Source organism: Streptomyces sp. NPDC055140, assembly GCF_053607285.1.
Window position 1 is genome coordinate 159815 of sequence record NZ_JBSGTG010000012.1, and the last position, 57671, is coordinate 217485.

Annotated in this window: 44 protein-coding genes and 1 other RNA gene (1 of these 45 cut by a window edge); 11 read left to right on the top strand and 34 right to left on the bottom strand. The window is 72.0% G+C overall.

Going from position 1 to position 57671, the window contains the following annotated elements; genetic code table 11:
- Positions 1 to 105: 105 nt before the first annotated feature.
- The 14 genes from ACWFR4_RS23525 to ACWFR4_RS23590 all read right to left on the bottom strand — a co-directional run bounded on the left by ACWFR4_RS23525 (position 106) and on the right by ACWFR4_RS23590 (position 16629).
- Positions 106 to 387 (bottom strand): HU family DNA-binding protein, encoded by a 282-nt coding sequence (locus ACWFR4_RS23525; protein ID WP_453465593.1) that lies wholly within the window; start codon positions 385 to 387, stop codon positions 106 to 108.
- A 296-nt stretch (positions 388 to 683) separates the two neighbouring features.
- Complete coding sequence (locus ACWFR4_RS23530; protein WP_453654323.1) at positions 684 to 2117, bottom strand: malic enzyme-like NAD(P)-binding protein; 1434 nt, start codon at positions 2115 to 2117, stop codon at positions 684 to 686.
- Between the two features lie 363 nt (positions 2118 to 2480).
- Complete coding sequence (locus tag ACWFR4_RS23535) at positions 2481 to 4865, bottom strand: HelD family protein (protein WP_453465597.1); 2385 nt, start codon at positions 4863 to 4865, stop codon at positions 2481 to 2483.
- A gap of 81 nt (positions 4866 to 4946) precedes the next feature.
- Positions 4947 to 5744: an anti-sigma factor family protein gene (locus ACWFR4_RS23540; protein ID WP_453654325.1), complete on the bottom strand. Its 798-nt coding sequence runs from the start codon at positions 5742 to 5744 to the stop codon at positions 4947 to 4949.
- Entirely contained in the window at positions 5741 to 6316 is a 576-nt protein-coding gene (locus tag ACWFR4_RS23545; protein ID WP_116512709.1) for a sigma-70 family RNA polymerase sigma factor, read from the bottom strand. Before ACWFR4_RS23545 ends, ACWFR4_RS23540 begins: the two co-directional genes overlap by 4 nt.
- 145 nt (positions 6317 to 6461) lie before the next feature.
- Positions 6462 to 7049 carry a CGNR zinc finger domain-containing protein gene (locus tag ACWFR4_RS23550; RefSeq protein WP_453654327.1) on the bottom strand — a complete coding sequence of 196 codons (588 nt, stop codon included), beginning with the start codon at positions 7047 to 7049 and terminating at the stop codon, positions 6462 to 6464.
- A 64-nt stretch (positions 7050 to 7113) separates the two neighbouring features.
- Complete coding sequence (locus tag ACWFR4_RS23555) at positions 7114 to 7332, bottom strand: hypothetical protein (protein ID WP_453465603.1); 219 nt, start codon at positions 7330 to 7332, stop codon at positions 7114 to 7116.
- Positions 7333 to 7348: 16 nt separating this feature from the next.
- The gene (locus ACWFR4_RS23560) at positions 7349 to 8509 is read right to left on the bottom strand and encodes a uroporphyrinogen-III synthase (RefSeq protein WP_453654328.1); all 1161 of its coding nucleotides are present in this window, start codon (positions 8507 to 8509) and stop codon (positions 7349 to 7351) included.
- A gap of 97 nt (positions 8510 to 8606) precedes the next feature.
- Complete coding sequence (locus ACWFR4_RS23565) at positions 8607 to 9959, bottom strand: nitrate/nitrite transporter (RefSeq protein WP_453654330.1); 1353 nt, start codon at positions 9957 to 9959, stop codon at positions 8607 to 8609.
- A 164-nt stretch (positions 9960 to 10123) separates the two neighbouring features.
- A complete protein-coding gene (locus tag ACWFR4_RS23570; protein WP_453654332.1) occupies positions 10124 to 11152 on the bottom strand; it encodes a hypothetical protein in 1029 nt (342 codons plus the stop codon).
- An 83-nt stretch (positions 11153 to 11235) separates the two neighbouring features.
- Positions 11236 to 12525 carry an acyltransferase family protein gene (locus ACWFR4_RS23575; RefSeq protein WP_453654334.1) on the bottom strand — a complete coding sequence of 430 codons (1290 nt, stop codon included), beginning with the start codon at positions 12523 to 12525 and terminating at the stop codon, positions 11236 to 11238.
- The gene (locus ACWFR4_RS23580; protein ID WP_453654336.1) at positions 12522 to 14696 is read right to left on the bottom strand and encodes a glycosyltransferase; all 2175 of its coding nucleotides are present in this window, start codon (positions 14694 to 14696) and stop codon (positions 12522 to 12524) included. The genes ACWFR4_RS23575 and ACWFR4_RS23580 overlap by 4 nt, the downstream gene beginning before the upstream one ends.
- On the bottom strand, positions 14697 to 15368 hold the full coding sequence (locus ACWFR4_RS23585; RefSeq protein WP_453654338.1) for a hypothetical protein: 672 nt from the start codon (positions 15366 to 15368) through the stop codon (positions 14697 to 14699).
- 247 nt (positions 15369 to 15615) lie between these two features.
- Positions 15616 to 16629, bottom strand: coding sequence for a LysR family transcriptional regulator (locus ACWFR4_RS23590; protein WP_453465617.1), 1014 nt, complete (start codon positions 16627 to 16629; stop codon positions 15616 to 15618).
- Between the two features lie 83 nt (positions 16630 to 16712).
- Between ACWFR4_RS23590 and ACWFR4_RS23595 the strand changes: the two genes are divergently transcribed.
- Positions 16713 to 17969, top strand: a complete 1257-nt coding sequence (locus ACWFR4_RS23595) for an MFS transporter (protein WP_453654340.1) — start codon at positions 16713 to 16715, stop codon at positions 17967 to 17969.
- A gap of 13 nt (positions 17970 to 17982) precedes the next feature.
- Here the strand turns inward: ACWFR4_RS23595 and dacB are convergent, their stop codons facing one another.
- From dacB to ftsE, 7 genes are all read right to left on the bottom strand, one after another.
- The gene (gene dacB / locus ACWFR4_RS23600) at positions 17983 to 19602 is read right to left on the bottom strand and encodes a D-alanyl-D-alanine carboxypeptidase/D-alanyl-D-alanine endopeptidase (RefSeq protein WP_453465621.1); all 1620 of its coding nucleotides are present in this window, start codon (positions 19600 to 19602) and stop codon (positions 17983 to 17985) included.
- 185 nt (positions 19603 to 19787) lie between these two features.
- A complete protein-coding gene (locus tag ACWFR4_RS23605; protein WP_453654342.1) occupies positions 19788 to 19910 on the bottom strand; it encodes a hypothetical protein in 123 nt (40 codons plus the stop codon).
- A gap of 274 nt (positions 19911 to 20184) precedes the next feature.
- Positions 20185 to 20573: a transfer-messenger RNA gene (gene ssrA / locus ACWFR4_RS23610) on the bottom strand.
- Between the two features lie 133 nt (positions 20574 to 20706).
- On the bottom strand, positions 20707 to 21249 hold the full coding sequence (gene smpB / locus ACWFR4_RS23615; RefSeq protein WP_383095159.1) for an SsrA-binding protein SmpB: 543 nt from the start codon (positions 21247 to 21249) through the stop codon (positions 20707 to 20709).
- A 30-nt stretch (positions 21250 to 21279) separates the two neighbouring features.
- The gene (locus ACWFR4_RS23620; RefSeq protein ID WP_453654344.1) at positions 21280 to 22434 is read right to left on the bottom strand and encodes a S41 family peptidase; all 1155 of its coding nucleotides are present in this window, start codon (positions 22432 to 22434) and stop codon (positions 21280 to 21282) included.
- 78 nt (positions 22435 to 22512) lie between these two features.
- Entirely contained in the window at positions 22513 to 23430 is a 918-nt protein-coding gene (gene ftsX / locus ACWFR4_RS23625) for a permease-like cell division protein FtsX (RefSeq protein WP_453469063.1), read from the bottom strand.
- A gap of 44 nt (positions 23431 to 23474) precedes the next feature.
- A complete protein-coding gene (ftsE, locus tag ACWFR4_RS23630) occupies positions 23475 to 24164 on the bottom strand; it encodes a cell division ATP-binding protein FtsE (RefSeq protein ID WP_116512695.1) in 690 nt (229 codons plus the stop codon).
- Between the two features lie 291 nt (positions 24165 to 24455).
- Between ftsE and ACWFR4_RS23635 the strand changes: the two genes are divergently transcribed.
- On the top strand, positions 24456 to 24647 hold the full coding sequence (locus ACWFR4_RS23635) for a hypothetical protein (RefSeq protein ID WP_266563623.1): 192 nt from the start codon (positions 24456 to 24458) through the stop codon (positions 24645 to 24647).
- A gap of 74 nt (positions 24648 to 24721) precedes the next feature.
- Here the strand turns inward: ACWFR4_RS23635 and ACWFR4_RS23640 are convergent, their stop codons facing one another.
- The 4 genes from ACWFR4_RS23640 to ACWFR4_RS23655 all read right to left on the bottom strand — a co-directional run bounded on the left by ACWFR4_RS23640 (position 24722) and on the right by ACWFR4_RS23655 (position 29891).
- Positions 24722 to 25387, bottom strand: coding sequence for a hypothetical protein (locus ACWFR4_RS23640; protein ID WP_453654346.1), 666 nt, complete (start codon positions 25385 to 25387; stop codon positions 24722 to 24724).
- 290 nt (positions 25388 to 25677) lie between these two features.
- Entirely contained in the window at positions 25678 to 26784 is a 1107-nt protein-coding gene (gene prfB / locus ACWFR4_RS23645; protein WP_453460014.1) for a peptide chain release factor 2, read from the bottom strand.
- A 78-nt stretch (positions 26785 to 26862) separates the two neighbouring features.
- Entirely contained in the window at positions 26863 to 28098 is a 1236-nt protein-coding gene (locus ACWFR4_RS23650) for a serine/threonine-protein kinase (RefSeq protein ID WP_116512691.1), read from the bottom strand.
- Positions 28099 to 28235: 137 nt separating this feature from the next.
- Positions 28236 to 29891 carry a protein kinase domain-containing protein gene (locus tag ACWFR4_RS23655; protein WP_453654348.1) on the bottom strand — a complete coding sequence of 552 codons (1656 nt, stop codon included), beginning with the start codon at positions 29889 to 29891 and terminating at the stop codon, positions 28236 to 28238.
- A gap of 404 nt (positions 29892 to 30295) precedes the next feature.
- Between ACWFR4_RS23655 and ACWFR4_RS23660 the strand changes: the two genes are divergently transcribed.
- From ACWFR4_RS23660 to ACWFR4_RS23680, 5 genes are all read left to right on the top strand, one after another.
- The gene (locus ACWFR4_RS23660; protein WP_453654350.1) at positions 30296 to 33646 is read left to right on the top strand and encodes an FHA domain-containing protein; all 3351 of its coding nucleotides are present in this window, start codon (positions 30296 to 30298) and stop codon (positions 33644 to 33646) included.
- Positions 33647 to 33856: 210 nt separating this feature from the next.
- The gene (locus ACWFR4_RS23665; RefSeq protein ID WP_453654352.1) at positions 33857 to 35260 is read left to right on the top strand and encodes an ABC transporter substrate-binding protein; all 1404 of its coding nucleotides are present in this window, start codon (positions 33857 to 33859) and stop codon (positions 35258 to 35260) included.
- Between the two features lie 9 nt (positions 35261 to 35269).
- Positions 35270 to 36628 carry a carbohydrate ABC transporter permease gene (locus tag ACWFR4_RS23670; protein WP_453654353.1) on the top strand — a complete coding sequence of 453 codons (1359 nt, stop codon included), beginning with the start codon at positions 35270 to 35272 and terminating at the stop codon, positions 36626 to 36628.
- Positions 36625 to 37506, top strand: a complete 882-nt coding sequence (locus ACWFR4_RS23675) for a carbohydrate ABC transporter permease (protein ID WP_116512686.1) — start codon at positions 36625 to 36627, stop codon at positions 37504 to 37506. The genes ACWFR4_RS23670 and ACWFR4_RS23675 overlap by 4 nt, the downstream gene beginning before the upstream one ends.
- A gap of 148 nt (positions 37507 to 37654) precedes the next feature.
- Positions 37655 to 39868 carry a bifunctional glycosyltransferase/CDP-glycerol:glycerophosphate glycerophosphotransferase gene (locus ACWFR4_RS23680; protein ID WP_453654355.1) on the top strand — a complete coding sequence of 738 codons (2214 nt, stop codon included), beginning with the start codon at positions 37655 to 37657 and terminating at the stop codon, positions 39866 to 39868.
- A 24-nt stretch (positions 39869 to 39892) separates the two neighbouring features.
- On the opposite strand, the gene ACWFR4_RS23685 is transcribed toward ACWFR4_RS23680, so the two are convergent.
- The 9 genes from ACWFR4_RS23685 to ACWFR4_RS23725 all read right to left on the bottom strand — a co-directional run bounded on the left by ACWFR4_RS23685 (position 39893) and on the right by ACWFR4_RS23725 (position 53460).
- Positions 39893 to 41056, bottom strand: a complete 1164-nt coding sequence (locus tag ACWFR4_RS23685; protein ID WP_453654357.1) for a glycosyltransferase — start codon at positions 41054 to 41056, stop codon at positions 39893 to 39895.
- Positions 41053 to 43815 carry a CDP-glycerol glycerophosphotransferase family protein gene (locus ACWFR4_RS23690; RefSeq protein ID WP_453654359.1) on the bottom strand — a complete coding sequence of 921 codons (2763 nt, stop codon included), beginning with the start codon at positions 43813 to 43815 and terminating at the stop codon, positions 41053 to 41055. The genes ACWFR4_RS23685 and ACWFR4_RS23690 overlap by 4 nt, the downstream gene beginning before the upstream one ends.
- The gene (locus ACWFR4_RS23695) at positions 43812 to 47321 is read right to left on the bottom strand and encodes a bifunctional glycosyltransferase/CDP-glycerol:glycerophosphate glycerophosphotransferase (RefSeq protein ID WP_453654361.1); all 3510 of its coding nucleotides are present in this window, start codon (positions 47319 to 47321) and stop codon (positions 43812 to 43814) included. The genes ACWFR4_RS23690 and ACWFR4_RS23695 overlap by 4 nt, the downstream gene beginning before the upstream one ends.
- 198 nt (positions 47322 to 47519) lie before the next feature.
- On the bottom strand, positions 47520 to 48356 hold the full coding sequence (locus ACWFR4_RS23700; RefSeq protein WP_453654363.1) for a TylF/MycF/NovP-related O-methyltransferase: 837 nt from the start codon (positions 48354 to 48356) through the stop codon (positions 47520 to 47522).
- Between the two features lie 60 nt (positions 48357 to 48416).
- Positions 48417 to 49133 (bottom strand): methyltransferase domain-containing protein, encoded by a 717-nt coding sequence (locus ACWFR4_RS23705; RefSeq protein WP_453460041.1) that lies wholly within the window; start codon positions 49131 to 49133, stop codon positions 48417 to 48419.
- Positions 49134 to 49196: 63 nt separating this feature from the next.
- Positions 49197 to 49535 carry a hypothetical protein gene (locus ACWFR4_RS23710; RefSeq protein ID WP_453654365.1) on the bottom strand — a complete coding sequence of 113 codons (339 nt, stop codon included), beginning with the start codon at positions 49533 to 49535 and terminating at the stop codon, positions 49197 to 49199.
- Entirely contained in the window at positions 49532 to 51256 is a 1725-nt protein-coding gene (locus ACWFR4_RS23715; protein ID WP_453654367.1) for a hypothetical protein, read from the bottom strand. Before ACWFR4_RS23715 ends, ACWFR4_RS23710 begins: the two co-directional genes overlap by 4 nt.
- Positions 51253 to 52854, bottom strand: a complete 1602-nt coding sequence (locus ACWFR4_RS23720; RefSeq protein WP_453654369.1) for a glycosyltransferase family 39 protein — start codon at positions 52852 to 52854, stop codon at positions 51253 to 51255. The genes ACWFR4_RS23715 and ACWFR4_RS23720 overlap by 4 nt, the downstream gene beginning before the upstream one ends.
- A 192-nt stretch (positions 52855 to 53046) precedes the next feature.
- Entirely contained in the window at positions 53047 to 53460 is a 414-nt protein-coding gene (locus tag ACWFR4_RS23725) for an organic hydroperoxide resistance protein (RefSeq protein WP_116512677.1), read from the bottom strand.
- A gap of 139 nt (positions 53461 to 53599) precedes the next feature.
- On the opposite strand from ACWFR4_RS23725, the gene ACWFR4_RS23730 reads away from it, so the two are divergent.
- The 4 genes from ACWFR4_RS23730 to galE all read left to right on the top strand — a co-directional run.
- On the top strand, positions 53600 to 54082 hold the full coding sequence (locus ACWFR4_RS23730; RefSeq protein ID WP_453460050.1) for a MarR family winged helix-turn-helix transcriptional regulator: 483 nt from the start codon (positions 53600 to 53602) through the stop codon (positions 54080 to 54082).
- Between the two features lie 122 nt (positions 54083 to 54204).
- Complete coding sequence (locus ACWFR4_RS23735) at positions 54205 to 55443, top strand: glycosyltransferase 87 family protein (protein ID WP_453654371.1); 1239 nt, start codon at positions 54205 to 54207, stop codon at positions 55441 to 55443.
- A gap of 57 nt (positions 55444 to 55500) precedes the next feature.
- Positions 55501 to 57108, top strand: coding sequence for a glycosyltransferase family 2 protein (locus tag ACWFR4_RS23740; RefSeq protein WP_453654402.1), 1608 nt, complete (start codon positions 55501 to 55503; stop codon positions 57106 to 57108).
- Between the two features lie 58 nt (positions 57109 to 57166).
- Positions 57167 to 57671: the 5' portion of a UDP-glucose 4-epimerase GalE gene (gene galE, locus ACWFR4_RS23745; protein ID WP_453654373.1), read on the top strand. 485 nt of this gene lie beyond the right edge of the window; 505 of the gene's 990 nt are visible here — the first part of the coding sequence; its start codon is at positions 57167 to 57169; its stop codon lies beyond the right edge, outside the window.

The following is a 57671-nucleotide window of genomic DNA, read 5'->3' on the forward strand; positions in this document are numbered from 1 at the left end:
AACTGGCCCTGTTGCGGCCTTTCTTGTGCGCGGGTTGCACCCCGTTTACAAAACACTGAGGGGGGGCCCACCCCACGGGGGGGGCCGCCCCTTCTGTTGCCTGGCTTACTTGCCCTTGGCGGCTTCCTTGAGCTTGGAGCCCGCGGACACCTTCACGCTGAAACCGGCCGGGATGTTGATCGGCTCGCCGGTCTGCGGGTTGCGGGCGGTGCGAGCGGCACGGTGCGTGCGCTCGAAGGTCAGGAAGCCGGGGATGGTGACCTTCTCGTCGCCCTTGGCGACGATCTCGCCGACCGTCTCGGCGAACGCGGCCAGCACGGCGTCGGCGTCCTTGCGGGTCACCTCGGCGCGGTCGGCCAGCGAGGCCACCAGCTCACTGCGGTTCATGTTTGTACTCCCGTGTTCTTCTTGCCGTTGAGGCGTGCCACGCGGCGGAGCCGCATGTTGGGCACAGCGAAGCCGATGCTGCCAGGGTCCTCGGTCAGGCCCCGGACCCGGGTCCGTCTTCAGACCCTCGCGCCCGAAGACGCATCCTGCCCCCACCAGCGGCGGGAAAGCCAATCCGGCGCCCTTGGGGGTCACACGGATTGCGTCGCCGTCCCGGTATGGGGCGGGGTGGGGCCGTGCTTCCCGGCCACCCTAGAGGGCAGCCAGGGGCCCCGCATTCCGCGACGCGCCGGGCCTCAGGAGGCCGTGGCGCCAGTCACAGCGCCGCCGCCGGCCTTCGCGGCGTTACGCACCGCTCCGGCGACGGCGCCCGCGACCTTGTCGTTGAAGACGCTCGGAATGATGTAGTTCGGGTTGAGCTCGTCCTCGCTCACCACGTCCGCCAGGGCAGCCGCGGCGGCCAGCATCATCTCCGTGTTGACCGTACGCGACTGGGCGTCGAGGAGGCCACGGAAGACTCCCGGGAACACGAGGACGTTGTTGATCTGGTTCGGGAAGTCCGAGCGGCCCGTGGCCACAACTGCCGCCGTCTGACGGGCGATTGCGGGGTCGACCTCGGGGTCGGGGTTCGCGAGCGCGAACACGATCGCACCCTCGGCCATGGCCGCCACGTCGTCGCCGTCGAGCACGTTCGGAGCGGAGACCCCGATGAACACGTCGGCGCCGTGCACGGCCTCCTTGAGCGTGCCCGTGAGGCCCTCGGGGTTGGTGTTGTCGGCGATCCAGCGCAGCGGCGAATCGGCCTTGGCGTCGACGAGGTCCGCGCGGTCCGCGTGCACGACACCGTGGATGTCGGCGACGACCGAGTTCTTGACGCCGGCCGCGATCAGGAGCTTGAGAATCGCCGTGCCGGCCGCCCCCGCGCCGGACATGACGACGCGGATGTCGCCGATGGCCTTACCCGCGACACGCAGGGCGTTCGTCAGGGCGGCGAGGACGACGATGGCCGTGCCGTGCTGGTCGTCGTGGAAGACCGGGATGTCGAGGGCCTCGCGCAGGCGGGCCTCGATCTCGAAGCAGCGCGGGGCGGAGATGTCCTCGAGGTTGATGCCCGCGAAGCCGGGGGCGATGGCCTTGACGATCTCGACGATCGCGTCGGTGTCCTGGGTGTCCAGGCAGATCGGCCAGGCATCGATGTCGGCGAAGCGCTTGAAGAGGGCCGCCTTGCCCTCCATGACCGGCATGGCGGCCATCGGGCCGATGTTGCCGAGGCCGAGCACGGCGGAGCCGTCCGTCACGACCGCAACGGTGTTCCGCTTGATCGTCAGACGCCGGGCGTCCTCGGGGTTCTCGGCGATCGCCATGCACACGCGGGCCACACCCGGCGTGTAGATCATGGACAGGTCGTCACGGTTGCGAATGGGGTGCTTCGACTGCATCTCGATCTTGCCGCCGAGGTGCATCAGGAACGTACGGTCGGAGACCTTGCCGAGGATGACGCCCTCGATGCCGCTCAGGCCCTCGACGATCTCGTCGGCGTGCGCGGTGGAGCTCGCGGCGATCGTGACGTCGATCCGGAGTTTCTCGTGGCCGGACGCCGTCACGTCGAGACCGGTCACCGAGCCTCCGTGGGACTCCACGGCCGTCGTGAGTTGGGATACCGCTGTTCCGCTGGCGGGCACCTCAAGGCGGACCGTCATCGAGTAGGAGACGCTGGGCGCCGTTGCCATGGCCGACTTCCTCTGCTTTCACCGTGTGGCTGCTGCTGTTTTTCCGTCCGATCGTCGCACCTACCGCCGAGTACGTGGTAGCCGCCCCGGATTGCGAACGTTTTGTTCACCGCCCGGACAGCACCCCGGTCGCGCACTTTCGGAAAGTTGTTTCCACCATACGAGAAGTGACGGGAAACAGAAAGAGGTCCACGTCAGCTGACGTGGACCTCTCACTTACGTTGATGACACCGACCCGCCATGCTCGCCTCGCGGCAAGTGGTCGCTCGTAGCGACGAAGGTTGGGCCCGGGGGCTTGGATCGAGCCGGTGCCACGTCCAAGGTAACAAAGGATCCCCGTAAGGCAATTCCCATCCCTCGAACTCATTCACGCAGCAGGTCCGGGACCCCGTCCGTGTCCGGTTCGTCGCGGCCGCCCGAGACGACCGTGAGCTGCTGCGTGGCGCGGGTCAGCGCCACGTACAGGACGCGCAGGCCCGCCGGGGACTCGTCGGCGATCTCCGCGGGCGACACGACGACCGTCGCGTCGTACTCCAGGCCCTTGGCCTCCAGGCTGCCGAGCGCGACCACCCGGCCGCCGAGCCCCGCCAGCCAGCGCGCCGCCTCGTCCCGCCGGTTCATCGCGACGACGACGCCGACCGTGCCGTCGACCTGGTCGAGCAGCCGCGCCGCCTCTTCCCGGACGGTGTGCCCGAGGCCCTCCTTTACGACCGCGAACCGGGGGCGCACCCCCGTCGAGCGGACCGCCGACGGGGACTCGGAGCCCGGCATGGCGAGCGCGAGGACCTTGGCGGCGAGCTCGGCGATCTCGGCCGGGTTGCGATAGTTCACGGTGAGCGTGAAGCGGCGCCGGGGACGGGAGCCGAGGGCCTCGTCGCGGGCCTCGGCCGCCTCGTCCGGGTCCGACCACGACGACTGGGCGGGGTCGCCGACCACCGTCCACGTCGCGTGACGGCCGCGGCGGCCGACCATCCGCCACTGCATGGGCGTGAGGTCCTGCGCCTCGTCGACGATGACGTGCGCGTACTCCGTGCGCTCCTGGGCCAGGCGCTCGGCGCGCTCGCGCTGTGTCTCCTCGCGCGAGGGCATCAGCTCCTCGAGACCGGTGAGCTGGTCCAGCGGGTCGTACTCGCGCTTCTTCCTCGGGCGTACGGGGGTGCCGAGGACGGAGTTCAGCTCGTCGAGGAGCGCCACGTCGTGCACCGACAGGGCGTCGCGGCGCAGCGAGCGGGCGACCTTGCGGACCTCGCCGGGGTTGAGGATCCGGCGGGCCCAGCGGCCGAGACGGCGCTCGTCACCCATCGCGGCGAGGACGCCGCGCGGGGTGAGCTCGGGCCACCACGCGTCGAGGAAGCGGAGGAAGTCGTCCTCGGAGGTGATGTCGTCGTCGAACGAGGAGCGCAGCTCCGCGGCGAGTTCCGGGTCACTGTGGCGGGTGCCCGCGCCTGACTGCGACCACAGCGCGTCCAGGAGGAGCTTGCGGGCGCGCGGGCGCAGCAGGTTGACGGGGGCGGTGCCGCTCAGCGCGTTCTGGCGGATCCGCGCCAGGTCGGCGGCCTCCAGCTCCAGGCGGCGGCCGAAGGCGACGACGCGCAGGCGTGTGGGCTGCTCGGCGGGGGCCGGCTTGTCGTCGTCGGGTTCCTCGCCGAAGGCCAGCTGGCCCGTGCCCTGCTGCGGATCCTGCGTGCCCAGTTCGAGCGCGCCGCGCGCGGCCTTGCGCAGGACGCGCAGCATCCGTGAGGAGCCCTTGACGCGGGCCACCGCCGGGGAGTCGTAGACCGTGGCGTCCGCGCCGTCGACCAGCGAGCCGACCGCACGGATCGCGACCTGCCCCTCCTCGCCGAGCGAGGGCAGGACGCCCTCGGTGTAGGCGACGAGGAGCGGGGTCGGGGAGACGATCAGGATGCCGCCCGCGTACCGGCGGCGGTCCTGGTAGAGCAGATACGCGGCGCGGTGCAGGGCCACGGCCGTCTTGCCGGTGCCGGGGCCGCCCTCCACGTACGTCACCGACGCGGCGGGGGCCCGGATCACGAGGTCCTGCTCGGCCTGGATGGACGCCACGATGTCGCGCATGGTGTGGCTGCGGGCCTGGCCGAGGGCGGCCATCAGGGCGCCGTCGCCGATGACGGGCAGCCGCTCGCCGTCGAGGTACGCGGTCAGCTCCGGGCGCATCAGGTCGTCCTCGACGCCGAGCACCTTGCGGCCCTTGGAACGGATGACCCGGCGGCGTACGACCCGTCCGGGATCGACCGGGGTCGAGCGGTAGAAGGGCGCGGCGGCCGGCGCGCGCCAGTCGATGACCAGGGGCGAGTAGTCGGCGTCCAGGACGCCGATCCGGCCGATGTGGAGCGTCTCGGCGATGTCGGCGGTCCGCTTCCCGTCCGCGTCCTCGCGCACGGACCCCTCGGCGGGCTCCACGGCCGTGTACGCGCCGTCGGGGCCCTTCTTGCCGTCCTTGCCGAGCAGCAGGTCGATCCGGCCGAAGAGGAAGTCCTCGAACTCGTTGTTGAGGCGGTTGAGGTGGATCCCCGCGCGGAACACCTGGGCGTCGCGCTCGGCGAGGGCGCCGGGCGTGCCGACCTGTCCCCGCTGGGCCGCGTCGTTCATCAGGAACTCGGCCTCGTGGATCTTTTCCTCGAGACGGCGGTACACCTGGTCGAGGTGTTCCTGTTCGACACCGACCTCGCGTTCCCGTACGGAATCGCGGTCCTGGTCGAGCGCGGTCTGCTGATGAGCCTGAGCGGCCACCGGGCCCCCTTCTGACGTGCTGGGCAGCCGTCAAAGGTACGCGAAGGGAGGCCCGGGAGGCTACGCATCCGGCTGCCGGGGCTACGCGTCGACCTCCACGAGGCGTTTCCCGTCGAGCGTCTCGACCTCGAAGTGGTCGATGGCATTGCGCTCGAACGCGGCGCCCCCGTGCACGTACAGGGGGTACTTCGAGGCCTCGTGCTTGCTGTTGGGAATGCCGTAACCCCACTTCGGGACGGCCCAGGTGGTGACCGTCTCGCGCTGGCCGTTCTTGCCGACCGCGACCAGCGAGCAGGTGAGCGGGCCCTTGACGTTCTTCAGTTCCAGGACGGTGTGGGTGCCCCAGGCCTTCTTCTCCATGCCGATGGTGGCGGTGACCTTCGTGCTCGGGTCGGTCGCCTTGACCTTCTCGAGCATGTGGTTGAAGAAGGCGTCCTCGGCGGGGCTGGTGGGGTGGGGGGAAGCGGTGTTGTCCGTTCCGCCGCCGTTCACCGCCATCACCGTCAGCGGTCCGCCGATGATCAGTGCGGCCGCGGCCGCCACCAGGTACATCCCGCGGCGGCGCTTGCGCGCCCGCTTCTGCGCCACCTCGTCGAACAGCCGGATGGCGAGCCGGTCGCTCGGGCGGGCGCCGAGCTGCGCGCCGAGGCGTTCTCTGCCGGGGGTGCCCTGCGGTTCGGGGATGTCCGCGAGGGCGGCGAGCATCGGCTCCATGCCGGCGAACTCCTCCAGCTGGCGTGCGCACAGCTCGCAGCCCGCCAGATGTGCCTCGAAGGCGCTCGCCTCGGCGTCGTCGAGGACGCCGAGCACGTAGGCGCCGACCGTCTCGTGAACGTCACCGGACCCATGCGGTCCGTAGTCGTCGTACGAGGCACTCATGCCGTCACCCCCCGCTCCTCCAGCGCCAGCTTCATGGAACGCAGCGCGTAGAACACCCGTGAGCGCACCGTTCCGCTGGGAATACCGAGAGTCTCGGCCGCCTCGTTGACCGTACGCCCCTTGAAGTACGTCTCCACCAGCACCTCGCGGTGGGCAGGCGTCAGGTCCTCGAGCGCATCCGAAAGCGTCATCAGCCACAGCGCCTTGTCGATCTCGTCCTCCGCGGGGATGACCTCCAGCGGCGACGGATCGACCTCCTGCGGCCGGGCCTGCCGGCTGCGGTGAGCGTCGATGACGATGCGCCGGGCGACCGTCACCAGCCAGGGGCGTACCGAACCGGTCGCTCGGTTGAGCTGACCGGCGTTCTTCCAGGCACGGATGAGCGTTTCCTGCACGACATCTTCGGCGCGCTGCCGGTCTCCCGCCACCAGCCTGAGCACATAGGCCAGAAGTGGACCCGCGTGCTCGCGATAGAGCGCGCGCATCAGCTCCTCGTCGGGCTCAGGAGGCTGCGGCGCGCGATGTCGTGCCCTCGGCGGGCGTTCATCGGCCACGGCGGAATCCTTGCGCACGCCTACCTCCGCTGTCCCCTGGTTGAGCGTTCCGGTTCTGTTGCCGCTCGGCTGGACGCACCCCAATACGTAAGCGGGCCGCGAAGTGTTCAAACGATCTGCCGGGACATGTCAAAAGGCGGTTCGGGGAGGTCTACGGGGATCTTCAGGCCCGGGCGAGTGCCGCCCTGCGGCGGTGCCGCGCCACCCGCTCCCGGTTGCCGCACACCTCGCTGGAGCACCAGCGGCGGCGCCGCCCCCGGGACGTGTCGAGGTAGATGATCGGGCAGCTGTCGCCCTCGCAGCGGCGCAGACAGGAGCGGGCGACCGGGTCCGTGAGCAGTTCCACGGCGTCGCGGGCGACGGCCGCGAGCAGCTCGCGGCAGCCGGGGTCGGCGTGCAGGTCCCTGGCGAGGGTGCCGTCGGTGCGGCGGGTCGCGAGGGGCGCGGGCGGCGCCGCGCGGGCGAGGGCGTTGACCCGCTCCAGGGCGCCGGACGCGGGCCTGCCGTCGAGTTCGCCGCGCACCAACTGGTCGATGTGGCCGCGCAGTTCGTGCACGGCGGCGAGCCAGGCCGCGTCGGCGCCGCGCAGCGGCGTGTCCGCGGGCACGAGCCCCGAGCCGACCAGCCAGGCCCGCAGCCGCCCCACCGAGTCGAGCCGTTCGTCGGGATGCGCCGTGGCCAGGAGATCCAGCGAACTGCGCCCGGAGTCGAAGCGCAGCTCGTACGAGGACGAGGACGATGGCGATGCCATGCCCCTACAGTGCCCGCACACACGCACCGCCGGAACCCCCGGTACCGGGCCCCTCACGAAGGGTTCACCGACGGGCCGGCCGGGACGCCGAGCGCAAAGGATCGAAACGGCGCAGTACCGGCTGGCCCGGCGCGGCCGCCACCAGAGCCTGTCGACGGTCGACTGGCTCATCTGCGCCACCCCGGCTCACCACGGCCTCGTCGTGGTCCACGACGACAAGGCCGACGACAAGGACTTCGCCGCCGCGGGCCTGCCGGCGGGCCTCGACGAGCACAGCGTTCACCGCACGCCGAACCGACTCAGTCCGTCCCGTACTTGGAGTCCGCTGCCGGGTCCAGGGCCAGGCGGTAGCCGCGTTTGACCACCGTCTGGATCAGCTTGGGCGTGCCGAGCGCCGTGCGCAGTCTGGCCATCGCCGTTTCCACCGCGTGTTCGTCGCTGCCCGCGCCGGGCAGCGCGCGCAGCAGTTCGGCACGGGGCACCACCCAGCCGGGCCGGCGCGACAGGGAGCGCAGGAGCGACATCCCGGCGGGCGGCACCGGGTGCAGATCGCCGTCGACCAGGACGGCCTGCCCGCGGATCTCCACGCGGTGACCCGCGACCGGCAACGTGCGGGCCCTGCCCGGGAGTTCGGCGCACAGGAGCTGGACGAGCGGGCCGAGGCGGAAGCGTTCGGGCTGCACGGTGTCCACTCCGTGGGCCTGGAGCGGCAGCGCGGTCACGGGACCGACGCAGGCGGGCAGGACGTCGTGGTGCAGGGCGGCGAGCAACTCCGGCAGCTGGCCCCGTAGTTCGGCCCGGGAGAGCAGGGACACGGCGGCGGGCGCGCTGGTGAACGTGAGCGCGTCCACGCCCCGGGTGAGAGTCGCGTCGAGCAGCCGGTCGAGGGGCCCTATGTCCTCCGGCGGCATCCACCGGTACACCGGCACCCCCACCACGTCGGCGCCCGCCTCGCGCAGCGCCTCGACGAAGCCGGGCAGCGGCTCGCCGTGCAGCTGGACGGCGACCCGGCGGCCGTCGACGCCCTCGTCGAGGAGCCGCTCGAGGACCTCCGCCATCGACTCGGACGACGGCGACCACTCCTCGGTGAGCCCGGCCGCCCTGACGGCGCCCTTGACCTTGGGCCCGCGGGCGAGCAGTTCGACGCCGCGCAGCCGGGCGACGAGCTCCTCGCCCAGGCCCCAGCCGTCGGCGGCCTCGATCCAGCCGCGGAACCCGATGGCGGTGGTCGCGACGACGACGTCGGGCGCGTGGTCGACGATGCCCTTGGTCGCCGCGAGGAGTTCACTGTCGTCGGCGAGCGGGACGATGCGCAGCGCGGGCGCGTGCAGGACGGCGGCGCCGCGCCGCTGGAGCAGCGCGCCGAGCTCGTCGGCGCGGCGCGCGGCGGTCACGCCCACGGTGAAGCCCGCGAGGGGGCCGTGCTGCCCCGCCGGGGGGCCCTGCTGTGCGTCGTACATGTGGCTCTCGTCCCGCTCGGGTGGTTCTGCCGGGGTCGACCGAGCCTGTCAACGTCCCGTGACGGGCTCGGTTCCCCATGATGTCAGCGGTGTTACGTCACACCTCGGCGTAGCTGAGCCGGGTCTCCGTCTCCACGGCCTCGACGGGAGCCTCCGCGGCGGCCGGGCGGCGAAGGTATACGGCCCAGGTCAGGGCGAAGCACACCGCGTAGAAGACGAGGAACCCGACGAAGGCGGCCGTGCCGGTGCCCGCGGTCTGGAAGGACTGCCGGAAGGCGAGGTTGATGCCGAGCCCGCCGAGCGCGCCCACCGCGCCGATCAGCCCCATCGAGGCCCCGGACAGGCGCCGCCCGTACGCCGCGGCCTCCTCCCCCGCGAGCCCCCTGGCGGCGGCCTTGGCCTGGAAGATGCCGGGGATCATCTTGTACGTCGACCCGTTGCCGAGGCCGGTGAGCACGAACAGGGCGATGAACGCCGTGGTGAACAGCGGCAGCGACTTCTGCATCGACGCGAGGACGACCACGGCGGTGGCGGCGGCCATCCCGACGAAGTTCCACAGCGTGATGCGGGCGCCGCCGAACCGGTCGGCGAGCCGGCCGCCGACGGGCCGGATCAGGGAGCCGAGCAACGGCCCGATGAACGTGATCGACGCCGCCTGCAGCGGCGTCCTGCCGAACTGCGTCTGCAGGACGAGCCCGAACGCGAAGCTGTAGCCGATGAACGACCCGAACGTCCCGACGTACAGGAACGCCATGATCCACGTGTGCGGGTCGCGCACGGCCTCCTTGGCCGCGCCGGTGTCGTTCTTCACGGTCGCGAGGTTGTCCATGAACAGCGCGGCGCAGATCGCCGACACCGCGATGAGCGGGATGTAGATCCCGAGCAGCACGCGCGGGCCGCCGCTCGCGCCGATCACGGCGAGCCCGGCGAGCTGCACGACGGGGACGCCGATGTTGCCGCCGCCCGCGTTCAGGCCGAGCGCCCAGCCCTTCTTCCGCAGCGGGAAGAAGGAGTTGATGTTGGTCATCGACGAGGCGAAGTTGCCGCCGCCGACCCCGGTGAGCAGCGCGCACACCATGAACGTCGTGTACGAGGTCCCCGGCTCCATCACGGCGAACGCGGCGGCCGTCGGGATCAGGAGCAGGCTCGCCGCGAAGATCGTCCAGTTCCGGCCGCCGAAGCGGGCGACAGCGAAGGTGTAGGGCACACGGGCGACCGCACCGACCAGCGTGGCCATCGAGACCAGGAAGAACTTGCCGGCCGGGTCGATGCCGTACTCGGGCCCCATGAACAGGACCATCACCGACCACAGGGTCCAGATCGAGAACCCGATGTGCTCGGACAGGATGGAGAACGCGAGATTGCGCCGCGCGACCTTCTCGCCGCCCTCCTGCGACCAGAACGTCTCGTCCTCCGGATCCCACCGCTGGATCCAACTTCGGGCTGCCATCACACGCCTCCAGGGTCACCGTTCTCGGCTGATGACCCCGAAGGTAGGGAGGCGGGATTACCGCGCTGTGCCGCACCGTGACCGGCGGGGAACGTTGCTCTCACCGGGCGCGGGGCCCGGCGGTGAGCTTCGCTCCCCGGCGTGGGTCAGGTCGTGGGCGTGGGTCAGGTCGTGGTGCCCGCCCACTTGAGGCTTGCCGAGCCGCCCTTGTCCCACTTCAGCGTGACCACGTCGTCGGCCTGCGTCAGGCTCGCCCCGAAGACCTCGTCGCCGGTGTCCTTGCCCATGCACTTGACGGCGATCCGGAAGGCCCCGCCGCTGCGGTTCTCCCCGATACCGGTGCAGATGCCCTTACCGCCCGCGTCGATGTAGGACACGCTGTACTTGCCCTTGGCCGTGCCGGACGCGACCTTGTCGCCGACCGTGAGGGTCCTCGCCTGCTCGTCCTGCCACTGGCCCTGATAGCCGGTGGACCCGGCGGGCCGCTCCTCCGCCGTCCCCGTGGCATCACTCGGCTCCTCGACCGGGTCCTCGGTCGCGGGGTCCTCGGTCGTGGATTCATCGGAGGGCTCGTCCGAGGCGCTGGGCTCCGCGGACACGGACTCCTTCGCCTGCGGCTTGTCGTCGCTGCCGCTGCTCGTGGCGAGGAAGATCCCGCCGACGATCACGACGAGCGCGACGACCGCGGACCCGACGATGACGGCCGTCCGGCGCTTGCCGCCACTGCCCTGCGGGGGCGGGGGCGGGGGATAGGCACCCCCGCCGTAGGGCGGCTGCCCCCCGTACGGGGGCTGCCCGTACGGGGGTTGGCCCTGCGGCTGTCCCTGCGGAGGCTGACCGTAGGGAGGCTGGGCGCCGTATCCGGGCTGGTCGCCGTGGCCGGGCTGGTTGCCGTAAGCAGACTGGTCGCCGTGGCCGGGCTGGTTGCCGTAAGCAGACTGGTCGCCGGAGCCGGACTGGTCGCCGTGGCCGGGCTGGTTGCCGTAAGCAGACTGGTCGCCGTAGCCGGGCCGGCCCTGAGGTGCTGGCGCTGGAGCCGGTGTCTGCGGCGGGGCCGGTGGCGGGGTCGGCGCGCCGGCGTACGGGTTGTCCTGCCCGCCGCCGGACGGCGCCTGGGGCGGGGCGGGCGGCGGCCCGTACGCCGGGTGGTGCCCGGATCCGTCCTGCGGTGGCTGGCCGGGAGGCTGTGTCATCGGTCCGGGTCCCCTCGTGGTCCTGCGGTCACTGATCGCTCACGCCCCAACCTCCCCCACCCCCGCTCACCGCACAACCCCGTCTAACGGCCGTGCGCCCGCTTCTTGACGCCGTTCGGCCACAGCCGCGGGCGCCGCTTGGCGGCCAGGTCCTCGATCCAGCCCGTGCCGAGGACCGCGAGGGCGATCAGCGGCCACGTCAGCACGAACATCCAGAGCATGTACGTGGAGTCGAGGGCGCCGCTCCATCTCGCGTCCTCCATGAACGGCAGGTTGTACGCGAGGTCGATGATCGGCACCGTCGCCATGATCAGCATGTTGTGCCAGAGATAGATCGTGACCGCGCGGTTGTTGGACAGCGTGATGAGCTTGTCCCACTTGGCGAGCCGGCCCGGCAGCTCCTGCCAGGACGGCGAGTACTGGAGCAGGATGACGACGAACCCGAAGGACCAAGTCGCCTGCGCCAGCGGGATGTCGTTCAGGTCCCAGCCGTCCGGCCCGAGATGGCCCGAGGCCCACCACAGTCCGAACGCCATCACGATCGCCGAGCAGGACACGGCGAGATAGCGCGGCACCTTCGCCAGGACGCCCTCGTGGTGGGCGAAGCCGAGGACCCAGCAGCCGCCGTAGACCGCGAAGTCGGTGACCGCGTTCCCCGTCTCGCCGGGGATGGTGACGATGCCCGTACCGACGACGGCCGTCAGCGCGAGCGGCGCGAGCAGCGTCGCCCACGGCACCTTGCGGAACGCCCGGAGCAGGAGCGGGGAGGCGATGACGAACCACAGGTAGGCCCGCAGATACCAGAGCGGGCCCGCGGCCTGCGACGGCCAGGTGTCCTCCAGGAGGCCCGCCTTGTCGCCGAGGTGCCAGGGGAACGACGGCGCACCGACGGGCACGAAGTAGTTGAACAGGCTGATCCAGCCCCAGGTCCCGCCGCTGTCGGGGTCCTTGCCGGGGTTCCAGCCGCCCAGGAAGAGCAGGGCGAGCACGACGACGCTGAACGCCCACATGGGCGGCAGGAGCCGGCGGATACGGCCCCTGATCACACCGATCGCGGGCCGGCTCAGGGAGCGCGCCATCAGCGATCCGGCGAGCGCGAACATCACGCCCATGGACGGGAAGAGGACGGTCAGCCAGGCCCATCCGAAGAGGTGGTAGGCGACGACACGGACGAGCGCGATGGAGCGCAGCAGGTCCAGATAGCGGTCGCGGCCCGGCTTCTTGGGCGCGGCCGCCTGCGCGGACGGGGCGTGCGGAACGGGCGCGGGCGCCGGCTCCGGAGTGAACGGCACCTGCGGGAACGGCACCTGCGGCAGGCGCCGCGTCTGCTGGAACCCGCTCTGGCCGCCGGTGGCGGGAGTGGGGTACGTCATGCGACGGGCCTCCGATCGTTGCCGCGCGACGCCCGCTGACGCGGAATCGCCCCCGGCGCCTCCACCGCTCCGGTGCGCCGCAGCTTCTGCCAGCGCAGCCGGCCGCCGGTGAGCGCGGTGATCCAGGACTGGAGCAGCACGACGTACATCAGCTGCCGGTAGAGGAGTTGCTGGAGCGGGAGTGAGATGAGATGGGTCATGCGTTCGCGGTCGAGCCGGAAGGCGTACGCCGCGCAGACGGCCTGGATGGCGAGGACACCGAGCCAGGCGACGATCGTCTTCTCCGTGGGGCCGAACACGAGGCCGTAGAGCAGGAAGACGTCGATGAGGGGCGCCAGGAGTGGCGCGAGGACCATGAAGAGGGCGACGAACGGCAGGCCGATGCGGCCGAAGCGCCCGGAGGGGCCCGACTCGATCACGGAGCGGCGGTGTTTCCAGATCGCCTGCATCGTGCCGTACGACCACCGGTAACGCTGGGACCAGAGCTGCTGGACCGACTCCGGGGCCTCGGTCCAGGCGCGGGCCTTCTCGGCGTAGACGACGCGCCATCCGTCCCGGTGCAGGGCCATGGTGACGTCGGTGTCCTCGGCGAGCGTGTCGTCGCTCATGCCGCCGATGCGCTCGAGCGCGCTGCGGCGGAAGGCGCCCACGGCCCCGGGGATCGTGGGCATGCAGCGCAGCATGTCGTACATGCGGCGGTCGAGGTTGAAGCCCATCACGTATTCGATGTGCTGCCAGGCCCCGATCAGGGAGTCCTTGTTGCCGACCTTCGCGTTGCCCGCGACCGCGCCGACGCGGTGGTCGCCGAAGGGCTGGACGAGCTCGCGGACGGTGGACGGCTCGAAGACCGTGTCGCCGTCCATCATCACGATCAGGTCGCACCGGGCGTTGGCCAGGCCCCTGTTGAGCGCCGCCGGCTTGCCCGCGTTGTGCTGGCGGACCACCCGGACGCCCGGCAGGCGCAGATTCTCGACGATGCGGGCCGTGCCGTCGGTCGAGCCGTCGTCGATGACGATGATCTCGATGGGGTGCTCGCTCGACATGAGTGAACGCACCGTGTTCTCGATGCACTTGGCCTCGTTGAACGCCGGGACCAGGACCGACACCGGTTCGGTGACGGGCGGCCCCCAGGAGAATCCGCGGCGCCGGACACGCCGGGCGTGCGCCCCGGACAGGAGGAGCATCAGGCCGAAGCGGGTGAAGACGAGGACGCCGATGACCGCGAGTCCGACGACGAGCACGTCCGTCACGTTGTCCGAGGCCTCGACGGCGTAGATCCACGCCTTGCCCTTGGCCAGTTCGACACCGTGCACGGGCGTGTGGGCGCTGGGTGCCCCGAGCGCCTCGGTGAGGTTGACGAAATCGTATCCCTGGCCCTGGAGCTGGGGCAGGAAGCGGTCGAGGGCGGCGACGGTCTGCGAGCGGTCGCCACCCGAGTCGTGCATCAGGACGATCGCGCCCTTGCCGCCCTTGGGCGTGGCGCGGCGGATGATCTCGTCGACGCCGGGGCGCTTCCAGTCCTCACTGTCGGTGTTGTTGACGACGGTGATGTACCCGCGGCTGCCGATGTACTTGGTGACCGGCCACGACTTGTCGTCCATGGCGTCGGCGAACGAGGAGTACGGCGGCCGGAACAGCGAGGTGCGGATGCCGGCCGCACCGGCCAGGGCCGTCTGGTTCTGGGTGAGTTCCCAGTCGATGCGGCTCTTGGACTGGTACGAGAGGTCGGGGTGGTTGAAGGTGTGCAGGCCGACCTCGTGACCCTCGTCGACCATGCGTTTGACCAGGTCCGGGTAGCGGGAGGCCATGGTGCCGGTGACGAAGAAGACGCCGTGCGCGTGGTGTTCCTTCAGGACGTCGAGGACCTTCGGGGTCCACTCCGGGTCGGGGCCGTCGTCGAAGGTGAGGACGAGCCGGTGCTCGGGCACGCTCATGCTGGTCTCGCGCCCGCCGCGGGTGTCGATGACGGGACCGCCGTCGAGGATCTTCTCAGGCACGTGATCGGTGGCGGCGGGCGGCTGGATGCGGTGGTCGGCGAGGATCTCGCTGTGCACGTACCCGCGGAGCATGAGCATCGCGAGCAGGGCGACAAGGAGCAGCGAAGGCAGCAGATAGCGCATGGGCAGGCGGCGACGCGGCGCCCTGCGGTTGCTGCGTGGGCGGGAGGACATTTACAGGATGCCGCTTTCCGGGAACGAGGCCGCTGACGGTCCGGCCGGACTCTGGCTCGGGTCGACGGGCGACGCGACGGGCGGCGCCGCGACGGTCTGGGTGCCGTCCTGGGCCGGGGAGTCCGACGGCTCGACGGGTGGTCCGCTGTCCGACGGGGACGGCTCGCCGGGGTCGGGTGAGCTGGGCTGCTCCGAGGGGCCGGGGCCCGGGTCGGGCGACTGGCCGGGGTCGGGCTTGCCCGGGCCGCCGGACGGCTTCGAGTCGGGCGACTTGCCGGGTTTGTCGCCCGGCTTGGCGCTCGCGCTGCCGCCCGGCCCGGTCGACGAGCCGACGCCCGGCTCGCTGGACGCCGCTCCCGTGCCGGAAGCGCTGGGATCGGCCGTGACACCCGTCGAGGAGGACGGCCTGGCCGCCGGGTCGGCGGGCAGCGGCGACGTGTCCACCTTGCCCGCGGGCTTGTCGCGGTCCTCGCCCGTGATGGGCAGCCAGGGAGCGCTCGAGTTTCCGGAGAGCAGCGTCGCCACGATGACCACGGCGTAGACCGCGCAGATCATCCCGACGATCGCGCCGAAGCGGCGGTACCTGCGGTTTCGCCGCCCCGAGTCGTCCACGAAGACCGGGACTTCCTTGTCGGCCGCGCCCTCGCGCCGCGCAGCGATGAGCTCGTCCAACTGGCGTCCTGCGCCGTCGAGTTGGACCGTTACTTCATTAGGATCGTGAGTCTGCCCGGAACGGGCATTTTCTCGCCAATGTTCCACCGTACGCACATCCCCCCAAGGACATGAACATTGGGTGCGCGCACGACGTACCGAGCACTCGTCGTTCGGACCGGGCCCCCACCCGATCCGAGCGCCCCCCTTATCACAATGCGCTCGGACCACGAATGTAGCGCACGCGGGTGACAGCCACGCCCAACCCTCAGTCCTGACTCATCATGATGAGTGCATCTATGGCCGGTATCCAGGCGCCTGGGGGCTTACGGAGCCAGTCGTTCTCCTCCGCGAGCGTGGCCGCCGCCGCACGGAGCGCGTCGATCCCCGGGTGCACGAGCCCCGTCGGCCACACCAGCGACACCGGCGACAGGGGCACGGGGTCGGTCAAGGGCCTCACGACGGAGCCGGGCATGGCCGGAAAGTCCCCAGCGGCGAGCACCGGGGTCCCCGTCTTGGCCATGATCCGCCGGAACTCCTCGACGCCTACGGCGAGCGGCGCGGGCGGCGCGACCGCTATCCCGCGCCCCTCGAAGAGCCGCCCGGCCAGGTCGGTCCACTCCGGTGTACGGGGATTGCCCGCGCCCGCGTACACCGTCTCGCCCGCGAGCCGCGCGAGCGGCACGGCGTCCAGGGCGGCGAGGGGATGGCCGTCGGGCAGGACCACCGTCATCGGCTCGTACCGCACGGGCTGCTGCGAAAGGCGCGCCCGCACCGCCGGATCGAGCCCCGCGTACCGCCCGAACGACGCGTCCAGGCGGCCCGCGGTCATCTCCGCGGCGGCGCCGGTCAGACCGCTCTCGTAGCGGGCCATCAGTTCGCACTGGGGGGCGAACTCGCGGGCCCGCTCCAGGATGCGCTCGAAGACGAGGCCGGGGCTGTTCACGTCGACGAGCAGCGGCCGCACCGCCCCTCCGGCCGGGCGGCGCGTGAAGGCGGCGAGCAGTTCGTCCTGCGCGTCGAGGACCCGCCGCGCGTACGGCAGCAGCCGCGCCCCGTCCGCGGTCAGGGCGACCTGGCGCGTGCTCCGTGCGAACAGCTCGGCGCCGAGCTCCCGTTCGAGCCGGCGGATGTCCCTGCTGAGGGCCTGCTGCGCGACGTACAGCCGGGCTGCGGCGCGCGTGAAGTGCAGCTCCTCGGCGACGGCGAGGAACGCGCGCAGCAGCCGGGGCTCCAGGTGGGCGGGGGCGGACGTGCCGGGCGCGGCTGACTGGTCGGGCATCCGGCGAACTTACAACGCCGGCGCGTGAATCGGTACGGAGAAGGTGTTGGACCGGGCGCCCGGCCCACGGCGACGCTGATCACATGCCCGACGCGATATCCGAGCCCGCCACCTCTCCCCTGACCTCCACCCACCGGCCACGGCCCAGCCGCTCCCCGTACGTCCGGCTCCTGTCCACGCCCGGCGCGCTCGCCTTCACGCTCGGGAACCTCCTCGCCCGCCTCCCCATGGGCATGTTCAGCGTCAGCGCCGTCATCATGATCGCCGGGGCGCGCGGCTCGTACGCGCTCGCCGGGGCCGTCACCGCGACCGGGATGGCCGCGACCGCGGTCGTCGCCCCGTGGACGGCACGCCTCGTGGACCGGTACGGGCAGGCCAGGATCGCCGTACCCGCCACGGCGGTCGCGGTCTGCGGATCGCTCGCTCTGCTCCTGTGCGTGCACTACGGAGCGCCCGACTGGACCCTCTTCGCGGCCTACGCGGCGACGGCGACCACGCCCAACACGGGCGGCATGTCACGCGCCCGCTGGGCCCATCTCCTCAAGGGCGACCCGGCCGCCCTGCACACCGCGAACTCCTTCGAACAGGCGGCGGACGAGCTGTGTTTCATGCTCGGCCCGGTGCTCGCCGCCTTCCTGTGCGGGTCGCTCTTCCCGGAGGCCGGCACCCTGATCGGCGCGGTCCTGCTGATCACCGGTGTACTGGTCTTCGCCGCGCAGCGCGCCACGGAACCGCCCACCCATGGGCGCACGGCCACGAAATCGCCCCTCCGCGCGCGCGGGATGCCCGTTCTCCTGGCGTCGTTCCTCGCCACCGGCGCCGTGTTCGGCTCGATGGAGGTGGTCACGATCGCGTTCGCGGACGAGGCGGGCCACAAGGCGGCGGCCGGCGCGGTCCTCGCACTCCAGGCGGCCGGTTCCTGCGTGGCGGGCCTGGTCTACGGGGCCGTGCGGCCCGCCGGCCCCGCGGCGCGCCGCCACCCCTGGTGCGTCGCCGCGATGACCGTACTGCTGGCCCTCCCCCTGCTCGCGGCGCTCACCGGCTCCCTCCTTGTCGTCGCCGGGGCTCTCCTTGTCGCCGGTATGGCGACGGCCCCGACGATGGTCACGGGCATGACGCTGGTCCAGGCCCGTACCCCCGAGGGCCAGTTGAACGAGGGCATGACCCTCGCCGTGACCGGCCTGCTCGGGGGCATCGCCTGCGGCGCGGCGGCGGGCGGCTCCGCGGTGGAGCGCCTCGGCCCCACCGCGGGTTACGCGGTCCCGGCCGCCGCGTCGGCGTGCGCGCTCGCACTCGCGCTCATCGGTTACGTACGCGGCGACGCACGCGACCGTACGTAGTCATCCGCGGCCGTCAGCACACCGCCGGTTTGCGCCACGAGCACTCCAGGTCGCCCTTGCGTTCGGAGACCGGCACGGAGCGCAGCGAGCGCGGCTTCACCGCCACCGCCGCGTCCGCGTCGGACTTCGCGAGCGTCACCACGATCGCGTCCTCAAGGGGCTTCACGGAGCCGACCAGGTAGTTGTTCTGGACGACGCTGTAGACGAGTTCACGTCCACCGGCGTCCTTCACATAGCCGGAGAGCGCGGACGCGCCGGTCAGGGAGCCGGTCTTGCCGCGGGCGTTGAGCGCGGCCGGTGTCCCGCACATCCGCGAGCGCAGCGTCCCGCCGACGAACCGGTCCGGGGCGCAGGCCACCGGCAGCGACTTGTACCAGTCGCCGAACCACGGCTCGGCGCGCACCGCGAGCAGCAGCTTCGCGATCTGGCCCGCCGGGATGTTGTCCATGCGGGAGAGCCCGGACCCGTCGGCCTGGCGCAGCCGCCCGGTGTCGACGCCGATGCCCTTCAGATAGCCGCTGATCGCCGCGAGCCCGTCGTCCCAGTTCCCCGCGCGGCCGGTCGCCTTCGCGCCCATGGCCTTGGTGAGGATCTCGGCGTGCATGTTGTTGCTCAGCTTCATGAAGGGGATCAGCAGGTCCTTCAGGGGCATGGAGTCGTGCGTGGCGAGCCGCACGGCGTCCTTCGGGGTGGCACGCCCGAGCTTCGTGCCGCCCGACACCTTCACGCCGTGCGCGGCGAGCGCGTCGCGGAACACGGAGGCCGCGTATCCGGTGGGCTCCCAGACGGTGACCCACTCCTTGGTGGTGCCTCCACCGACGGGGACGGTGCCGCTGACGGTGACGGTGTTCGTGCCGTGCTGCCGCTCGACGGTGAGGCTGTCGTCACCGCCGGCCGCGACGGTCGTGGCCCGCACGTCGATGTCCACGTAGTGGGTCCTCGGCGTGACGGTGATCTTTGGCTTGTCCCCGGCCTTCGCGCCCGGCGAGGCCTCGACGATCACCGTTCCGGTGTCGTAGTCGGTGTCGGGCGCGACGCTCAGGGCGGAGATCTGCGCCGAGTAGTACGAGGACTCGTCGTCGGCGGCCCACGAGCGGCCGAGGCGCTGGCTGTCGAACGCGGTGTCGTCGGCGACCAGGCGACCGCTGACCGACTTCACGCCCGACGCGGCGACCTCGGCGGCGAGCTCGTCGTAGTCCTTGGCGAGGGCGGTTGGGTCGCCGGTGCCGCGCAGATACAGATCGCCGTCGAGGACACTCCCCCGCCGCCGCCCGTCGCCGAGCACGTCGGTGGTGAACCGGTAGCCGGTACCCAGGAGTTCCGTCGCGGCGGTAGAGGTGAGGAGCTTGGTGTTGGACGCGGGCATCAGGCGTCCGGTGGGGTTGTGCTGGTAGATGATCTCGCCGCTCCTGGCGTCGGCGACGACGACGCTCGCCGCGCCACCCTCCATGGAGGGGTCGCCGAGGATGGTGTCGATGGCCTCGGGGAGGCCGGTGCTGTCGCCGTCGGCACCGGCCGGTGAGCCCCAGGTCAGGCCCGCCGCGAGCGCGGCGAGGGCGGGCCAGACGAGGTAACGCCGTTGACGTGCAAGGGGATTGAGGATTCGTCTCACAGGTCCGTCGGGTCTACTCATGCCTCAGGAGCATCCCGGATCGCGGCGCCCGGGAACAGGGTGCGTCAGCCGAGCCCTCACGAGTGGCCCATCGCGTAGGCCGCGCACAGGTTCACATCGAGGATGTAGGCGCCGGCGGCACTGCGCGGCCCCGCTCCCCGGATCGACGGGCTGCCCGTGCCCCATCCCCGTGATGCTGTACGTCTCTACGGCCACGCTCCGTCGGCCCGACGGAAGATCTGGTGCCGATACGCGGCCACGCTGTCGCTCACGTCGGCGACCTGGTCGGCGCCCTGGACATCGGTCCACTGCTTCCTCAGGTCGGTCATGTTCGGGCTCGACCGTGCAGTCGGCGCTGCCCTGGAAGACGGTCAGCCGCGGCCGGGGCCCGGCAAACCCGGGCCGCACCCGGTCGCCCCCACTGCTGCGCGGTCTGCGTGGCACCCGCGTACATGCGCACGTACGGCGACCCGGCGGCGGCCGCGCAGGGCGACGACGATATGGAGCCGGGCCATGGACAAGACTCATCGCGCACCTGCGGAACAACGACGGCACGACTGAGGCCCGGCTGCGATGCAGCCGGGCCTCAGTCTCACATGGGAATTGTGGAGATGGCGGGAATCGAACCCGCGTCCAACGGTGCAGCAGCAGGGCTTCTCCGTGTGCAGTTCGCTTCGATTTTCTCAGCCCCGGCGATCACGCGAACAAGTCTCCGACGGGCTCAGTCACTGTTTGATTTCCCATCGAACCCCGTGACCGGGCTCGACGGTTTAGTTCCCTAGATTATGCCAGGATCCGGGTCGGGAACATCCCCGGGCTGACACCCTTTTAGGGTCCTTCACTCACTGCTTATTAGGCAGCGAGGGCGAAGGACTGGGAATCGCTCTTAGAAGTGGCGATTATTGGTTGCGACATATGGTTAACGAGATCATTGTCGCTTCCTCGACACGCTTCCCCTGCTTCGACAGCCGCTGTCGAAACCGATCATCCCCATGTTGATTTTTCAAAACCGGATCTTTCGATCCGGGGCGTCCCGTCACCAGCGGGACAACACCCATCGTACGTGACCGACGGGCAACGGTGCCAGCCTATTACCGGCGGACCGGGCAGGACCCGAGCGCGGCGTCAGCGCTCCCGCGCCCGCTGCCGCCGCTTGGCCGACGCGATGGCGCGGTCCGAGTCCCTGCGGTCCTGCTGCTCGCGCAACGTCTGCCGTTTGTCGTACTCCTTCTTGCCCCTGGCGAGCGCGATCTCGGCCTTCGCCCGGCCGTCCTTGAAGTAGATCGCCAGCGGCACGATCGTGTGCCCGGTCTCCTGGGACTTCGACTCCAGCTTGTCGATCTCCTCGCGGTGCAGGAGCAGCTTGCGCTTGCGGCGCACGGAGTGGTTGGTCCAGGTGCCCTGGCTGTACTCGGGGATGTGGGCGTTGTGCAGCCACGCCTCGTTCCCGTCGATCTGGACGAAGCCGTCGACCAGCGAGGCGCGGCCCTGCCGCAGCGACTTCACCTCGGTGCCGGTCAGGACGATGCCCGCCTCGTACGTGTCGACGATGGCGTAGTCGTGGCGCGCCTTCTTGTTCTGCGCGACGATCTTGCGCTTGCCGTCCTTGTCCTTGCCGGACTTCCCGGACGCCCCCTGCTTGGGCTGTGATTCCTTCGGTACAAACATTCCCTTAGACATAGTGCAGCCATTTTCGCACTACGAGGGGCCCCCGAGGCCACTCAATACTGTCTCGGCCCGCTGTCGCGCGCCTTCCTCGGCCTCGAGGTCCGGGGTGATGCCCCGGCCGTCGACACCGCGGCCGGTGGGGGTGCGGTAGTGGCCGACGGTCAGTTCTGCGACGGAGCCGTCGGGAAGCCGGCTCGGCATCTGGACCGAGCCCTTGCCGAAGGTCTTCGAGCCCACGACGACCGCGCGGCCACGGTCCTGGAGGGCCCCGGTGAGCAGCTCGGCCGCACTCATCGTGCCGCTGTCGACGAGCGCGACCACCGGTCTGGAGGTGTCGCCGCCGCGCTCGGCGTGCAGGGCGCGCTGGCGTCCGCGTACGTCGTACGTCGCCACGAGCCCGCCGTCGAAGAACGCCGACGCCGCGGTGACCGCCTCCGTGACCAGGCCGCCCGAGTTGCCCCGCAGGTCGAGGAGGACGCCGTCGCCGTGGGGGGCGTCGCGCACGGCGGACCGTACGCGATCGCCCGAGCCCCTGGTGAAGGAGGCGACCTTGATCAGGACGGTGCCGCCGGGGAGGCGGGAGACGGTGACGGACTCGGTGGCGAGGTTCGCCCGGCGCAGGGTCTCGGTCCACGCGCGCGTGCCACGCGCCAGGCCGAGCCGGACCGCCGTCCCCGCGTGCTCGCCGCGCAGCAGGGAGACGACCTCGGTGACGGGGCGGCCGGTGACGGGCCGGCCGTCGACGGTGCGGAGCCGGTCGCCCGGGCGCAGGCCCGCGTGCGCCGCGGGGGACCCGGAACCGACCTTGGAGACCTCGATCCGGCCGTCGGCGGTACGCCGGGCCCAGAGGCCGACGCCCGTGTACTGGCCGTCGAGTTCCTGCTCGAACTCCTTGTACTCGCCCTGCGAGTAGACCGCGCCCCAGCGGTCGCCGCTGCGGCTGACGGCCTCCTCGGCGGCCTGCGTAGGGGACTTGCCGTCGGCCATCGCCTCGGCGGCCGCGTCTCGCACGTCCTCGTGTCCGCCGCCGACGGCCGAACCGGCCGGGCGCTCCTCGGACTTGCTGCCCTCGGCGCTCCACGAACCCGTCGCGACGCCGGTCGCGAGGACGCTCGCGAAGACCAATGTCAGGGCCGCCCCGCGGCCGAAGCGGCGGGGCCGGGAGAACAGCTCGGGGCCCGACATGACGGTGAGTCTAGGACAACGCGAAGCGCCGTACGGCTCGTTGAACCGCACGGCGCCCTGCAACTCCGGGGACTCTTGTCACACCTTCAGATACTTGCGCAATGCGAAGAACGCGGCGATCGCGGGCATCAGCAGGCCGATCGCGAGGACGAGCGGCAGCTTGGTCAGGACCGCGTCCCAGCCGATGAAGTTGATCAGGTTCAGCTTCTCGGAGAGCGCCAGACCGTGGTCGATCATGAAGTAGCGGCCCACGAGGAGCATGCCGCAGGCGACCACACCGCCGATGACTCCGGCGACGGCGGCCTCCATGATGAACGGCATCTGGATGTAGAAGCTGGACGCGCCGACCAGGCGCATGATGCCGGTCTCTCTGCGGCGGCTGAACGCCGAGACGCGCACCGTGTTGACGATCAGCATCAGCGCGACGACGAGCATCAGCGCCATCACGGCGAGCGCCGCCCAGTTCATGCCGTTGAGGAGTCCGAAGAGGTTGTCCAGGATGCCCTTCTGGTCCTGCACGGACTGGACCCCGTCACGCCCGTCGAAGGCGGTCGCGACGACCTGGTACCTCTCCGGGTCCTTGAGCTTGATCCGGTACGACTCCTGGAGCTGGTCCGGCGTCAGCGAGCTGGCCAGCGGGGAGTCGCCGAACTGCTCCTTGTAGTGCTTGTACGCCTGGTCCGCCGACTCGTGCGAGACCTTCTCGACGACCGGCATCTTGCCCAGGTCGGAGACGATCTGCTGCTTCTGCTCGGCGGTGACGGCTCCCTTGGCGCACTTCGGGTCCGACTCGGCGTCGCCCTTGTTGCACAGGAAGATCGAGACGTTGACCTTGTCGTACCAGTAGCCCTTCATCGTGCTCACCTGGTCACGCATGAGCAGCGAGCCGCCGAACAGGGCGAGCGAGAGGGCGACCGAGACGATGACCGCGAAGGTCATCGTGAGATTTCGGCGGAGACCGACGCCGATCTCCGACAGGACGAATTGGGCACGCATGGCGTCTGCTCAGGCCTTTCTCAGTGCTCTGGTGCTCACGGGGCTCAGTGCTGGTAGCCGTAGACGCCGCGCGACTGGTCGCGGACGAGACGGCCCTTCTCCAGTTCGATGACGCGCTTGCGCATCTGGTCCACGATCTGCTGATCGTGGGTGGCCATCACGACGGTCGTCCCGGTGCGGTTGATCCGGTCCAGCAGCTTCATGATGCCGACCGAGGTCTGCGGGTCGAGGTTGCCGGTCGGCTCGTCGGCGATCAGGAGCTTGGGGCGGTTCACGAAGGCGCGGGCGATGGCCACACGCTGCTGCTCACCGCCGGAGAGCTCGCCGGGCATCCGGTCCTCCTTGCCGCCCAGGCCGACGAGGTCGAGCACCTGGGGCACGGACTTGCGGATCTCGCCACGGGACTTGCCGATGACTTCCTGCGCGAAGGCGACGTTCTCGCCGACGGTCTTGTTGGGCAGGAGCCGGAAGTCCTGGAAGACCGTGCCGAGCTGGCGGCGCATCTGCGGCACCTTCCAGTTGGACAGTCGTGCCAGGTCCTTGCCCAGGACATGCACCTGGCCGTGGCTGGTGCGCTCCTCGCGCAGTACCAGCCGCAGGAACGTGGACTTTCCGGAGCCGGAGGATCCCACAAGGAAGACGAATTCGCCGCGCTCGACCTCGAGGGACACATCCCTGAGGGCGGGCCGGGTCTGCTTGGGGTAGGCCTTGGAGACGTTGTCGAATCGGATCACGGGTGCGCCTCGGTGCATCGTGGGCGTCGGGGGTAGGTGAGCGTGACCATACGCGAACCCGGCTCCGCGGCGCAGTCGGCGCCCTTGGTTGAGCGGTTTGTCCCGATGATTGCCCGGTCACAGGCGGGTCCTGACGGGAACGGAACGGGTCCAAAGGGGCAGCATCCGGGGAGGCGCGCCGAAAACCCCGGAAGCTGGCACAGTGGTAGGGGGAACGGTTGCGTTCCCCGGAGCGTTGTGCGGAGAGAATTACGCTGTGGCGGCTCCGCCGCGCGGGAGGAGGAAGAGCGCATGACCTATGACCGGCTGGTGTGCGCGAACTGCGCGGCGCCCGTGAGCGAGGGCCGCTGCCCCGTATGCCGGGCGAACCGTGAGCGACTTCAGCAGGAGAGCCCGTTCGCGGGTCTGCACCCGATGGCCCTGATAGTTCTTGTGGCTGTTCTCATCGCGGCGGTGGCGCTCCTCGCCCACCAGACCGTCTAAGACACGAAGAAGGGCCCGGAGCCATGCTCCGGGCCCTTCTCGCGTCACGTGCGGACGTACGCGCCTACGGCTGCCTAGGCAACCGTGCGGCCGCCGCCGACGAGGCGGGGCAGCAGGCGGAAGCCGATACCGCCGGCGATCATCGTCGCGGCGCCGATCAGCAGGAACGTGGTCTCGGCGGCGCCGGTCTCGGCCAGCTCACCGCCGGACTTGCCGTTCTGGACGGGCTGGGCGACCGGCACGGAGCCGGTGTCCTGCAGGCTGTCCTTGCCCTGGCCCTGCTCGACCGGGTTGTTGCCGCCGTCGGGGTCGGTGTTGCCGTTCCCGCCGCCGTGGTTGCCGCCGCCACCGCCGTGGTGGCCGCCGCCGTTACCGCCACCGTTGCCGCCGCCATTGCCCGGCGTGGTCGGGTCCTCGGTCGGCTCGGTGGGCTCCTCCGTCGGGTCCGTCGGCTCCGAGGTGGGCGGGTCCGTCGGCTCCTCGGTCGGCGGGTCCGTCGGCTCCTCGGTCGGCGGGTCCGTCGGGTCCTCGGTGGGCGGGTCCGTCGGGTCCTCCTCGCCGCCGATGGCGACACCGGCTGCGACACCGTCCTCGCCCGCGTGCACCTTCACGCCGGCGCCCGGAAGGTTGACGCCGATGTCGAGGGCCGAAGCGGCGCCCGCGGCGGTCAGCGACGCACCCGCCGCGATCACCGCACCGGCTGCTATCCGCGCGACACGGATGCGCGTCTTCTTGGTCATCTGCCTGCTACCCCCAGTAGCTAATCGTTGATGGAGCAGCGCGCGGGACGGGGGCCGCCCGGGGGTGGTCGGCGACTGCCTGCCTCTCCCCCGGTCCACACGCGTCCCACTGATACGCATGCCGCGCGTCAGCCTTCCCAGTTTTCATGTCAGCGTCAAGGTCGTTGCGTACGTGATGCCCGAAATCAGGGGAGTTGGCCGACGTACGGACATGTGACTGTGACGTAAAAGGCAACTGCCGCCCGGTGGGCGGCAGTTGCCTTGTCGACAAAGCTGGAAAAGACCTGAGGTTACTTCTCCTGCTGCTTGCGCCAGCGAATTCCCGCTTCGAGGAATCCGTCGATCTCGCCGTCGAGTACCGACTGCGGATTACCGACCTCGAATTCCGTCCGGAGGTCCTTGACCATCTGGTACGGGTGCAGGACATACGAACGCATCTGGTTTCCCCAGGAGCTGCCGCCGTCGCCCTTGAGGGCGTCCATCCTGGCCCGCTCCTCCTGACGCTGCCGCTCGAGGAGCTTGGCCTGGAGGACGTTCATCGCGGTCGCCTTGTTCTGGATCTGCGAGCGCTCGTTCTGGCAGGAGACCACGATGCCGGTGGGCAGGTGGGTCAGCCGGACCGCGGAGTCCGTCGTGTTCACGCCCTGGCCGCCGGGGCCCGAGGAGCGGTAGACGTCCACGCGCAGCTCCGACTCGTCGATCTCGACGTGGTCGGTCTGCTCGACGACCGGGAGCACCTCGACGCCCGCGAAGGACGTCTGACGGCGGCCCTGGTTGTCGAAGGGCGAGATACGGACCAGGCGGTGCGTGCCCTGCTCGACCGAGAGCGTCCCGTACGCGTACGGGATCTGCACGGCGAAGGTGGTCGACTTGATGCCGGCCTCTTCCGCGTACGACGTCTCGTAGACCTCGGTCTTGTAGCCGTGGCGCTCGGCCCAGCGCAGGTACATGCGCTGGAGCTGCTCGGCGAAGTCCGCGGCGTCGACGCCGCCCGCCTCGGCGCGGATGTTGACCAGCGCCTCGCGGGAGTCGTACTCACCGGACAGGAGGGTGCGGACCTCCATCTCGTCCAGCGCCTTCTTGACGGAGGTCAGCTCGGACTCGGCCTCGGCACGGGTGTCCGGGTCGTCCTCCTCCTCGGCCATCTCGAAGAGCACGCTCAGGTCGTCGATCCTGCCGCGCAGGGTCTCCGCCTTGCGCACCTCGGCCTGGAGGTGGCTCAGCTTGCTGGTGATCTTCTGTGCCGCGTCGGGGTCGTCCCACAGGGACGGTGCGGCTGCCTGCTCCTCGAGCACGGCGATATCTGCCCTCAGCTTGTCGAGGTCCAGGACGGCCTCGATCGACTCCATGGTCGAGGAGAGGGACTTGAGCTCTTCGGAAACGTCGACGACTGCCACGACACCAGCGTAACGGCTGGGGCAAGTGCTCCGGTCCTGGTGGCCGCGGGGCCGGGTCCGGGGGCCTGCCGGACCGCCTCAGGGAGAGGCAGGAGCCGACTGCCCGGGGTTCTTGCCCGGCGTCGCGTCCGCGTCGTCGCCGCCCACGGCCGCCCACGTGCCGATGCCGGCCGCCACCACCAGGACGGCTCCGGCCACGCCGAGCGTGATCCTCCGGCGCCGGGCGGAGGCGCGGTGGCGGGCCGAGCCGGGGCGGGGCGCTCCGGCCGCGCGAGGGGCGCGGGCGGTACCGCGGGCGCCGCCCGCCAGCTCGTCGGGGGCCGGGACGCGCATCGACGTGTGCGTGTCCCTGTTCGAGTCGGCCGGGGTTGCGCCGGGGACCAGCGGGACGGCGCCACGGCGGGCGGCGGGCGCCTCGGGCGCGGCCGGGGCGGCCTCCGGCTCCGGGTCGGGCTCGGTGTCCGGCTCGTCCACGTCCAGGGGCGCCATCCCGGCGAGCTGGGGCAGCTGCTCGCGCAGACGGGCCGCCAGCTCGGAGGCGCGCAGACGGGACGCGGGCGCCTTCGCCAGGCACTGGACGAGGAGCTGCCACAGCTCGTCGGGGATACCCGGGAGCGGGACGACCGTCTCCGTGACGTGCCGGCGCAGGATCGCACCGGGGTGGCCGCCGCCGAAGGGCGTGAACCCGGCGAGCAGCTCGTACAGGACCGTCGCCAGGGCGTAGATGTCGACGGCGGCGCGCGGCGGGAGACCCTCGATGAGTTCGGGGGCGAGGTAGTCCGGGGTGCCGATGATCTTCGTGGCGCGGGTGCGGCGCGGGGAGTCGATGAGCTTGGCGACGCCGAAGTCGGTCAGGAGCGCCGGGTGGGAGCCTCCGGGGCCGAGGGGGCCCTGCATGTCCAGGAGGACGTTCTCCGGCTTCACATCGCGGTGCACGATCCCGGCGGCGTGCGCGGCGGCGAGCCCGTCCGCGATGTCCGCGACGATGGCTACCGCGGCCTCGGGGGCCAGGCGCCGTTCACGGTCGAGCCGGGTGCGCAGGTCGGTGCCCCGTACGAGGTCCATGACCAGGGCCAGGTCGTTCCCGTCGACCACCAGGTCACGGACGCCGACCACGCGCGGGTGGTCGAGGCTGAGCAGGGCGGTGCGCTCCTGGACGAAGCGGCCCACGAGCTCCTGGTCGGAGGCCAGGTCCTCACGCAACAGCTTGATGGCGACGGGCCCCTCGGGTCCCTCGCCCAGCCACACCGTGCCGGCGCTGCCGCGTCCCAGGATCTGGTTCGCGGTGTACCGGCTGCCGATCTTCCGTGCCAAGACTGCTCCTACAGACGCGTGTTGGCGCCCAAGCTACGCGGCTCGGACGCCAACCATCACATCCCCGGGGGAAATCACCCTCTGGAAGTCGACAAATCTCCAACATCACGCCCAACGCCGGGCGCGCGTGGCTCACTTCAGTTGCCGGAGCCCCCGCTGCCGCTTCCCAGGTCGCCGATCCAGCCGGTGACCGTGTCGTACCAGTCCGACAGCTGGGCCCAGTAACCCTTGCCCGTGCCGATCCAGTCCTGGAGCGGGGTGAACTCCCAGACGAGCCAGCTCACCACGAACAACATGACGATCATGAAGAGGCAGCCCTTGAGGCAGCCGAGCCCCGGAATCTTCATCCGGTTCGCGCTGCGCTGCCGCGGCTCACGCTGCGGCGCCTGCGGCTGCGGCTGGCGGGGCTGCTGCGGCGGCGCGTACTGCTGCTGCTGGGGCTGCGGCGCGTACCGCTGGGGCGGCTGCTGCTGCGGCTGCTGCCGACGGGGCTGCTGGGGCGCGTACTGCTGCTGGGGCTGCTGCTGGGGCTGCTGCTGCGGGTGCCCCTGCTGGCGCTGCGGCCGACGGCGCAGCGGGTCGTCGTTCGGGTCCAGGTACTGGACCTGCGTCTGCTCGTTGCGGTCGCGGGCCGCCCGCATCTGGTTCTGCCAGGGGTGCGGGTCGTCCGGGTTCGCGCCCGGCTGGTGCGGCGGGACCGGCGGCATGACGGCCGTCGGGTCGGCCGCGCCCCGGTTCGGCAGGACCGAGGTGGGGTCGGCGTCACCCATGCCGGTGGACTGCATGACGCTCGTCGCCGCGTTCGGGTCGTACGAGCCCGCGTTACTGGGCAGGACCTGCGTCGGGTCTGCCGCGCCGGGCATGCCGGGCACCTGGGCGGGCGCCGGGTCCGGCATGAGGAGGGCGCCGACGCCCTCGGCGGCCGCGATCTGCGCGGAGTTCGCGTGCACGCCGATCCCCTCGGCGACGGCGCGCAGGCCGCGGGCGAGGTTCTCGGCGCTGGGGCGCTCCTCGGGGTTCTTGCGCAGGCAGCGCTCTATGACCGTCCACAGCGGGTCGGGCACCGTGGACGGGCGGCGCGGTTCGGCGCTCAGGTGCTGGTGCAGGACCTCGAGCGCGGAGCCCCCGGAGAACGGCGGCCGGCCCGTGACCAGCTCGTACAGCAGGATTCCGGCGCCGTAGATGTCCACCGCGCTGGTCTGCGGGCGGCCCTCGGCGGACTCCGGCGCGACGTACGCGGGCGTGCCGACGAATTCGTGGGTGCGGGTCAGGCCCGGGGAGTCGGCGAGGCGGGCGATGCCGAAGTCGGTGAGCATCGGGTGCATCTCACCGCCGCCCTGCTTCAGCAGGACGTTCGCCGGCTTCAGGTCGCGGTGCACGACGCCGTCCGCGTGGCTCGCCGCGAGCGCGTCCGCGACCTGGGCGGTCAGCAGGGACGCGGCCACCGGAGAGAAGGGGCCGTTCTCGCGGAGGTAGCGGTGCAGGTCGGGGCCTTCGACCAGGTCCATGACGAGCGCGAGAAGCTCGCCCTCGACGACCAGGTCGCGGGTGCGCACGATGTTCGGGTGCGTCAGGCGGAGCAGCACGGAGCGCTCGCGCAGGAAGCGCATCACGACATCCGCGTCGTTGGCGAGCTCCTCCTTGAGGACCTTGATCGCCACGGTCTCGCCGGGCTGCCCGGCGACGGCCGCCTCGGCCCCCGCGGTCTCCCGCTGGCGGGCCCGCCAGACGGTGCCCGTGGCGCCGCGTCCGATCGGCTCCTCGAGCAGGTATTTACTGCCTACCGGCCGCACGTCATGCGCTCCCTGCTTGCTGCGTACTGGCGTACTGCTTGGTCTTGCTCGTTCTTGGGTGTTCCGACCCACTGTAGTGCCGTCGAACAACCCACTGTCTGTTGATCTTCCGCGACTCCCCCGCCCGCCGGAGCCGCGTTCGACGGAAAGACGCTCGGGGTGGGCTGTTGGTTGCCGCCGGCAAGGGCGTGGGCGGTCCCAAGCGGCATCATGCAGGCACTTTTGCGGGCAGAGCCGACCAATCAAGATCACTTACGGGTGGCCGACGGGCGTGTTGTCGGTGGCAAGTGCGAGGATGCCTCTCGTACTGGCCTACGTGCCCGTTGTGCGGTGGGGGATCTGCGGTGGGGTGACCGCGGTGCAGCCCCTTCCCGGGCGCCCGCGCAGAAGGGACCGCTGACGCGATGCAGATCCGGCTGACCGTCGTAGACCCCCTGGGGACGCGCCCCGACCCGCAAGGCCGCGCGGCGTCGTGCGACGTGCTGGTCACCGCCCCGGCGGGCACCGCGCTCGCCGCGGTGGCCTCCGCCCTGGTGGCGGCCGTCGCGGGCGGTGAGGGCACGGCGATTCTCTACGCGGGACCCGAGCGGCTCGACGGGCAGCGGTGCACGCTGGGCGAGCCGCCGCTGACCGACGGGGCCGTGCTGTCCCTGGGCGTTCCCGCCGAGCCGGGTCCCGAGATCGACGGCGCCGCGGCGCAGCTCCATGTGGTGGCGGGGCCCGACGCGGGCGGTGTGCATCTGCTGCACGGCGGCGAGATCCGCGTGGGCCGCTCCGCGGACGCCGATGTCGCCCTCGACGACCCCGATGTGTCCCGGATGCACTGCGCTGTGACACTCGGCACCGACGGCCGGGTGACGGTCACGGATCTGGGCTCGACGAACGGGACGACGGTCGACGGCAGCCCCGTCGGGGACCGTCCCGCCCGGCTCGCCCCCGGCGCCCTCCTGCGCCTCGGCGAGTCCACTCTGCGGCTGGCCCCCGAGGGTGCCGCGGGTTCCTCGGCTTTCACCGGTTTCTCAGGTTCCCCGGGATCCGTACTGCGGACGGCGCCCGACGGCGAGGGCCACGTACGCGTGACGGCCCCGGACACGGGCGCCCTCGAAGACCCCTCCGCCGATCCCGCTCTCGCGGGCGAGACCCGGCACGCGTACGGGCCCGCCGCGCTCGCCGCCGGTTCCGGCCCCGTGGTGCCCGAGCAGGGCGGGCCGCCCGCCGTCGAGAGCACGCCGACCATCACCCCCGCGCGCGGGACACCCATGCCGCGCGAGCAGCGCAGACGCGGCGGGCTCGGCGCCTGGGCACGGCGCCTGGCCGGCGGGCGCACGGGCGAGGACGCGTCCCCGTACGACAGCGGCGCCTACGACGGCGAGCCGCCGCACATCCCCGAGACCTTCGCGCCCGCCTCCCCCTCCTCCAGGGGATCCTCCGAGGCGTGGCCCGACGCCGCCGCGCTGCTGCTCACCGCGCTCGGTCCGGGGCCCCGGCTCTGGGAGCGCGGCCCCGAGCACCCCGAGGCGCTCGCGGTGCGGCTGGGCACGGACGACCGGACGTCCCCGGACCGCACGGGGCTGCTGCCCGGCGTGCCGGTGACGGTGGGGCTGCGGGAGGCGGGCGCGCTCGGTCTCGCCGGGCCGCGGGCGCGGCTGTCGGGCGTGGCCCGTTCCGTCGTCGCGCAGCTCGCCGCGCTGCACTCGCCGGACGTGCTGGAGATCGTCCTGGTCAGCACGGACCGGTCGCGCGGCGTCCAGGACCGCGCGGCCGAGTGGTCCTGGCTCGGCTGGCTCCCCCATCTGCGTCCCGCGCACGGCCAGGACTGCCGGCTCCTCCTGGCGTACGACCGCGAGCAGGCGGTGGCCCGCACGGGCGAGCTCGTGCGCCGCCTCGACGACCACATCGCGGATGAGTCGCGCCGCCCGGACGCCGGGACGGCGGCCGCCCGCGTGGGGCAGCAGCAGGCCGGCTTCGGGCCCATGGTGCCGAGGTCCCGTTCGGGTGAAGCCGCCGACGCCGGGGAGCGCGGTGGCCGTATGACCGCGCCCGGGCCGTACGGGCACGAGGGTGCGGGAGGCCGGTCCGACGCCACAGCGGACGGCCGTGGGGATTTCAGGCCCACCACGGACCGGGACGGGCGCGCGTCGGAGTACGCCGCCGGGCACCCTGCCGCGGAGGAGACCTGGCCGCCCGGGACGTCACAGGGACCCGGCGCCGGGCACCGCTGGACCGGCCCGCTGACCGTTCTCGTCGTCGACGGGGACCCGGGGTCGGCCGGGCTGCGCGAAGCCACCGTGCGGCTCGCGACGGAAGGGGGCCGGGCCGGGATCCACGTCATCTGTCTCGCCGAGGCCCCCTCGTCCTCGCCCGCGTCGCCGGTCACCCAGACCTATGAGATGGCGTGCGCCGTGTCGCCCGCGTTCAAGTCGTGCGGCGCCGTCGCGCTGCTCAGCGGGGACGTGGCGACGGCTCTGCGGCTGTTGCGGACGTCCCACGGCCAGGTCGTCGGGCACGGGACGGTCGCCGCGATCGACGCGGTGTCGGCGGCCTGGGCCGAGCGCTTCGCGCGGGCCCTCGCCCCCTTGCGCACCGACAGCGGCCCGAGCGAGCCGCACCCCAGGGTCTCGGCCCCTCTACCCCAAATCTCCCGCCTCCTGGACGAGTTGGGGCTCGCGCGGGCCACGCCCGCATCCCTGATGGCCCGCTGGGCCGCCGCCGGGGACGACACGGAGGCGCTCGGCGGGCGCGCCTGGGCCGTGCTCGGCGCCGGGCCGCGCGGCCCGGTCGTCGTGGACCTGGCCGCGGAGGGCCCCCATCTCCTGATCGAGGGCCCTGCGGGCAGCGGCCGTACGGAGCTGCTGCGCTCGATCGGCGCCTCGCTCGCGGCGGCCGAGCGGCCGGACCGGCTCGGGCTCGTCCTCGTCGACGGCCGGGACGGCACGGGCGGCGCCGACCGGGGCGACGGACTGCGCGTCTGCACGGACCTGCCGCACGTCACGACCCATCTGGCGGCCAACGACCCGGTGCGTATGCGGGAGTTCGCCCAGTCGCTCGCCGCCGAGCTGAAGCGCCGTGCCGAGCTGCTCGGGCGGCAGCACTTCGCCGAGTGGCACACCCAGCGCGAGGTGTCGGGCCGGATGGTCTCCCAGCGCCCCGCGCCGCCGCGCACGTCCGACCAGGGCGCCGGGGACCTGGAGGCGCCGCCCAGCTCGACCATGCGCCTGCGGCCCGCCGCCGCCCGCAAGGAGGCCGATCCGGCGCCGCCCCTGCCCCGGCTGGTTGTTTTGGTGGACGACCTGGACGCGCTGCTCTCGCCGCCGCTCGGCTCGCCGGGTCGGCCCGCCGCGGGATCCGTCGTACGGGCCCTGGAGGCCGTCGTCCGGGACGGCGAGCGGCTCGGGGTGCATCTGGTCGCGGCCCGCGCGTCCGGTTCCGAGCCGGCGTGGGGTGTGGCGCTGCGGGTCGCGCTCGACGCCCCGCCGGCCGGTCCCGACGATCCGGCGCCCGGCCGCGGCCGGCTCTCCGGCGCCGACGGACGCGAGCTGGCGTTCCAGGCGGGCCGGGTCACGGGGCGCATCCCCCGTACGGCCACGCAGCGGCCCACGGTGGTGCCGCTCGACTGGACGCGGATGGGCGACCCGCCGACCCGGCGTCCCGTAAGGGAGCTGGGGAACGGCCCGACCGATCTCGCCCTGCTGGCCAGCGCGCTGGAGCGGGCCGCTCGTTCCGTCGCGGCACGGGAGGTGCCGTCCCTCCTGTGACGGCACGTCCGGCAGGACGGCCCGAGAATTCCCAACTCGCATGTTCAAGGCCGACATCACGACCCCGTCACGATCTTGGAGCTGACACCGCAGGTGCCCTTGCCGGGTGTCCCCGGCCGGGCGTAGAACCAGACGCCACGGGACAGCGCACATACGTACGTTCAGCGTTCGGGACGTACGTTCAGCGTTCGCGACGAGAACGGGGCAGCGATGCGCAGCATTCGTACACGCACGACATCAAGGGCGTCCAGGACGCCCGGGGCAGCGAAAGCCGCGGCGGCAGTTCTGACCGCGGGCGCCCTCGCGCTGACGCTGACCGCCTGTGGCGGCGGGGACGGCAAGGAGAAGAGCGGCAAGGACCCGAGCGGCGGCGAGAGCAGCAGCGCCTCCGTCAAGCTTCCCAAGCTCGACGGGCAGACCCTGGAGGTCGCGGCCGTCTGGACCGGGCCGGAGCAGGAAAACTTCACCAAGGTCCTCAAGGAGTTCGAGAAGCGCACCGGCGCCAAGGTCAACTTCGTGCCGACGGGCAACAACACCGCCACGTTCCTCAGTACGAAGATCGAGGGCGGCAAGCCGCCGGACGTGGCGTTCCTGCCGCAGGTCGGCGTGCTGCACCAGTTCGCCGACAAGGGCTGGATCAAGCCGCTGGGCAGCGAGGCGCAGGCCCAGGTCGACAAGAACTTCTCGGCCGGCTGGAAGAACCTCGGGGCGTACAAGGGCAAGCAGTACGGCGTCTATGTGAAGGCCGCCAACAAGTCGCTGGTCTGGTACAACACGGCCGCGTTCGAGGCGGCCGGGATCTCCAAGACCCCGAAGACGTGGGCCGACTTCCTGTCCACCGCGCAGACCCTGTCCGACGCGGGCTCCCCCGCGGTCTCCATCGGCGGCGCGGACGGCTGGACGCTCACCGACTGGTTCGAGAACATCTACCTCTCCCAGGCGGGCCCGGAGAAGTACGACCAGCTCGCCGCCCACAAGATCAAGTGGACGGACCCCTCCGTGAAGGAGGCGCTGACCACGCTCGCCCAGCTGTGGGGCAAGGACGACCTGATCGCGGGCGGCCGCAAGGGCGCGCTCGGCACGGAGTTCCCGAAGTCCGTCACGCAGACGTTCTCCGGTGACACCCCCGCGGCCATGGTCTACGAGGGCGACTTCGTGACCGCCAACATCAACGCGGACACCAAGGCCAAGGTCGGCACGGACGCCAAGGTCTTCCCGTTCCCCGCGGTCGGCGACAAGGCCCCCGTGGTCAGCGGCGGCGACGTGGCCGTGGCGCTCAAGGGCGGCAAGGGTGCCCAGGCCCTCGTCACCTTCCTCTCCTCGACCGACGCGGCCGAGATCTGGGCGGCGCAGGGCGGCTACATCTCCCCCAACAAGGAGATGGACACCTCCAAGTACAAGGACGCGGTGACCCGGGACATCGCGAAGGCGCTGCTCGCGGCGGGCGACGACTTCCGCTTCGACATGTCCGACCAGGCGCCCGCGGCGTTCGGCGGCACGCAGGGCGTCGGTGAGTGGAAGGGCCTCCAGGACTTCCTGAAGAACCCGAAGGACGTCGCCGGGACCCAGCGCCAACTCGAGGCCGACGCCGCCAAGGCGTACAAGAACGGCTGACGGCGCGGTATGCCGTCCTCCGTGGCGAAGGCGGGAGGCGCCGGCGCACTGCCGCCGGCGCCGTCCGCAACACCGCGCAAGAGCGTGATCGGGACCCGGCCGTGGGTGGCGGCGCTGTTTCTGCTGCCCGCGCTCGTCCTGCTCGGCGCGCTCGTGGTCTACCCGATCGGGTACTCGGTCTGGCGCAGCCTCTACGACTCCGGCGGCTCCCACTTCGTCGGCGTCGACAACTACGTCGACATCTTCCGCGACGACCAGACGCTGATCGCGGTCAGGAACACGGCGATCTGGGTGGCCGTGGCGCCGGCCCTGTGCACGGCGCTCGGCCTGATCTTCGCCGTGCTGACCGAACGGGTGCGCTGGGGCACGGCGTTCAAGCTGATCGTCTTCATGCCGATGGCGATCTCGATGCTGGCGGCGGGCATCATCTTCCGCCTGGTCTACGAGCAGGACCCGAACCAGGGCGCGGCCAACGCGATCGTCACGTCCGTGCACGACGCGTTCACGGACGCCTCCGTCTACCCGAAGGCGCGCCCCGCCATCGGCAGTGACCTCAAGGCGTCCGGCGGCGGGTCGTTCACCACGAAGCAGACCGCGCAGGCCGGCACCCCGGCGTTCCTGCCGCTGGTCGGCATCGCGCCCGACAAGGTGCCGGGCAGCCCGCAGAACGCCAAGCCCGCAACGGCCGGGGGCGACAAGGTCACGGGCACGGTCTGGCTGGACTTCAAGCTCGGCGGAGGCGGTGAGAAGGGCGCCGTCGACGCGGGCGAGAAGGCCCTGAAGGGCGTCAAGGTGGAGGCGGTACGAGGCGGCAAGGTCGTCGCGTCCACCACCAGCGGCGCCGACGGCACCTTCACTCTGCCCAAGACGGCGGACGGCGCCCAACTCCGCCTGCCGGGCTCGAACTTCACGACCGCCTACAACGGCATCGAGTGGCTCGGCCCGGCCCTGGTGACACCGTCGATCATCGGCGCGTACGCCTGGATGTGGGCGGGCTTCGCGATGGTCCTGATCGCGGCCGGGCTCGCGGGCATCGACCGTAACCTCCTGGAGGCGGCGCGCGTCGACGGGGCGAACGAGTGGCAGGTGTTCCGCAAGGTCACCGTGCCGCTGCTCGCGCCGGTCCTCACCGTCGTCCTGGTCACGCTGATGATCAACGTGATGAAGATCTTCGACCTGATCTACATCATCGCCCCGCAGCCGTCCCAGGACGACGCCAACGTCCTGGCCCTCCAGCTGTTCCTGTCCGCGTTCGGTGGCCAGGGGAACTTCGGCGCGGGCAGCGCCATCGGCGTGCTGCTCCTGCTGCTCGTCCTCCCGGTGATGTGGGTCAACATCCGCCGGCTGCGGAAGGAGCGTCAGCGGTGACCGCACTCGACACGTCCGTGCGCGCCAAGCGTTCGCTCGCCGCCCGGATCGCGAGCGGCGCGGCGGGCGGTGCGCTGCGCGCCTTCCTGCTCGTGGTCGGCCTGTTCTGGCTGGTGCCGACCTTCGGGCTGCTGGTCTCCTCGTTCCGCGATCCGACGGACATCGCCGCGTCGGGCTGGTGGAAGGTCTTCACCGCCCCGGCCCAGCTGACGACCAAGAGCTATCAGTCGCTCCTGGAGAAGGACGAGATCACCCACGCCCTGTTCAACACGATCTGGATCACGGTCCCGGCGACGCTCCTCGTCGTGATCATCGGGTCGATGGCCGGATACGCCTTCGCCTGCATGGACTTCAAGGGCCGCGACGGCTGGTTCATGGCGGTCGTCGGGCTGCTGGTGGTGCCGGTGCAGGTGGCGCTGATCCCGCTCTCCGAACTCTTCGGGAAGATCGGCATCTTCGGCAGCATCATCGGCGTCATCCTGTTCCACGTCGGCTTCGGACTGCCGTTCGCGATCTTCCTGTTGCGCAACTTCTTCGCGGAGATCCCCCGTGAACTCCTGGAGGCGGCGCGGCTCGACGGCGCGGGAGAGGCGCGGCTCTTCGCGACGGTGGTCCTGCCGCTCGGCGGACCGGCCATCGCGTCGCTCGGCATCTTCCAGTTCCTGTGGGTGTGGAACGACATGCTGGTCGCGCTGATCTTCTCCGACTCCGGCTCGCAGCCGCTGACGGTCGCACTCCAGCAGCAGGTACGGCAGTTCAGCGGGAACATCGAGATCCTGGCACCCGGCGCCTTCATCTCCATGGTGATCCCGCTGGCCGTGTTCTTCGCCTTCCAGCGGCAGTTCGTGTCCGGCGTGATGGCAGGAGCGGTGAAATAGCCGCATCCGCAGGCGAATTGAGGGGCGGACCGGTCACGGTTCGCCCCTCTTCGGTAACCGAGGTCCCCCGTATGCCACAACTGGCGTAACCGGATCACTCCATCGGCCGTTGCCGGGCAGTCTGCCCGTGCCGACCCATGGATGCGCCTTGCCCCGGTTCAGTGTCATCGTCCCCGTGTACAAGGTGCAGGCCTACCTGCACGCGTGCCTCGAATCCGTCCTGGAACAGTCGTGTTCCGATCTCGAGGTGATCGCGGTCGACGACTGCTCGCCGGACGCGAGCGGGGCGATCGCCGACGAGTTCGCGGCGCGGGACAAGCGGGTGCGGACGGTGCGCCTGCGGGAGAACGTGGGGCTGGGCCGGGCCCGCAACGCCGGTCTCGAACACGCCACCGGCGACTACGTCCTCTTCCTCGACAGCGACGACACCCTCACGCCGGGCGCGCTCCAGGCGATCACGGACCGTATCGAGGCGACCGGCGGTCCCGACGTCCTGGTCTACGACTACGCCCGCACGTACTGGACGGGCGAGGCCGTGCGCAACCAGTACGCGGACCGCCTCACGCAGGACGGACCGGCACCGTTCGCCCTCGTCGACCGGCCCGAGATCCTCCAACTCCTCATGGTGGCCTGGAACAAGGCGTACCGGCGCGCCTTCGTCGAGGAGCAGGGCTTCGTCTTCCCGCCCGGCTACTACGAGGACACTCCCTGGACCTATCCGGTCCTGATGTCGGCGCGGACGATCGCCACCCTCGACCGGGTCTGCGTCCACTACCGCCAGCGCCGCCGGGGCAACATCCTGGGCACCACGTCCCGCGAGCACTTCGACGTCTTCGACCAGTACGACCGGGTCTTCGCGTTCCTCGACGCACACCCAGAACTCACGGACGCGTGGCGCCCGTTGCTGTTCCGGCGGATGGTCGAGCACTTCGCCACGGTGTTCACGCATCCGGACCGGCTGCCGCGCGGCTCCCGCCCCGACTTCCTGCGCAGGGCCCGCGCGCACTACCGGCGCTACCGCGTTCCCGGCGCGCCCGTCGCCGCCCGCGACCGGCTCCGGCACGGCCTGGTGCGGCTCGGTTCGCACCGCACGTACCGGTCGCTGGCCGCGGTGATGCGCTGCGTGCGGCGGGTCCGGGGGCCCGCGGGCCGGCTGCGGCGCGCGACCCGGGCGGCCGCCCTCCAGGCGCACTACCGCGTCCAGCTGCTGCTCCCGGTGCGTGCGGACCGTGCCGTGTTCTCCAGCTACTGGGGGCGCGGCCACGGCTGCAACCCGGGCGCCCTGGAAGCCGCGTTCCGCACGTACGCGCCGCACGTCGCCACCGCGTGGATCGCCGAGCCCGAGCACCACCACACCCTGCCGTCCGGCACCCGCGCCCTGAGTCCCGGGACCGCCGCCTACTGGACGGCGCTGGCCCGTTCCAAGTACCTGGTCAACAACGTCGACTTCGACCACAGGCTGGTCAAGCGCCCCGGCCAGGTCGTGATCCAGACCCGGCACGGCACACCCCTGAAGAAGATGGGCCTCGACCTCCAGGACCATCCGGCGGCGGCCCGCGGCCAGGACTTCGGCCGGCTCCTGCGCTCCGCCGACACCTGGGACTACGTCCTGTCCGCCAACCGGCACTCCACCCTCGTGTGGGAGCGCGTCTATCCGTCCGCGTACACGACGCTGGAGTACGGGTATCCGCGCAACGACGCCCTCCACCGGGCGAGTTCGCGGGACGTGGCCCGCGTCCGCGAGAGCCTCGGCATCCCGGAGGGCGCGACGGCGATCCTGTACGCGCCGACCCACCGCGACTACCGCCGCACCCAGTCCTGCGCCCTCGACCTGCAGCGGGTGCTGCGCCGGCTCGGCACGGACTTCGTCGTCCTGACCCGCGCCCACCCGCTTGACCCGGCGCCTCTCGCGCAGAGCGCCGGACGCCTCATCGACGTCTCCGGCCACGCGAGCGTCGAGTCGCTGTGCCTGGCGGCGGACGCCCTCGTCACCGACTACTCGTCCCTGATGTTCGACTACGCCAACCTCGACCGGCCCATCGTGATCCACGCCGACGACTGGGAGGCGTACGAGGCGTCGCGGGGCACGTACTTCGACCTGCGCGCGTCCCCGCCCGGCGCCGTCGCCCGCAGCGAGGACGAGCTGATCGACATCTTCGCGACCGGGCACTGGAGCGGCTCGCGCTCGGCGCAGCTGCGGGCCGCGTTCCGCCGGCGGTTCTGCCCGTACGACGACGGGCGGGCGGCCGAGCGGGTCGTGCGGCACGTCGTGCTCGGCGAGGAGCCGCGGTCCCTGCGCGAGGTGCCGCTCACCGGGCCGCGCCGTGCGCCCGCGGGTGAGCCGGTCGGCCCGCGCTCCTGAGCCGCGAAGGCGCGGGCCCGGGCCTCACCGCTCCAGCAGGGCGAACAGCTCCTCCCAGCGTTCCAGGACGCGCTCCTCGGAGAACCGCTGCACATTGACCCTGGCCCGCTCCCCCATGGCGTCCCGCAGCCGCGGGTTGCCGGTGAGGCGCAGGAGGCGGTCGGCGAGCGCCGCAATGTCGCCGGGGGGTGCGAGGAGCCCGTCCTCGCCGTCGCGCACGATCTCCCGCACCCCGGGCGCGCAGTCGAACGCGGCGCACGGCACGGCGCTCGCCATGGCCTCCATCAGCGCGAGGGGGAAGCCCTCGCCGCGCGACGACTGGACGAACACGGCGCTCTCGGCGAGCGCGCCCGCCACGTCGTCCGTGCGGCCCATCCACTGCACGGATCGGTCGAGGCCCAGCTCGGTGCACTGGTGCCGCAGGTCCGGCTCGTCGGATCCGGCGCCGTAGATCCGCAGGGTCCAGTCGGGCCGGTGCGGGGCGACCTCGGCCCAGGTGTCGACGAGCATGTCGATGCCCTTCTGGTCGGCGAGGCGGCCGATGCTGCTCACGACCTTCGCGGTGCGCGGCGAGGGGATCTCCGGGAGGTGGGCGAGGGCGTTCGGCATGGCGCCGACGTTGTGCATGCCGTCGGCGATCCAGTCGTCGGCGTCCTCCTGGGTGAGCGCGAGCCAGCGGTCGGCGGACGGGTAGTTCCGCTTGACGGAGCGGTAGCGGTGGCAGGCCCGTGTGTAGGCATACGACTCGTGGCTCATGCCGATGATCCGCAGGCCCGCGGTGTCCGCCTCGCGCAGCCACTCCATGGGCCACACCTGGGTGACGACGGCGACGGCGCCGGGGCGGGCGGCGCGGAAGAGCTCCGAGAGGCGGGCGACGGCGCGCCCGCGGTCCGCGAGGCGCCGGGCTTCGCGGCGGTGCGCGGCGGGGCTGAGGCGGTTCAGGCCGCGCACGGGGCGCGGGGTCGGGGGGTGGGCGGGGTAGAGGCTGGTCACCTCGTAGCCGAGGTCGGCGGGGAGGGTGAGTTTGAGCTCCGCCTCGTGGACGCCGATGACGTGCACGCGGTGGCCCACGCCCAGGAAGAGGCGGGCCATCTGGTGGGTCCAGGCGGTGACACCGCCCAGTTCGTCGACGGTGTTGGCGACGAGGAAGAGGTCGCGGCCCGTGCGCGGGGCGGTCGCGGAGGTCATGCGCGGGCCTTCTTCCCGAGGATGAGATCGGCGGCCGCGCGGGCGGCGCCGCCGTCGTCGTACGAGCCGAACTCGGCGGCGAACGCGCGGCGTGCCGCCTGCCACTCCCCGTCCGCCTTCTTGAGCCCGTCGAGGGTCCGCAGCAGTTCCTCCTGCGTCTCGACGACGGGCCCGCCGGCGCGCTTGCGCAGGTCGAAGTAGGTGCCGCGGTCCGCCGCGTAGGCGTCGAGGTCCGGCGCGAAGTGGACGAGGGGCCGGTCGAGGAGGGCGTAGTCGAACATGATCGACGAGTAGTCGGTGATCAACACGTCGGCGAGGACGAGGAGTTCGCTCACGTCGTGGTGGCCGGAGACGTCGATGACGGTTCCGGGCGGGGTGACCGGGAGGCTCGCCGCCTCCATGTAGTGGGCGCGCACGAGCAGGACGTGCGTGTCGCCGAAGCGCCCGGCGAATTCCCTTACATCGAGCGGCAGTCGAACGGTCTGCCCGTTCTTCGGGACGCCGCGGAACGTGGGGGCGTACAGCACCACCGTGCGATGGTCCGGGATGCCGAGTTCCGTGGCGAGCGGCGGGCGCGGGAAGCGGCCCTCGCGCTCGTCGCGTCCGTGGGCCTCGACGAGGCGGTCGTTGCGCGGGTAGCCGGCGCGCAGCAGCCGCTCCTCCGGGATGCGGTAGGCGCGGGCGAGGGTCCGCACGTCGTGTTCCGAGCGGACCATGAAGTGGTCGAACCGGGCGACCGCGCGCCGGAGTTTCTCGCGCTCCGGCGCGTTCCGCGTCCTGTGCCGCGCCTCGTCGAACCCCATACGCTTGTACGCGGATCCGTGCCACGTCTGGAGATACGTGGTGTGGCGCGGCTTGTCGAGGGCGTGGGGGAAGCCCTGGTTGTCGACCCACCACTCGGCGCGGGCCAGCGCCCACAGATACCGCCAGGACCAGCGGCGCACGAGCCGCGCGCCGTCCGGGAACCCGGCGGACGACGTGGCGTACGACCAGACGCAGCGCACCCTGGCCCCGCGGGCCAGGAGTTCCTCGTGCACGGCGCGCGGGCTGTCCCCGTAGCACGTACCCATGTGGCTCTCGAAGACGACGAGGCCCTTGCTGACGGGCAGTCGGGACAGGATCCGCCGGTACGCGCGGAGCTTGACGCGCTGGGAGTGCAAGGCCTCGCGCTTCTTGCGCAGGGTGTGGAGTACGGGTTTCAGCCTGCGGGCGGGCCTGAAGTGGGTGACGTAGTGCACCAGGGCCTGCGCGGTGCGGGCCGCACGGCGGCGGGGCAGCAGGCAGACGGCCAGGTGGTGCTTGGCCGTGACGTACGGCTGCCAGGTGTCGGCGGTGAGGCGGGTCAGGAGGGGGCGGGCCGGCAGGGCGGTGGCGCGGGTGGGGACGGCCGCCTTGTCGGCGAGCAGGTCGGTGGTGACGGGGACACCGTCGACGGTGAGGACGAGCCGCGGGTCCCACACGCGGTCGCCGATGCCGCGCGGGCGCAGCGCGCCGGTCAGAGGCAGCTCGGCCCGCCACACGACGCCCCCGTCCTCCTGGCGTACGTCCCGCACCGGCACGGAGAGCGTGTGCGCGCGGCCGCCGCGCACCGAGAGGTCGAGCCGGGCGGCGAGCGCGGGCCGGTCGTCGAGGAGGCCGAGCGGCACGACGAGCCGCCCCTCGACGGCGAGCACCGTTCCCTGGCGCAGGCAGTGCGTGACGCGGTTCAGGAGGCGCAGGTCGGTGAACTGTCGGTACTGGTGGCCGAGTTCGGTGACGTCGAACGTGTCGTCGTCGGCGTGCTCCGCGCTCCAGCGGACCCGCCCGTCACCCGTCCTGACGAGCGGGGAGACGACGGTGCCGGGCCGGGCCAGTGCGTACGCGGCCGTCTGTACGCCGTCCGCGTCGCCGTCGGTGAGGAGCCGTACGCCGATGCGCTCGACGGGCGGCAGCTCGCCCAGCGCCTCCGGGGTCACGAGACCGTCCAGGCTCCCGGCGAGGGTGTCCGCCGCCGCCCGGCGGTCGTCGGGGCCGAGCGGCAAGAAGGCGCGGACGCACGGGACGACGTGGTCGGTGAGGAAGGCGCTCTCGCGGGCCGCGCGCAGGGCGTCGTCGCCGCTCAGCAGTTCCAGCGTGCCGCGCTGGGCGTCGGCGGCGCGGGGCAGGTCCCGTACCGGGTCGGCCGGGGTGCATCCGGTGGTGATCAGGTTCGGGACGAGCGCGATGCGCCGGGCGGCGAGCGCGGCCCGCACGCCGAAGAGGGCCGGCCCGGCGCCGGACAGCGCGCCGAGTGCGCCGCGCCGCACGCAGAACCCGGCGCTCAGGCTGTCCCGCGTGACGAGTTCGGGCGCGTCCGCGAGGTCCTCGACGACCCGGGACCTGGCGTGCAGCTCCTTGTGCCAGGCGGGCGCCTTGTCCCGGCGGCCCGCGACCAGGTCGGCGTCCGCGCGGCGGCCCGCCTCGAAGAGGTTGCGGCAGGCGTGCCGTTCGAGCAGCTCGCCCGGGGCGGCGACCATGACGTACCGGCCGCGGGCGGCGGCGAGGCCCAGGTCGCGCAGGACGCACGCGGGGCTCTCCGCTCCCGCGTGGACGAGCCGGATCCGGTGCGGGTCGGCGGCCGCGAGCGTCACGGCCGTGTCGTCCGCCCCGGCCGTGACGAGGACCGCCTCGGTGCCGGCCAGCGTCTGGTCGAGCACGGAACGCACGGTGGCGCGCAGGGCGGCGGTGTCCGTGCCGCACACGACGACGCAGCTGATGTCGTACGCCTCGGGGGTGGTCATCGGCGGCCTCCCGGCAGCATGGCGTCGGCGACGTGGGCGGCGGCGCGCCCGTCGTCCAGGTCGCAGAACACCTCGCGGAAGCGGCGGTACGCCTCCTCGTGCCCGGCGGTCGCGGCAACCGGGTCGCGCAGCGCCTCGACGACCTCCTCGCCGGTGGCGAGCAGCGGTCCCGGCGCCTGCGCGACGAAGTCGAAGTAGAAGCCCCTGAGCGTGTCCCGGTAGTGGTCGAGGTCGTAGGTGTGGAACAGCATCGGGCGGCCGGTCTGCGCGAAGTCGAACATCAGCGACGAGTAGTCGGTCACCAACACATCGCTGATCAGCAGCAGTTCGCTCACGTCCGGGTAGCGGGTGACGTCGCGCACGAAGCCGGACGCGGTGCCCGGGACGGTGCCGCCGACGAGGTAGTGGCGGCGCACGAGCAGGACGTGGTCCTCGCCGAGCGCGCGCTGGGCCGCCGCCAGGTCCAGGCGCAGGTCGAGCCCGTAACGGCCGCCCCTGCGCGGCTGGTTCTCGCGCCAGGTGGGGGCGTAAAGGACGACCCGCCTGTCCTCGGGGATGCCGAGGCGTTCGCGGACCGCGGCGGCGACCTTGGCGCGGTCCGCCGCGTGCAGCAGGTCGTTGCGCGGGTAGCCGGACTCCAGGACCTCGCCGTGGTAGCCGAACGCGCCCCGCAGGACAGGGGTGGAGAAACGGTTCGGGGAGACGAGCAGGTTCCACTGCGCGGCACGCTCCGGCAGCGTGGCGATGTAACGCTGGTCGCCGGACGGGCTGTCCGCCAGGTCGCGGCCGATGCGCTTGAGCGGGGTGCCGTGCCACGTCTGTACGACGTACTGGTCCTCCGCGCGCTCGAACCAGTCCGGCAGCTGCGTGTTGGTGACGACGTAGCGGCTGCGGGCAAGCGCCTCGTACCACTCGGTGCTCCACAGGGCCACGGGCCGGCCGCTCGCGGGCACCGTGACCTGCTGGTCGCGCACGACCCACAGGTGCTCCAGGGGTTCGCCGCGGGCGACGAGCTCCTCGTGCACGGCGCGCGGCGAGTCCGAGCACTGGCGGCCGTCGAAGCTGGAGTACAGGACCGTGTCGGTGCGGGGCTCGACGCGCAGAGCCGCGTAGCGGGTGCGCAGCGCGCCCTGCTGGGCGCCGCCGCGCTCCGTGACGGCGAGGACGGATCCCGACTCGATGACGAGGCGGTCGTAGTAGCGGCGCCCGACGGTGAAGTCCCGGCCGCCCAGGGCGCGTGCGAGGGGCAGGCGCTCGTGCCGGGCGGGCGCGACATGGACCTGGCGGTACCGGCCGGAGTCGGTCTCGCCGGGCTCGCGCAGGAACAGGTACCAGCGGCCCTCGGCGAGCGGCAGAACTCCGGCGGGGCCCGCGACCGCGTCCGGACACAGCGCCGCGCCGAACCGCCCGTCGGTCACCTCGACCGGAAGGACGGCCTCCTCGTCGTGGCCGCTGTGCTGGAGCAGCAGCTCCCACGCGGTGTCGGACTCGTCGGGGAAGCTGCCCTCGACGGCGAGCCGCCCGTCCTCGTCCCAGGTGAGGGTGTCGACGAGGGGCCGTACGGTCTGGTTGCGCAGCTCCACGTTCCCGGCGGCGTTGGCGAGGACGAGCAGTTCGCGCCCGGCGCCGAGGGGGTGGCGGCCCGCCGGGATGTCGGGGCGGACCGCGAGGGCCGACCACTCGTCGTCCCCGCGCACGAGGCCGACACCCCACGGGTCGGTCTTGCGGGGCGCGCCGGAGTCGTCGGTCCCGGTGCCCGCGATCAGTTCCAGGCGGAGCTCGGCGGCGAAGGCGCGCCCCGAGCGCTCGACGGGGAGGTCGTACGCCTCCTTGGTGTGCCAGTTCTCGACGCGCAGCGCCTTGAGGTCGGCGGGCACCCCGGGGGCGAGTTCACCCTCCATCCTGAGGGTGCCGCCGGACTCCTCGTGCCGCACCAGACGGGCCTTCACCCGCTCGGCCCGCAGCCGGAGCCGGCCCGCGCTGAGCCGTGGCGCGATGCGCAGGAAGTCGTCCAGATAGCGCACGGGCAGCTCGGCGAGCCCGCCCATCCGCACGGGCCCGGTACGCAGCAGGCCGCCTCCGAAGGCGGCCATCTCGACGTTCCAGGTGGTGCTCGGCCGCTTGGTGACGAGCCGGGCCGGGTCGATGACCGTCTCGAACCCGGACCGGTCGTAGCTGTGCAGCCCCTGCTTGGAGCGGTAGGTGGCCTCGCGGGAGCGGACGGTGTGGACCCTCAGCGGCACCGCGCGCCGCTTGCCCGCCCGCAGCCACGCGAGCTTGGCGCGCGCCCCGACCCGGCCCGCCGGCAGGTTCCGTACATAGGCGAATCCCTTGAGCCGCAGCCGTCCGTCCTTGTCCCAGGACGCTTCGGTGATGTGCGACTTCAGCGGCAGATCGGCCCGCCGGAGCGCGGTCACGCCACGCGGCAGGGGCCCGGTGACGGGCGGGAACTGCGCCCGGCTCCTGCGCGGCCCGCGCGCCAGGAACGTCGTGCCGTTGCTCTTCTCGTACGTCATGAACGCGAGCAGCTCGGTCAGACGGCGCTCCCGGATGAGCTGCCACTTGACGCGCAGGGCCAGCGGAAGACCGGTGAGGACGGCCGGGTCGACGGTGTCCGCGAAGGAGTTGGCGTGGTCGAGGAAGGCCTCGTGGTACTCGGCGTCGCCGAGTGGCAGCGCCTCCATGAACAGCCACAGGTCCCCGGCGAGCACCGTCGCGTCGTAACGCCGCTTGCCCTCCGCCCAGCCCGCCGCCTGAGGGGTGCCGGCCGTCTCACGCGCCCTGTCCCCGAGGAAGCCGCTGGCCGAGCGGACGGCGGCGGTGCGGTCGGCGACGGCGCGCGACCTGGCCCGCCGGTTGGTGATGGAGCCGTCCCGGTCGCGCCACAGATAGACGGGTCCGGACAGGACGTCGACGCTGCGGGCGAGGAAGTGCGCGGGCACCACGACCGGGGTGTCCTCGAAGAGCACGCCCACGGGGAACGCGAACGCGTGGCGGTCCCAGAAGTCCTTGCGGAACACCTTGTTGCAGGCGATGCGGTCCCCGAGCAGGTCCCAGTGCCGGGTGACGTGGGTGGCGGCGCGGTTCTTGCCCATCACCTTGCGGAACATGGCGGACTGCTCGGTCGTCCCGTCGACGCGCAGCCGGTGCACATTGCCGGTGGCGAAGTCGGAGCCCGACTCCTCCAGGGCGTCGAGCATGCGCTCGTACGCGTCGTGCGGCACCACGTCGTCGCTGTCCACGAAGGCCAGATGCGCGCCCGTGGCCCGCGCCGCACCCGCGTTGCGCGCCGCTCCGAGGCCCGCGTTCTCCTGCCCGACGTAACTGAAGCGTGGGTCGCGCCCGGCCATGGCGCGGGCGATCACCGGACTCCCGTCGGTGGAGCCGTCGTCGACCATCACGACTTCGAGGTCGGGCATGGTCTGCGCGGCCAGCGACTCCAGGCAGTCGTCGAGGTACGCCTCGACGTTGTAGATGGGGACGACGACGGTGAGTCGTGGTGTCATGCGCTGCGCACATTCCTTCCGGAGAACTGACGGGCACGGCTGCGCGACCCGCGAGGGACCTACTGGTTACCAACCGGCCGTGTGGATCCGGGTCACCACACCTGAGCCATTCGGGTGATCACGCAAGCGATCCCGCGCAGCGGGCCGGCGGGCGGCCGCGCTGCGCGGGATCGGACGGGTCGGGGGTTGCGGGCCGGGTCAGGGCTTGACGGCGATGCGCCCCTCGTCCATGCGCAGGAGCAGCAGCCGCTCGCCGGTCTTCTCCAGGAACTCGTCGACGGCCTGCCGGGAGCCCTGCCAGTAGCCGTAGTCGTCGATGAGGAGGACGCCGCCGGGCACCAACCGGTCGTAGAGATGGTCGAGTTCGTGCTTGGTGGAGGCGTACCAGTCGGTGTCGAGGCGCAGGATCGAGATCTGCTCCGGGGCCTGCTGGGGGAGTGTGTCCTCGACCTTGCCCTGCACGAAGTGGAGGCGGTCCTCGGGGTAAGGCACGGCCCGGAAGCCGGACTTGACGTCGTCGAGGGTGGCGACGGCCCAGATCGGGCGGTCCTTGCCCTGGGCGGCGAGCAGTTCCTCGGCGGACTTCCCGTCGCGCCGGAGGTCCTCCTCGGTGGGCGGCGTCATGCCCTCGTACGTGTCGAAGAGGTAGAGGTCGCGTTCCGTGTCGCCCTGCGAGAGGAGGGCCTTGGCGCAGGCCTGCATCGAACCGCCGCGCCACACACCGCACTCGACGATGTCGCCGGGGATGTCGTGCTTGACGATGTGGCGGGTGGCGAGGATGAAGGCGTTGAGCCGCTCCGGGGACGTCATCGTGTACGGCTTGACCGCGCGAATGATGTCCTTCGCCTGGTCGTCGTAGTCCTCGGGGAGGACCAGGCCCTTGGGTCTCGGCGTCGGCTTCGGCTTGGGCGCCGGGGCCGGTGGCGCCGACTCGGGCGCGCGGGCGGCCTGCCGGGGAGCGGGCACCGGTACGCGGGTCAGCTGGTACCCGGTGAGCTGCTTGATGACGCCATTCACGGCGCTTCGCCATGCCATGCGCGGCACCTTACGTCCGCGTTATTCCGCATGTCACTTTTCGTCAACCGGCAGGCTTTTCTAACCATTTGATACGCCCGCGGGCCTGGGAATCGCCGACGGACGGCCGCACTGCTCCCGTCCGGCGAGCGGCGCGGGCAGCGGCACCCCGTCGACACCGCCGACACGGTTGGCCCACCAGCGCGTGGTCGAGCGCACGAACGTCATGGTGAGACGCGGGTACTTGGCCGGCTTGCGGAAGACTCCGACGGTGTCGCCCCAGTAGGCGTGCTTGGCGTCGATGCTGCCGTAGGCGTGCCGGATGCCCTTCATCGGCGGGAAGTCGGTGTACACCTCGCGCAGTTCGAGACGCGTGTACGCGGCCAGGGCGCGCATCCCGTCCGGGTAGTAGCGCCAGCAGTCCTGCGCGTCGTGCACATGGCCGCGCGAGGGGGCAGTGATGAACGCCGTACCCTCCGGCTTGAGGACCCGGGCGATCTCCAGCATCGACGCCCAGAAGAACGGGATGTGCTCGAAGGCCTGGCCGGAGATGAGGAAGTCGGCGCTGTTCGAGCGGAGGGGGATGCGGTACGGCTTCGCCATCACCGCGTCCACGTTGCGCCCCTCCAGCACGTCGACGCCGACGTACTCGGTGTCGTACCCCTCCAGGAGCGACTTGTGGGTGCGCACCTGCCCGTCCGACACCCGCGCCCCGAGATCGACCACCCGCAGCCGCCGCCCGCGCGGCAGGTAGCTCCGGACACAGAGCTCCATCTGTTCGTACGCGGACTGGTGCATGGCGGCCTCCATCAAGGGGTTTGGGTGACTTGACGGCCTTTCAACGCGCATGCCCGCGTGGGGTCACCGTGTGAGGCGGCGCGGCGTGTGCCGGGACCACCACTTTCTGGCCGGTTCCTCGACGTACGCAGAAGAGACCACGACGCACGCCGGGGCGGTGCCCCCAGGCCAGCAGGAACCCGGACAGCCCGAAGAAGAACCCGACGCCGTTGACGCCCATGGTCGAGTACGGGAAGAGGACGGCGCCTGAGCCAGGCCGCTGCCCGGGGCGAGCCCGGTGGTGTGGTGCACGAAGACGGCGAGCGCCGCCACGAAGCGCATCCCGGTGAGCGAATCGAGCCGCGGCGCCCGCGCCTCCGCGCTGCGGGAGCGGGCGGGCGCCGGGAGAAGGGTGGCTGTCACAGGGCGGCTCCCCGACCCGGGGTGAGAGTGTCGCCGCAGCCGCCGGTGTGGTCCTGGTCCGCGATCAGGCGGTCGAGGCGCGGCGTGGCCCAGGCGCGTACGGCGGCGATGCGGGCCGGATCGTGGACGGCGTCGGCCCGGACGAAGTCACCGCCGTTCTGCTGCCGGTACAGCGTGACGTAACCGGCGTCCGCCAGGCGGGCGACGGTCAGGCCCGGCTTGTTCACCCAGGCCCCGTGGACGTGCAGGAGTTCGGGGCGCTCGGCGCGCAGGACGTGGTCGCGCAGCGCCCGCATGTCACCGGAGGCGTACGCGTCCGCGATGCGACGGTCGGTCAGGCCCGCCAGGTCCAGTACCCGCAGCCGCGTGGTGAGCAGCGTGCCGCCGAGGTCGGGCAGGGCGACGGTGGCGTGCCGCAGGCCGAGGCGCTCGGCGTACGTGTTGAACACCTGGCCGTAGCGTTCGGCGACGAAGCACATGGAGAGCGTCGGGTGGGCCTTGAACGAGGCTTCGCGTTCGGCCTGTCCGGTGTGCGCGAGGACGAGCGCACCGGTCAGCGCCAGGACGAGGACGCCTCGGCCGCGGGTTCCTTCCGCCTCCCACAGCACTACGGCCGACAGCGCGGCGACGGCCGCCGCGAGGACCCACACCGGGGTCGCGAACCGGTACAGGGCCATCCAGTCCCGGCCGAGCACCCCGTACGCGAGCAGCGGCGCGAGCAGCGCCACCAGGACCCGGCGCGCCGGGCCGGGCCGGGCGAGCACGGCACCGGCGCACAGCGCGCCGATCAGCGCGAAGGCCCAGCCCGCGTACATCAACAGGTCACCGGTCTGGGCGAGTTGGGCGAGTTCGGGGGTCTGCTGCGCCTTGGCGACCGCGGTGTTCGGCACCCACAGCCCGAAGACGGCGTGCCGCCACAGCAGGAACGCGCCGTAGGGCACGGCGACGACACCGGCGTGCAGGGCCAGCGCGCGGACCGACCGGGCCAGGTCGCGGCGACGCACGAAGAGGGCGAGGACGAGGGGGTAGGCGGCGACGAGCACAGCGCCGTCGGGCCGGGTCAGCGCGGCGAGCAGGGCGATCGCGGCGGCGGCCACGGCGGTGCGGGGCGCCGTGAGGCCACCCCGGGCGACCGCCCGCACCAGCACCGCCCCCGTCCCCGCCGCCGTCAGCCCGTACAGCGGGTTCTCCAGGCCGGAGAAGGACCAGGCCACGTAGGACAGGTTCGTGGCGAGGGCGGCTCCCGCGAGGAGCGTCACCGCCCACGCTCTGCCGGGGGTCACGGCGCGGGCCGCCCACGCGATGCACGCGAGCGTGCCGGCCGTGCACAGCAGGGCGAGCACCTTCGGATAGAGCACGAGGTCGCTGACGCCCAGGAACGCGCCGTGGTCGAAGAGGCCGAGCCTGCGCCCGACGGCCATCAGGACGAGCCAGGACGGGTTGGAGTAGCCCTCCACCGGTGACGTGCCGGGCAGTTGGACCGGGCCGAGGCCCTCGTCGATGCTGCGCGCGTACGCGAAGGTGACGGCGGCGTCGTCGACGATCCAGCGCCCGAGTCCGGCGGCCCTGGCCGCGATCAGCGCAGTGGCGGCGAGGACGGCGGCGGGGTCGGCCCAATGGCGCAGGCGCGACGCGGGTTTGGCGGGCGAGGCGCGGGCGGCGGGCACGGGACGTACCCGGTCGGGGCGGTTGTCGAGGCGGGCGAGGAGCGTGGCGTTCATGGGGACTCCGACGTCGGCTCGGTGGGTGTGGCGGTCGCCGCGGCAGGCCCCGCGCCGGCCACGCACGTGGGCGCGGGGCCGCCCACACGCTCGTACAGACGCAGCAGCCCGCTGCGGCGTCTCGATTCGGCGAGGGGGGTGAAGTCCCGTTCCAGGAGCGCGAGTTTGGTGAGTTCGACGGGATTGCGGGTGTGCCAGCCGGGGCGGCCCGCCTCCGCGTCGAAGAGCACCCAGACGCGGGTCAGGCACGCCATCCGGGCGCGGAGTTCGGCGGGGCTCGCGTCCACGCCGTACAGGGTTCCGGAGCGGGCGCCCGTCGACTTCAGGGCCACGTCGCGCACGCCCGCCACCGCGCGCGGATACGTCTCCGTGAGCCGTCGGCCGGTCTTCGGCAGGTAGATCACCGCGTCGCCGGGCCGCAGATCCCGCTCCGCCATCCGCGCGACCGCCCCGAAATCGTCCCTGCGGCTCTCGGGCGACCGCTCGCGCAGATGCGCCGGGAACTGCACCCAGAACGACACCGCGACCAGGGCGGCCCCGGCGGTCACCTGGACGTACGCGGAGGGCCGCACCCGGTCCGGCAGGCGCCGCAGGACCGTGTCCGCGCCGGCCGCCACCAGCAGGGGCAGCCCGGCGAACGCGAAGAACGCGTAGCGCGGCGCGTACAGCGGCTGCCACTGCGACACGGTGAGCAGCAGCGCGGGCGGCACCACGGCGAGCGGCAGCGCGACCGCGGCGAGCCCGCACGTCCCCCGGCGGACCGAGGGGGCGAGCACGGCGGCCGCGGCGAGCAGGAGCGTGGTGTTGAAGACGCCGCCGGGGTGCCCGGCGGCGAGCCGCAGCAGCGCCTCGGCGTCCCCCCAGCCCGGCCTGCGGATCCACGCCACCTGGAAGCTCTGCCCCCGCGCCTCGTCGGCGAGCGGCAGCACCAGCAGGACGGCGGCAGCGGCGGCGGCCGCCCAGCCCCGCCACAGCAGGGGGGCCGCGCGCGAGACGAGGAGGGTGACGGCGTGCGCGGCGAGGACGAGCACGGCGAACTCGTGGAGCCACGCGGTCACCGTCACGAGCGCGGCGTACCCGGCCCACGCGGGCCACGACGGATGCCGTACGCAGTGGACGAACATGAGCGTCGCCGCAGCCGCGCCCGCCGCGACGATCGCGTACGAGCGGCCTTCCTGCGCGTAGTAGCCGGTGAACGGCGAGGCGGCGTACAGGAGTCCGGCCCACAGGCCGACGCGGGGCCGGGCGAGCCGGATGCCCAGCGCGGCGACGAGGCAGGCCGCCGCGGTCGCGCCGAGCACGGACGGCAGCCGCATCAGGTAGGCGTCCGTCTGCCCGCCGAGCACGAAGTGGATCAGCACGTAGTAGAGGCCGTGCACCGCGTCGATGTTGCCGAGGAGATGGTGGATCTGGGGCAGGGAGCGGGTGGCGACGAGTATCGTCGCGGCCTCGTCGCGCCAGATCGTGCCGCGGTCGAGCCCCCAGAGCCCGAGGCCCAGCATCACCACGCCCGGCAGCAGGACCGCGATCACGGCGGGTGCGGCGGCGGGAAGGGCCCTGGGGGTGCGGCCGCGCGGACCGTCCGAAGAGATGCGCACGCACCGATCCTGTCCCAATTGATCGGATTTGCGACGCAGCCTTGCCGTCATGGACGCACGGAGCGAACCGCGGCAACCAGCAATCACGGGCGCTTCGCGCGCACGGGCGAGGTGCTCGCACGGGTCAACGGGGGTTCCCCTGGGGAGCGTCGACACCCCGGGAGCAGGACGAGCACCCCGCGGGCGGGGCGACTACTCGACGACGAGCTCGACGTCGATGTTGCCGCGGGTCGCGTTCGAGTACGGGCAGACCTGGTGGGCCTGCTCGACCAGCTTGCGGCCGGTCTCGGCGTCGACCGTCTCCGGCAGCTCCACGCGCAGCGTCACCGCGAGCCCGAAGCCCTCGCCCTGCTTGCCGATGCCGACCTCGGCGGTCACCGCGGCGTCGCTGATGTCGACCTTCGCGGCACGGCCGACCAGGCCGAGCGCGCTGGCGAAACAGGCGGAGTACCCGGCGGCGAAGAGCTGCTCGGGGTTGGTGCCCTGGCCGTTGCCGCCCATCTCCGTGGGGATGCCCAGCTGGAGGTCGAGGCGGCCGTCGGAGCTGACGGCGCGGCCGTCACGGCCGTGGGTGGCGGTGGCTACGGCGGTGTAGATCGCTTCCATGAAAAACATCCTCCTGCGATGGGGTCCCGCGGTGACGTCCGCGGTGGAGTCCTTGCTGCGCTGACGGACACAAGTAGAGCACGCAATTGAGTTGTGCACAACTCAATGGCACATCATGGGTCCCGGTTACCCTGGACCCATGACCACCGAGACGACCGAGACGCCCGAGACGCCCGGCGACGAGGAATTCCTGCGGCTCGACCGGCAGATCTGCTTCTCCCTGAACGCCGCGTCGCGCGCGTTCGGCGGCGTCTACCGCACACTCCTCAAGGACCTGGGCCTGACCTACCCCCAGTACCTGGTCATGCTGGTGCTCTGGGAGGACGGCGAACTGCCCGTGAAGCGGCTCGGGGAGCGGCTGCGGCTCGACTCGGGCACGCTGTCCCCGCTGCTCAAGCGGCTGGAGGCGGCCGGGCTCGTCCAGCGGGAGCGCAGCGCGCGCGACGAGCGCTCGGTGAACGTCCGGCCGACCGCTGCGGGCACCGAGCTGCGGGAGCGCGCGGCGCTGGTGCCGCGCCGGATCGCGGCGGCCACGGGGTTCGACCTGGCGGAGATCGAGGACATGCGCGCCCGCCTGGACCGCCTGACGACGGCACTGGACGGGGCGGCACTCGACGCGTGACCGGCCACCCGTGCCGGACGCGTGACACGGGTGGTCGGCAGAGCCGTCCTCCGTCCGACACGAAAGGCGCATTTGGCTGATTATCACTGCATAAGCGGCCATACGCTCGTACGCTCGCGCAGGTGACGCTCGACACTCAGCCACCCACCGCCGCAGCGCCCGTCCACGCGACCTGGGTCCACCCCGGCCCCCTCGCGCGGGCGGCACTTCCCCTCACCTGGCTGGCCACCCGCGCCGCGATGCTCGCCCTGCTCGTCACGGACGGGCGCGCCCCGCTCGGCGTCGGAGGCATCGCACACGAGGTGCACACGCTGTACGCCCGCTGGTACGCCACCCTCGCCGGCGGCGCCTTCCCCGCCGGCGACCCGATGTGGCAGTACCCGCCGGGCGCGGGCCCCGTCCTCCTGGCACCCGGCCTGATTCCCGGCCTCACCTATTTCCAGGCCTTCGTCGCGCTCACCCTCGCCACGGACGCCCTGGTCACGCTGGCCCTCGCCCGGACCGGCGCGCGGCCGCGGCGCAGCTCGGGAGGCGCCTGGCTGTGGGTGGCCGGGCTGCCGCTCCTGCTCCACATCCCGCTGGCCCGCTACGACATCGAGGTCACCGCGCTCGCCGTGTTCGCGCTGCTGCTCATGGGGCGGTACCCGCGCGCGGGCGGCGCCCTCGCGGCGTGCGGCGCGCTGGTGAAGGTGTGGCCCGCGCTCGCCCTGCTCGGCACACCCCGGGGACGTACGAGCCGGGAGGCGTGGACGGCGGCGCTCACGTCCGCCGCCGCGATCCTGCTGGTCCTCGCGGTCGCGTTCCGCTCGCCGTTCTCGTTCCTGCGTCAGCAGGGCGAGCGGGGCGTGCAGATCGAGTCGCTGGGCGGCACGGTGCTGTCCTTCGCGCGGCGGCTGGGCTGGTCGGGGCACATCCGCTACCAGTTCGGGGCGATGGAGTACGTCGGCCCATACGTCGGAGTGGCGGCCGCGGCCTCCCTGGTGCTCACCGCCGTCGCGGCGGCGCTGCTGCTGCTCTGGCGGCTGCGGGCGCTGAGCTGGAGCCCCGCGACGCCGTACGACGCCGCGCTCTGCGCCGTCCTGCTCTTCACCGTCACCAGCCGCGTGATCAGCCCGCAGTACCTGATCTGGCTGCTCGGGCTCGCCGCGGTCTGCCTCACCTCACGCCGCACCACCCAGCGCCCCGTAGCCCTGCTCGTCGTGGCGGCGGCCGGCCTGAGCGCGCTCGCGTACCCGGTCCTGTACCGAGACGTCGAGGCGGCCACGTGGACGGGCTCACTGCTGATGCTGGCGCGCAACGGCCTACTCCTCGGCGGAGCCGTCCTCTCGTTCCGCTCCCTCTGGAAGGGAACCAAGGCGTAGGAATTTTACTTACCGGACAATTACCGCAAAGGCCTAGGATTTCCTTCTGTGGAAGCCATGCAGCCCCAGCAGCCATCGCAAGAGCACTCACAGGTCTCGGTCGTCGTCATCGGCTACAACGACGCCGCACGGGTCACCGACGCCGTACGCTCCGCCCTCTCGCAAGGCCCCGCCGTCCGCGAGGTGATCGCCGTCGACGACTGTTCGACGGACGGCAGCGGTGAGCTCCTCCAGCACATGGCCGACGACGAGCCACGCCTGAAGGTGGTGCGCCGCGCCACGAACAGCGGCGGCTGCGGCACCCCGCGCAACGACGGCATCGACCGTGCCTCGGCCCCGCACGTCATGTTCCTGGACAGCGACGACGTGCTGCCGCCCGGCGCCGTCGACGCCCTGCTCGGCGCGTCGCTCACACACGGCACCGAGGTCGCCGCCGGCCTGTGCGTGCGCCGCGAGCTCCCCTCGGGCCGCGACGTCCCGTGGCAGCCCGAGCTGTACGCCGAGGCCACCGTGATCCCCCACCCGGAGCGCCGGCCCCGCCTCGTCCACGACACGCTCTGCGTCAACAAGCTCTACCGCACGGACTTCCTGCGCGAGCACGGGATCCGCTTCCCCGACGGCCACTTCGTCTACGAGGACTTCGTCTTCACCGCGCGCGTGCTCGCCGCCGGACCGCGCATCGCGCTCGTCCCCGACACGGTCTACGTCTGGAACGTGCGCCGCGACGCCGACCGCCTGTCGCTCTCCCTCGACCGGGCCGGACTCGACAACTGGACCGCCCGCATCGAGGCGCACCGCCAGTCCGTCGACATCCTCCTGGCCGCCTCGCACAAGCGCCTCGCACGCGCGGCCCGCACCCGGTTCCTCGACCACAGCCTGCGCATGTACGCGCGCGAACTCGACCTGCGCAGCCCCGAATACCGCGCCGAGTGGTGGGACCGCACCCGCGCCTACCTCGCCACGTTCGACACGGCCGACATCGACGCGGCGCCCGCCCCCGGCCGCGTCGTCGCCCGCGTGATCCTCGCCTCCGACCACCCGCGCGACCTGTCCCGCCTCAAGGAGGTCGCGGCCCGCCCCGCCCGCCTGCGCCCGCCCTACGCACGCGCCGCCGACGGCACACCCGTCTGGTCCGACGACCTCCCCCAGGTGACCCTGGACCACCTCCTCGTACGCCCCATGGATCTGCTCCCCATCGCCATAGAGGCGGAACTGCGGCCACGCGCGCGTGGCTCACGACTGCGGCTGCGCCTGCACGACCTGTACGGTCGCGTCGCCGAGGCGGGCCCCGCCACCGTCGACATCGAGGTCATCGACCGCCTGCGCCACCGCCCCGCCAGACGCCGCACGGTGACCTTCACGCCCGGGCCCGACGCCGGGACCTGGGAGGCCGAGGCGTCCCTCGACCTGTCGACGCTCGCCACCGGCACCTGGGACCTGCGCCTCCATGTGAACTTCGCCGACGGCACGAGCCGCGACGCGAGCGCCCACGCCGCCACCGGCCCCGGCCTCCTGCGCCGCACCGCCCTGCCGAGCCTGCGCCACGGCATGCTGCTCGCCCATCCGTACGCGACCCACTCCGGCGCCCTCGCCGTACGCCTCGCGCCCGGCGTACGTGGAGCCCTGGCGGTGGCACGCGGCCGCCTCAACCGCCTGGTTCACTAGAACGCCGACCGCACGCGCACGACGAGACACGACACGACCGAGGGGATCCTGAACCGACATGACCTGGCTGATCACCGGCGGTGCCGGATACATCGGGGCGCACGTCGTCCGCGCCATGCAGGAGGCGGGCGAGCGGACCGTGGTCTACGACGACCTGTCCACCGGCATCGCCGGGCGCGTCCCGGACGGCGTACCCCTGGTCGTCGCCTCGACCCTGGACGCCGACGCCGTGGCGCGCGCCATCGCCGGGCACGGCATCACCGGCGTCGTCCACCTCGCCGCGAAGAAGCAGGTCGCCGAGTCGGTGGAGCTGCCCCTGCACTACTACCGCGAGAACGTCGAGGGCCTGCGCGTCCTCCTGGAGGCGGTCACCGCGAGCGGCGTCCCGTCGTTCGTCTTCTCCTCGTCCGCCGCCGTGTACGGCATGCCCGACGTCGACCTCGTCACCGAGGACACCTCCTGCCTGCCGATGAGCCCGTACGGCGAGACGAAACTCGCCGGCGAGTGGCTGGTCCGCGCGACGGGCCGGGCACACCGCCTGGCCACGGCCTCCCTGCGCTACT

Excerpts from the sequence above, each read along its gene's own strand:
- ACWFR4_RS23560 (WP_453654328.1), bottom strand. The coding sequence starts at position 8,509 with ATGTACGACGCACAGCAGGGCCCCCCGGCGGGGCAGCACGGCCCCCTC.
- ACWFR4_RS23550 (WP_453654327.1), bottom strand. The coding sequence starts at position 7,049 with ATGGCATCGCCATCGTCCTCGTCCTCGTACGAGCTGCGCTTCGACTCC.
- ACWFR4_RS23685 (WP_453654357.1), bottom strand. The coding sequence starts at position 41,056 with ATGACCTCCGCGACCGCCCCGCGCACGGGCCGCGACCTCTTCCTCGTC.
- smpB (WP_383095159.1), bottom strand. The coding sequence starts at position 21,249 with ATGTTTGTACCGAAGGAATCACAGCCCAAGCAGGGGGCGTCCGGGAAG.
- ACWFR4_RS23580 (WP_453654336.1), bottom strand. The coding sequence starts at position 14,696 with ATGTCCTCCCGCCCACGCAGCAACCGCAGGGCGCCGCGTCGCCGCCTG.
- ACWFR4_RS23590 (WP_453465617.1), bottom strand. The coding sequence starts at position 16,629 with ATGCCCGACCAGTCAGCCGCGCCCGGCACGTCCGCCCCCGCCCACCTG.
- ACWFR4_RS23620 (WP_453654344.1), bottom strand. The coding sequence starts at position 22,434 with ATGTCGGGCCCCGAGCTGTTCTCCCGGCCCCGCCGCTTCGGCCGCGGG.
- ACWFR4_RS23665 (WP_453654352.1), top strand. The coding sequence starts at position 33,857 with ATGCGCAGCATTCGTACACGCACGACATCAAGGGCGTCCAGGACGCCC.
- ACWFR4_RS23595 (WP_453654340.1), top strand. The coding sequence starts at position 16,713 with ATGCCCGACGCGATATCCGAGCCCGCCACCTCTCCCCTGACCTCCACC.
- ACWFR4_RS23640 (WP_453654346.1), bottom strand. The coding sequence starts at position 25,387 with ATGACCAAGAAGACGCGCATCCGTGTCGCGCGGATAGCAGCCGGTGCG.
- ACWFR4_RS23575 (WP_453654334.1), bottom strand. The coding sequence starts at position 12,525 with ATGACGTACCCCACTCCCGCCACCGGCGGCCAGAGCGGGTTCCAGCAG.
- ACWFR4_RS23525 (WP_453465593.1), bottom strand. The coding sequence starts at position 387 with ATGAACCGCAGTGAGCTGGTGGCCTCGCTGGCCGACCGCGCCGAGGTG.
- ACWFR4_RS23700 (WP_453654363.1), bottom strand. The coding sequence starts at position 48,356 with ATGGCATGGCGAAGCGCCGTGAATGGCGTCATCAAGCAGCTCACCGGG.
- ACWFR4_RS23635 (WP_266563623.1), top strand. The coding sequence starts at position 24,456 with ATGACCTATGACCGGCTGGTGTGCGCGAACTGCGCGGCGCCCGTGAGC.
- ACWFR4_RS23540 (WP_453654325.1), bottom strand. The coding sequence starts at position 5,744 with ATGAGTGCCTCGTACGACGACTACGGACCGCATGGGTCCGGTGACGTT.
- ACWFR4_RS23570 (WP_453654332.1), bottom strand. The coding sequence starts at position 11,152 with ATGACACAGCCTCCCGGCCAGCCACCGCAGGACGGATCCGGGCACCAC.
- ACWFR4_RS23740 (WP_453654402.1), top strand. The coding sequence starts at position 55,501 with ATGCAGCCCCAGCAGCCATCGCAAGAGCACTCACAGGTCTCGGTCGTC.
- ACWFR4_RS23730 (WP_453460050.1), top strand. The coding sequence starts at position 53,600 with ATGACCACCGAGACGACCGAGACGCCCGAGACGCCCGGCGACGAGGAA.
- ACWFR4_RS23715 (WP_453654367.1), bottom strand. The coding sequence starts at position 51,256 with ATGAACGCCACGCTCCTCGCCCGCCTCGACAACCGCCCCGACCGGGTA.
- ftsX (WP_453469063.1), bottom strand. The coding sequence starts at position 23,430 with ATGCGTGCCCAATTCGTCCTGTCGGAGATCGGCGTCGGTCTCCGCCGA.
- ACWFR4_RS23725 (WP_116512677.1), bottom strand. The coding sequence starts at position 53,460 with ATGGAAGCGATCTACACCGCCGTAGCCACCGCCACCCACGGCCGTGAC.
- ACWFR4_RS23530 (WP_453654323.1), bottom strand. The coding sequence starts at position 2,117 with ATGGCAACGGCGCCCAGCGTCTCCTACTCGATGACGGTCCGCCTTGAG.
- ACWFR4_RS23690 (WP_453654359.1), bottom strand. The coding sequence starts at position 43,815 with ATGACCACCCCCGAGGCGTACGACATCAGCTGCGTCGTCGTGTGCGGC.
- ACWFR4_RS23705 (WP_453460041.1), bottom strand. The coding sequence starts at position 49,133 with ATGCACCAGTCCGCGTACGAACAGATGGAGCTCTGTGTCCGGAGCTAC.
- ACWFR4_RS23670 (WP_453654353.1), top strand. The coding sequence starts at position 35,270 with ATGCCGTCCTCCGTGGCGAAGGCGGGAGGCGCCGGCGCACTGCCGCCG.
- dacB (WP_453465621.1), bottom strand. The coding sequence starts at position 19,602 with ATGAGTAGACCCGACGGACCTGTGAGACGAATCCTCAATCCCCTTGCA.
- ACWFR4_RS23605 (WP_453654342.1), bottom strand. The coding sequence starts at position 19,910 with ATGACCGACCTGAGGAAGCAGTGGACCGATGTCCAGGGCGCCGACCAG.
- ACWFR4_RS23565 (WP_453654330.1), bottom strand. The coding sequence starts at position 9,959 with ATGGCAGCCCGAAGTTGGATCCAGCGGTGGGATCCGGAGGACGAGACG.
- ACWFR4_RS23695 (WP_453654361.1), bottom strand. The coding sequence starts at position 47,321 with ATGACACCACGACTCACCGTCGTCGTCCCCATCTACAACGTCGAGGCG.
- ACWFR4_RS23660 (WP_453654350.1), top strand. The coding sequence starts at position 30,296 with ATGCAGATCCGGCTGACCGTCGTAGACCCCCTGGGGACGCGCCCCGAC.